Raw genomic sequence first — 57671 nt, 5'->3', positions numbered from 1 at the left:
CTCTTTCATGGGCTCAGTCTTGCGGAATTACCGGTTTGGCCGACAACAGGACGGTTGCCTGTATTGAAAAATCGAAACTGCGATTGAGGATTCTGATAATCTCAGTTCACCTTTGCGATGCGTGCAAATTGACCCTTACGGTGCGAGAAAGGGTCACAGGAGAGGGAATGGATGTCATTCGAAGGAGCAAGGCGAAGCGGCCGTCGGGCCCGGCACGCGCAGCGTGCGGCCAAGCCGGTGGTTGATCCCTGCCCGCCCGGCCAGACCGGCGGGGCGTTCAAACCGTTGACCCAACCTGAGATTGAGCAGATTTATGACACTGCCCTCCGCCTTTTGGAGACTTTGGGTATGGGCAATGTCCCGGACAGGCTGGCCGCCGACCTTAGGGCGGCAGGGGCACAACCCGGTGAGCCAGACCGGTTGGTGTTTCCACGCGAGATGGTGGAACGGGTCGTCACATCGGCTGCGAAGACATTTACCTTCCATGGAAGGGACAAAACCCGTTCCATCGAAGTAGGTGGCGACCGCGTGTTCTTTGGCACCGGAGGCGCTGCCGTACAGACGCTGGACATAGACAGCGGGCTATACCGACCGTCCACACTCGCCGATCTGCATGATTTCACACGGCTGCAGGATACGCTGGCCAATGTCAGCTGGTTCACTCGCTGCTGCGTGGCGACGGACCTGCCCGATGTATTCGATCTGGACGTCAACACGGTTTACGCGCTGGTCAGCAACACGACTAAACCGATCGCGACCTCGTTCACGCTGGCAGAGCACGTCGCGCCCATTGTCGAAATGCTGGACATCGTGGCCGGAGGGCCGGGTGAGTTCGCCAAACGACCGTTTCTGAAAGCCCATATCAGCCCGGTGATTTCCCCGCTGCGCTATGGCGAGGATGCGGTGGACGTTGTCTATAAATGTATCACGCACAACATCCCCATGTCCTGCATCACCGCCGCGCAGGCGGGGGCGAGTGCACCGGCGACGCTGGCCGGTTTTCTGGCGCAATCTCTGGCCGAGACGCTGGCCAGCCTCGTGATGGTCAACACGATAAAACCCGGCTTTCCGATGGTGTTTTCAAACTGGCCCTTCATCGTCGATCTGCGCACTGGTTCCTTTGCCGGGGGCAGCGGCGAAACCGCCATCCTGAACGCTGCCTCGGCGCAGATCACCAACTGGCTATGTCTGCCGTCCGGCGTGGCCTCATCCATGACCGATGCCAAGGCCATCGACGCGCAATATGGGGCTGAGAAAGGCATAACTTCTCTTGCGGCAGCTCTGGCCGGAGGCAACCTGATTTATGAAAGCTCAGGCATGACCGCGTCCCTGCTGGGCGCCAGTTTCGAGGCTTTTGTGCTGGACAATGAAATGCACTCGCACACCTATCGGGCGTTGCGCGGGATCGAAGTGACCGAGGAAAACCTCGGCTTTGACGCGATATGCCAGTCGGTTTTGGGGGACGGGCATTTTCTGGGCAGTGCTCATACTTATGCGGCAATGGAGCGGGATTACTTTTATCCCGCGCTGGCAGATCGAAACGAGCCGCGTACATGGGAAACGGAAGGCGCGGTGGACGCCTGGTCTGTCGCGCGTGATCGGGTGAAAAAGATTCTAGCCACGCATCATCCTAAATACCTGACTGACGAGCAGGACGCAGAAATTCGCAGGCGGTTTCGCATTCTGATCTGAGCGTGGCGGCGCATTCCCAAGCCACAGTCGAAACGCTAGGGTCTTCAAGGAAAACTGCAGAGCAAGGGGAGCACATGACCAATTCTTTTTTTCAGCCGGTGTCGGCTATGGAGCTTGCACGTTTTGCCGGTGTGCCGACTTTCATGCGCCTTCCCAGCCTGACACTGGACCATGATCGAATTGCTGAGGTCGAACTGGGCCTTGTGGGCATTCCCTGGGATGGCGGGACTACAAACCGCCCCGGTGCGCGGCATGGTCCACGGCAGTTGCGCGATTATTCCACCATGATCCGGGCGATGAACCCGGTTACAGGTGTGGCACCATTTTCGCTGGTCAATTGTGCGGATCTGGGTGATGTCGCACCCAATCCGGTCGATATCGAAGACACGCTGAATCGGGTCACGGGTTTCTACACTGAACTGCACAAGCGTGGCATTGCACCGCTTACAGCCGGAGGAGATCACCTGACGACCCTGCCCGTACTGCGCGCCCTCGCTGCTTCGGGTCCGCTGGGGTTGATCCAGTTCGACAGTCACACGGACCTGTTCGACAGCTATTTCGGAGGTCACAAGTTCACTCACGGCACCCCGTTCCGTCGTGCAGTCGAAGAGGGGCTGGTCGACCCAAAACGCTTTGTTCAGATTGGCATTCGCGGAACCGCCTACAACACCGAGGACATTGAATGGGGCGAAGCGCAGGGCATCCGCATCATCCGTGTTGAGGAATTGTTCGACCGGGGCATTGACGATGTTTTGACGGAGGTGCGCAGCATTGTCGGAACGTCACCGACCTATTGCACCTATGACATCGATTTCGTCGATCCGACCTTCGCGCCCGGCACCGGCACGCCGGAAATCGGCGGGCCGAACAGTTTTCAGGCGCAGCAGGTCATCCGCCGGATGTCCGGCGTGAATCTGGTTGGAGCCGATCTGGTCGAGGTCTCGCCACCGTTCGACGCCTACGGAGGCACTGCATGGCTGGGTATCTCACTGATGTTCGAGCTGCTTTGCGTTCTGGCGCAGGCCGTCGACGCGCGACGCAGCTAACCAGCGACATTCTCGGCAATCATCGAGATCATCTCGAACATCACCGCCGCTGCCGTCAGGGCGGTGATATTGTTCGGACTGTCCTTGGTGGGCATCATGCAAACCACGTCACCTCCCACGATATTCAGCCCGCGCGCCGCGCGCAGGATGCCGACGGCTTCGTCAATATCGAACCCCTTTTCGCCGGGCTCCAGATTGGACACGGCCGGCGCGACTGTTGGATCAAGGCAGTCCAGATCAAAGGTGATATAGACTGGGCGATCACCGAGAACCTCTTTGGTTTGCGCCACGACATCTTCCAACCCGCGTTGGCGGAATTCGCGCATGGTGACGATGTTGTAGCCATAGTCGTATGAGGGCTGCAGCCAGTCCAGACTGCGCGGATGACCCCGCAACCCAATTTGCATGGATCGCGCCGGGTCGACCTGCCCCTGATCCACCAGATAGGCCCCCCAATGGGCCGCGGACTTCTTGGCGCCCAGAAAATGATCGACCTTGGTGAAAACATCCGTATGCGCATCCAGATGCAGAAAACTGACCGGTTGCCCGCTCGCCAATTTACCACGGCCCAGCGCCTGTACGATCCCGCCTGTTATGGAATGGTCGCCGCCGACGGAAACGGGGCGCGCACCGGCTGCGTCGATATCCTTGTAAAAGGCGGTGATACGTTCAATGCAATCCTCGTTATCGTTTGCGCGGGGGAACGGCACATCGCCCACATCCGCAATCCGCGCGCTGTTCCACGGGTCGATCCCGAACACGGAATGCACGCGGCGCTGTACCGCCGAAACGTGCCGCAAAGCACGTGGCCCCAGATGCTGATCCCTTTCGGTGGTGCCATTGCCGGTTGAATGTGGCACGCCAACCAGCGCGATATTCTGCTCTTTGGGCCCGACATTGGGGCAGCGGAACAGCGTCGGCACACCCCACCAATAAAGATTGTCCATCATTGATTGTTCGTAGCGGTCGGTCATGATTGCTCCCGTTCAAAAAAAACGCCCCCGGTCGGAACCGGAGGCGTGGGGGGTCAGATTTTCTCGTCTTCTCGCCGGAAGGCGCCCTGAACGATGCGGTCCATGACCATAGCAAGGAACAGAATGGCAAAGCCGCCCAGCAGGCCTGGACCCTTGGCTGCGTATTGCAGCGCCTCCAGGATTTCCTTGCCCAACCCGCCACCGCCGATCAGTGAGATGATCACCACCATCGACAGACACATCAGGATAGTCTGGTTCACGCCGGTCATGATCGACGGCAGGGCTAATGGAATTTCGACATCCTTCAGCAATTGCCATTTCGAGGCTCCAAAGGCCACGGCAGCCTCTTTGATACTATCCGGTACCCCTCGCATTCCCAGCGCGGTCAGGCGGATCACCGGCGGCATACCAAAGATGATCGTGGCCAGAATGCCCGGCGGGTTACCGGTGCCAAAGAAGGCAATGATCGGAATCAGGTAGACGAAGGCCGGAAGCGTCTGCATCAGATCCAGAACCGGTTCGGCGGCGCGATAGGCCCGCTGGGATTTACCGAACCAGATGCCCAGCGGGATGCCGAAGACAACGCATAGCAGCACTGCTGCGCCCACAAGCGCCACGGTCTCCATGGCCACATCCCAGTACCCCAGCAGAGCGATATAAGCCAACGAGGACGCGGTGAAAATTGCCACCCTCGGCCCTGCCGCGCGCCATGCAGTCACGCAGATCACCAGCATTACAACCGGCCACGGAGACCCGATCAGGGCAACTGTCAGTGCATCCAGAACAGAACGCACGCCAGCCACGATCCCGTCGAAAACGTCGCCCCCCGCTGCGGCTGCGGCGTCGATCTGCGCCTCCATCCAGCTTGCCAGAGTTGAAAACAGCGTCCCGCTACCTTCCCCCAAGATCATCTCGGACACTGCCTGCTCGGGGAACGCATCCAACAGAGGAAATGAGGCATTCACGGTGAATTTGTACACGATCAATGGCCCGATCGCCGCGATCAGCACGGCGCCCAGAACGATATTCCGCGTGGATCTTCCGCTTTCTGTGCTGTTCGGGTCGATCCGCCATTTTGAATACTGTTTTTCATAGACGCGATCTGCGTAGAACCCCTGCGCCAGCTTGAATACCAACAGCATCAGTAAGCCGGTGACCATGATCCCAAAGGCTTCGGACTGCGCCGCCGCCGCTTTTTCAAAACTGGAATCGGCAGCTTTCTGGATGTTCTCGGCCAGCTTGGTAAACCGGTCTATTTCATCTTTTTCGGTGGCCGCCGCCGCGCGCTCCAGCAACTCGTTCGCGCGGCCTTGCTGACGTTCGGCCCGTTCGGCCAGATCAGCGCCGGGGTTGCCCCACGCGCCCCGCCCGATCTGTACCCAGGCGATGATTTCAAGGATCAGAAAGGTCCAGAACATCCCCCAGATTGCACGAGACGCCGACCAGAACGGCCCCAGCACGGCGGCCCACAGGTTGAACGTATTCGGAACGGCGCTTGTCGCATCGTGGATCTTGTGAAACGCCTTGACGTAGTAGTCCCCGCTCGGGCCGACAAACTCATGGATCGAGTTGTCCAGCTCTTCGCGATCCACTTCGATATCCGAGGCGGCAGTGACTTTCAGTTCCATTGTTGCATCAGTCATTTTTGCCCCCCTGAATACCGCGCAGCAGGCGCGGCTTTGTGACAACCCCGACATCACTGCCTGAATCTGTGATGATGACGGGCATTTCCGTGTTCACGGCAAGGTCGATCAACTGATCCAGATCGGCCCCCTCATCCGCGCGCGGAGCACCATCGGTCGGGCCGGAGTAACTTTCGATCGGCTCCATGATCGAATGCGCCTTGACCAGTTTGAGCTTGGAAATGCCCTGCACAAACTCGCGCACATAGTCGTCGGCCGGGTTCATGACGATGTCTTCGGGCGTACCTATCTGCACGATCACGCCGTCCTTCATGATGGCGATGCGGTGGCCGATGCGGATGGCTTCATCGAGGTCATGAGTGATGAACAACGTGGTCTTTTGCAGCTGCGCCACCAGAGCCTTGAACTGATCCTGCAACTGTAGCCGGATCAGTGGATCAAGTGCCGAGAACGGCTCGTCCATCAAGAGAATCTCAGGGTCAGATGCCAGTGCTCGGGCAATCCCGACCCGCTGCTGCATACCACCGGACAGTTCCTTCGGCAGGCGATCCTCATATCCTGTCAGATCCACCAGCCCCAATGCGTGGTCGGATACGGCCCAGCGCTTGGATTTGGACACTTTGCGAATTTCAAGTGGATAGGCCACGTTATCGCGGACCGAACGGTGCGGCATCAGCGCCATATGCTGAAACACCATCCCGATTTGCTGCGCCCGTATACGACGAAGCTCGGCTTCGGAAATCTTGGACACATCATGCCCCAGAATTTCGATCTTGCCCGCAGTCGGTTCGATCAGGCGGTTGACGTGTCGCACCAGCGTCGATTTCCCTGAGCCCGACAAGCCCATGATGCAGAAAATCTCGCCCCGCGGTACTTCGAAGGACGCGCCCTGCACGCCGACCACGCAATGGAATCTTTCAAGTACTTCAGGCTTGCCTATGCCTTCACTCCGGACGGCGGCCATTGCTTCTTCGGCCCGTGCGCCAAAGATCTTCCAGACATCCGTCAGTTTAACGACTGTTTCGGTCATGTTTGTCCCTTTGAAGCAAAACAGGCCGCCGGGCGATCCCGACGGCCTGTCCATGTTTCAGTTCCGGTCGACGTCAATCACTCGGACATCCAACCCAGAACGGCATCTTCGTTCGCACCGACCCATTCCTCGGCGTAAGCCGCCGGTTCTTTGCCTTCGATCACAAGCGCAAAGGTCATGGCCGACACCGTGTCAGTATCCAGCTTCATGTTGGACAGCAGAGTAGCCACTTCAGGGAATTCGTCTTCGAGCGACTTGGCGTAATGAAGGTGCAGATAGGCAAGGTCCCAGGCAACGCCGGCTTCTGATTTCTCCAGCCAGTCCGGATCGTCCGTGGGCTGCAGAACGTTCCATTTGGACGCGTCATAGGCCGGTTCTTCGAGAATCTGCATGTCATGCAGAGCAAACACGTAATGCGGCGTGTAGCAGAACCCGACCCAAGGCTCACCGGCTTTGATCGCGTTATCGAGGTTCGCATAAGCCACCGTCTCGTCAATTTCCGTCAGTTCAAAAACCTGGTCATAGCCATAGGACTTCGCGCGGATCTTTTCGACATTGGTCGAGGCCCACCCAGGCGCACCGATCCACAGTTCACCCTGCCCGTCCCCGTTGCTGTCAAACAACGCCGCGTTGTCCGGATTGGTCAGGTCTTCGATAGAAGTAATACCATGGGCTTCGGCGGTCGCCTTATCTACGCACATGCCCTGAAACGCTTCGACGCCGTTGGGGTTGATCGCAACGGTACCCTTATCTTTCACGTATGTGTCGTGCAAGTTCTGCTGGTTTGGCATCCAAACCTCGGGATGCACATGCATGGCACCGGAATCCATCGCTTCAAACACGATCGGATTGGTCCCATTCTGCAACTCAACTTCAAGACCGAGATTCTGCTCAATCGCAACTTTCAAAATATGAGCAGTGGCATTCACTGATGGCCAGTTTGGCACTCCGATCACGATATCTGCAGCAAGGGCTGGCCCGGCGACCACAGCGGACGCGCCTCCCAGTAACGTGGCTAGTTTTTTCATTTGGCAACTCCATGTTGGGTGTTTGTGGTGCGCATTCTTCTTACCGCAGGGGGTAGCGGAGCACCTTTCAAACAATGTCGGGAAGCCGGTGCCTCCCGGTTTATTGGTCAGCGGCTCGACAGGCCCGACCGACCAGAAAACTCAAACATGCGAGCACGCTGCCCATCAAGAATTACATAAGAACCAAATCAAATATGCGAAATTATCGTAATTTTGTTTCTGCTTTTTGCGATTCGAGGCCGATTTCACATGCAGAGAAAAGGCCTGGTTGATCTATTATTCATGGCCATTTGCCAGAATATATTCGGCGGCCTCATCAGCGAGGGACTGGAATCGGGATCTCTCACTGACATAGAGATAGACCTGCCGCCGGTCCGTGAGATCGGCAATAGGTCGAAAAGCGGTTGCCTCGGGGATAAACTCGGCAACTGTTTGCGGCAGAACGGTTACCCAATCGCCTGTCCGCACCATCGTAATCAAGGAATGCGTATTATGGACGGTAACGTCAGCCGCAGCGATGGTCTCATGAAATCGCGGGGACTGTATGAGGTCGCAGAGCGCGTTGCGAATGAAAGGAACCTCTCCAACATCCTCAAGCGTTGGTGCTGCGGGACGGGTAATCAGGTGGTGCTCTGAAGCACAGACCAGGCCGAACCGGTCTTCAAACAAAGGAATGGCCCTGACGCCATTCAACGCGTGGTGTCCCGAAGCGAGCCCGATATCCGCTTTACCTTCTACAAGCGCATCCAGAACCTGCTGCGTGTCGGTGTCGCGCAGTTCGATCTTTAGGCCGGGAAAGCGGCGCGTCATATGTGCCAGTACTTTCGGAAACACGAGTGCGGCAACCGAAGGTACGGACACGATCCGCAGCAGGCCGTGCTCAGCATTCGCCGCCGCCTCAATGTTCAGAACGGACTGATCGAACTGGCGCACTTGTTTCAGGGCGATCTCAAACACTTGTTGCCCCAAATGAGACAGTCGGTTTTTCCTCTCACCCTCGAACAGTTTTTTACCCAGATGGTCCTCAAACTGCTTCAGGGTCATGGAAACAGCGGATTGCGTCCGCCCCAGCCTGTCGGCGGCCTCAACCAGATTGCCGGTTTGGGCAACCGTGCAAAAGCATCGCAGCGTTTCGATCTTGATAGCCATACTTCAATTTTCCTGAAATTTACTTAATTAGTTTGAGTTTGACTGATATCGCAGAAAGATTCCATCCTGCCCCGGACAAATCCATGACTCTGGGGCGTATCGTGACCAAATTGAACCTGATCGCTGGCGAATGGCTGGCAGGCGAGGCCGAGATTGAAAACCGCAACCCGTCGGACCTGAGCGATCTGGTCGGCCTTTTCACTCAGGCCAGCGCAGATCAGCTGGATGCGACATTGGATCAGGCGAGCGTTGCACAAGCCGAATGGGCGGCCTATGGCCCCGAGCGCAAACAAGCCGTTCTGATGAACATCGGCAACGAATTGATGTCCCGCGCCGAAGAGCTGGGCACATTGCTGTCCCGCGAAGAGGGCAAACCGCAGGCCGAAGGTAAAGGCGAGGTCTACCGCGCTGGTCAGTTCTTTACCTATTACGCCGCCGAGTGTCTGCGCCAGATCGGTGAGAATGCCGACAGCGTTCGGCCCGGCGTCGAGATCGACGTGCGGCGCGAGGCCGTGGGCGTGGTGGCGATCATCAGCCCGTGGAACTTCCCGACGGCCACCGCTTCGTGGAAGATCGCTCCGGCACTGTGCTACGGCAACGCGGTTGTTTGGAAACCCGCGAACATCACCCCGGCCTCTGCCGTTGCCCTGACCGAGATCATCGAACGGCAGGACATTCCCAAGGGCCTCTTCAGCCTCGTCATGGGCTCGGGCCGGTCGATTGGTCAACGCCTTGTGGAGAGCCCCAAGATCAATGCAATTTCCTTCACCGGGTCGGTTCCGGTGGGCAAAGGCATCGCCGCCGCCGCGATCCAGAATCTGACCAAGGTTCAGATGGAAATGGGGTCGAAAAACGCGCTGGCCGTGATGGACGACGCCGATCTGGATCTGGCGGTGACACTGGCCCTTGGTGGCGCGTTCGGTGGCACCGGGCAGAAATGTACGGCGTCGTCGCGACTGGTCGTCCATGCCGGGGTGCATGATGCGTTTGTGGAAAAACTCGTAGCCGGTGCGCAGGCGATGAAGGTCGGGCACGCGCTGGAGGATGGCACCCAGATGGGGCCGGTGGTCAGCCAACAGCAATTGCAGGAAAACCTGGCCTATGTCGATCTGGGCAAATCCGAAGGCGCTGAACTGGCCTGTGGCGGCCAGCGGCTCGAGATGCCGCATGACGGGTTCTACATGTCCCCGGGCGTGTTCCTGAACACCAACAACAATATGCGCATCAACCGCGAAGAGATGTTCGCGCCGCTGACCAGCGTCATCAAGGTTGGCAGCTATGATGAGGCGCTGAGCGTGGTCAACGACACCAATTTCGGCCTGACCTCGGGCATCGTCACACAGAGTCTCGCCCGCGCGACCCATTTCCGCCGCAATGCGCGCACCGGGGTTGTTACCGTCAACCTGCCGACGGCGGGCACCGATTATCACGTGCCCTTCGGTGGCCGTGGTGACAGTTCTTACGGTCCGCGCGAACAGGGCAAGGCGGCGGCAGAGTTCTACACCACCGTCAAAACCGCCTATATCAGCGCCGGAACCCCGGTCTGATGCGGATCGACGGGCTTCAATACGCCAACTGGTCGGAAAAGATTTTCCGCCAACTGCGCGAAGGCGGCGTGGATGCGATCCACGTCACCATCTCGTATCACGAGAACTTCCGCGAAACCGTCCTGAACTTTGAAAAGTGGAACCGCTGGTTTGAGCAGTACCCCGATCTGATCATGAAAGGCCGCTGGGCCAGCGATATCGACATCGCCCGCGAAACCGGGCGGACGGCGGTATTCTTCGGCTTCCAAAACCCCTCGCCCATCGAAGATGATATCGGGCTGGTGGAAATCCTACACGATCTGGGCGCGCGGTTCATGCAACTGACTTATAACAACCAGTCCCTGCTGGCGACGGGCTGCTATGAGGACGAAGACACCGGCATCACCCGCATGGGCAAACAGGTCATCAAAGAGATGAACCGTGTCGGCCTTGTCGTCGACATGAGCCATTCGGCGGACCGCTCGACCATCGAGGCCGCCAACATCTCGGAACGCCCGATCGCCATCACCCACGCCAATCCCCACGAATGGGCCCCTGCGCTGCGCAACAAGCGAGACGAGGTGATCCGGGCCGTCACTCAAGACGGTGGGATGCTGGGCTTTTCGGTCTACCCTCATCACCTGAAGGACAAATCCGCCTGCACGCTGGGAAGTTTCTGCGAGATGATCGCCCGCGCGGCCGACACATATGGGGCGCAGCATCTGGGGATCGGCACTGACCTGTGTCAGGACCAGCCAGACAGCGTGGTCGAATGGATGCGCGTCGGTCGCTGGACCAAGGAGATTGACTTTGGCGAAGGCTCCGCAAGCAATCCCGGCTTTCCCCCGATGCCGGGCTGGTTCCAGGACAACCGTGACTTTGGCAACATCGAAGCCGGTTTGCGCGCCGTTGGCATGAACGCCGAGGAAATCTCGGGAATCATGGGGGGAAACTGGTACCGTTTCTTCGCTGAAAACTTCGGACCGCAATCCACATGACCCAAGCCAGCGCTCATATCCCGCGACGCGACCCCGCGCAGGTGATGCGCCTGTCCAGGCTGGGGTCGCTGCATCAATGCCGGCTCAGCTTTATGCGGCAGCTGACTCGCCGCATGGCACAGGAGGGCTGGACCTTCACCCGCCCCGTCTTTGACGTTGACGAAAACGGTGTAGGCCACGCCGTCTATACCGCGCACGGCCCGGAACACGCCTACTCGCTGGTGGCCTTCGCACATGACCTGCCACCCGAGCAACGCTCGGACCGGGTCATCGCCGAGGCATGGGATGCAACCTTTACCCTGTTTGATGGCATCCCGACGGCGCAGGACATCCGGCGCCTTTCGCAAAACGTCCCGCTGCAAGAGGCCGGGCGCGTCAGCGAAAGCGAGTTGTCCCTTTCCCGCGCGAACCGCTCTGTCCGCCTGTGGGCGCATGTGGTCGACAGCCTCGCTGCTGGCCATCAGCCCGATCTGGATCAGATTTATCAGGTCGGCTACCTGATGCGCACCACTGCCGTTTACGGTTCGGGCAAGTTCGGTGCGGCGGACCGTGAAAAAACCTGTGACCGGGCGGAATTGAACGCCCCGTTTCAGGCCGAAATGTTGTCCGTATACCTGACCCGTACCTTCGTGCGCGATCTCGTACAGCACATGGCGCGCGCCAAAGGTGGCGACCACACTGCAGAGCTCGATCCCGCCATTGCCCGTTGGCTGGGCATCGGCAACTCCACCGGGCTGGGCATGGCTCCGTTCATCGTGAACCATCCGATCCTGTTTAACAACTGGATCATGGCCCGCGAGGAAGCAATCTCGCGCGTGCGGTCCCTGGCAACGGCGTCGGAAGACGAGGCCCAGACGTTCCGTGACATCTTTGACCGCAGTAAATTGTCGATGTCGTGGTGGCGGTCCGAACACCCGATCCAGGTTGAAAAGCTTTCGTCCCTGAACGCCGATCTTCAGGCTATTTCAGGGTACTTAACTCAGAACAATCTGACACAAGACCATCCATGGGACAGGCTGATACGCTGGTCCGAGGAAGCACTTAGTGAAGAGGGGCAGGAACTGCTCGCCTCACTGATCCTGGAACCATTTGGCGACATGGTGGATGGGCTGACCGGTTGCATGGCTGACGGCAACGCACACGCGCAGATCATTGACGGGTCCATGACAGTGGTAGAGGTACGCACCCTGATCCAAAACACCTTTGAATGGGCGTTGGATCTGGACTGGACCACCGAGAAAAACTGCGCCCGCGCCTGGTATGTTTCTGAGGAGAAACTCGAACCGCGGCTTGGCGAACGGTTCGAGGAGCCGATTGCCGATTACGAACAACCGCTGGCACCGGCGCGGGATGCCGCGGCCGCTCACACGGCACTCGCGCAATGGCAAGACGACACGCGAATTGCCGAATTCATGCTGCGTCACCCGGAACACCGCCACACGATCCGACGTGCGCAGATCGGCCGCGTCGCCCCCTATAGCGAGATTCGCGACAACACGATCAGCGCCAGCGTCATGCCTATCGACATGCTGCGCGCCAAACTGTCCTTTTTTGGCGCAACGCATTTCGACCCTCGCTCGGACCGCTGGGTGCGGATCTGCATGTATGCCGGCGCCCCCTACCCCGAAGAACTGACAGAAGACAGGGCAGATTTGTGGGTCTATCCGGAGCCTGCGGAATGAACTTTTCACTTAACGAGGTCGAGGCCACCGCCAAACGAGCTGCCCGAGGCGCAGGATATAGCTGGGGACATGCCGAAGAGGCTGCAAAAGCAACGCGCTGGCTATGTGCGCAGGGTCTGGACGGCACTGGTGCTCTGGAACGTCTACTGAATCAAAACCTGACTGCGTCGCCTGAAAGCCACGCTCCCAATACGAATGAGTGCATCTGGGCCGGGCAAAAAGCGCTTTGCCCTTTGATGGCCGGGGCGGCGCTATCGGACTGCGCACTACAGCTGAACGAAGCTGCCATCTCTCTGAAAGACGTAGCAGTTCCCACCCTGCTTTTGCCTTTCGCGGCCAATGCCGCACGGCTGCTTAAAGCTTGTGCGACGATTGAATATGACGGAACAGTAGCCATCACAGACGGTTATTCCCTGACACTGGCAACTGCTGTGCCGGATCACGCGCAACTCGTTTCCATTGGTCTTGGCGGAACCCTTGCCGAGACGACTTCGCCCCGATCCCGTGCGATTCCCGATCCGCTCGTTTGGGCTGCCCTGAACCAATTCGCACACCGTACTTACGCTCCCGCTACCGAGGAATCCCGCCTGCGCGGGGCCGGATCGGGCCTGTCAGACAACGACTGAAGAGATCAAAATGGTTGAAACCCGCACCCTGACCCTTGCTGAAATTGAAGACCTGGCCTTTCGCGCGCTCGTTGCCGCCGGCACGACCGAGACCAATGCCCGCCCGCTGGCCGTTGCCACGGCTGCAACAGAAGCGGACGGTGTTGCCAGCCACGGTCTGGCCTACATACCGATATACTGCGAACATGTTCAGTGCGGTAAGGTGGACGGTTCAGCGCAACCAACCCTGTCTCAACCCCGCCCCGGCGTGGTGAATGTGGACGCGGCAACCGGCTTTGCACACTCCGCCATCGATCTGGGGTTCGAAGCCCTGATCTGTGCTGCGCGCGGTCAAGGCATTGCCGCGCTGGCAATCCGCAACAGCTACAACTGCGGCGTCCTCGGGTATCATACATTCCGGCTGGCTCAAGCCGGGCTGGTTGGGCTTGGGTTTACCAACGCACCAGCCTCCATCGCCCCTTCGGGAGGCGCAAAGCCAGTCGTCGGCACCAATCCCTTCTCGATCGCAGCTCCGGGAACCGATGGCCAGCCCGCCCTGCTGATCGACCAAAGCGCCAGCACCATCGCCAAAAGCGAAGTGATGAAACACGCCCGCGAAGGTAAACCAATCCCGGTTGGCTGGGCTTTGGACGAAGATGGCAACCCCACCACCGACCCGAATGTCGGCCTCAAGGGATCGATGGCCCCGTCGGGCGGTTACAAAGGTGTCGGAATAGCCCTTTTGACTGAGATCATGGCCGCCGCCTTAACCGGCGCCACATTGGGCCTGAACGCGTCGCCCTTTTCCGGCACCGCAGGTGGGCCACCCCGCACAGGGCAGTTCTTTATCGCGATTGATCCCACCGCGACAGCCGATGACGCGTTTGCAACTGGTCTCAACACACTGGTCGACGAAATCCGTTCTCAGAACGGAGCGCATCTGCCGGGTGACGGCCGGCGCGCGAAACGCATTCTGGCCGCAACCGAAGGCGTTGCGGTCAGTACCGCGACGCTGGATAAAATCGAAGCGCTCCTGAGTTAGTGCCTCTGAACCGCAAGAAATCAGGATTGATGGGGCGACAAAGAAGGACAGTTTGGCTGGCTTCCATTGCGGACGCCTGCCTCAATCGAACGCCATAGATGCAGGCGGTGCCGAAGAATTGGATCCCGCTAGAGGTTGGTTTCCATACGACTGACGCCGATTTTATTTAGCCAAACCTGGCAACTTGGGCGTCGCGGGTTTCGGCCAATTCCACAGCCTTGTCGATCAAAAACAATGCTTCCATTTTGGAGGTGGCATTCAGGACAACTTCTTCCCCTACTTGGCAAGCAATAGCACTTTCGCCAACTTCTTTTGGATTTCCTGGCAACGGGTTTAGGGCCTTTTCTGCGCTAAATTCCTTTTGATTGTCGTGGACAAGCAGGAATACGCCATTGCCCCAATACGTCGCGACCTTGCGTCCTTCCTGAGTAGCCGAGAGGAGCGCGGTTCCAGCCGACGCCAGGGAGTCACGAAATTCGCCGGAACTGCCCGACTTGTAGATTTGCTCGATGTCAGTGACTTTTACCGCCACGATTTTCGAAGCCGTCGCATGCATCGTCGAAAGCTGAATTACGTAGTTCTCGAACTCGGCCAATCCAATGCATCCGGGCAAATCTCCTAAGTAAAACGGGTCACTCAGAAGAAGGTCTTGATTGGCCTCTGCATCCTGCCACGCGTGCTCATCAGCTTCCATCACCTCGATCGCGGCTCTGCGTTCCGCTGCCATCCTGTAAGCGTCCGAAAGCCTTTGCTTCAGATCAGAAAATTCAAAAGGCTTTGTGACATAGTCTGTCGCACCCGCTTCGAATGCTTCGTCAATGTACTGTTTCTGCACCATGGCGGTGACCATGATTATAGGCGTGTACAGGTAGCCAGGAATCTTGCGGGCTTCTTCGCACAGATTAATTCCGTTCATCTGCGGCATCTGCACATCAAGAAGCAAACAGTCGAATGCTTCTGTCGGTTCTGACAGGATCTGAAGGGCTTCGCGGCCGCTTCGTGCGGTGACGACATCTTTGTACCCGAACGCAGCCAGAACACTGTCTAGCAGTTCCAGGATGCTGGGGTCGTCGTCTACAGCAAGTATACGCATAACTATTCACCAACCTTTGACACCAAAAAACCGCTGGGCATTGCAGACAAAGAGCAACGGTTGATTGGTGCGTAAACTCTCAGGATTTTTCCATGTTGCCGGAAAAAGGCGGCAAAAGGGTGGCCTAAGAGGGGCCTCCTTATGTCTGCGCATTATTTTTGCATTCAATCAATTTGCCAGTGGCAACCCGGCGCGTCGAACGCAGGGTTTCTCTGATTTACATGGCGCTGAAACCGCTTTGTTTCGCACAGCACAAAAAGCTGCACTCGTTTTTGATCCAATAGCGGGAGGTTAGACAACCTAAACGCTTATCCGGAGGAAATGATCAATAGATAAAATTTTTCAACGCGTTGAAAGCTGGGTCGGATATTGGAAGAACTGCCAGTGGCGGAAACAAGCCCGCAGATAAATGAAAGGGTCAGCCCCCCCTTCAGCCATGTCTGTTTGAGGGATGTGAATTGGACACACTTATCCGGCAATTCTGAAGACTACTGCATAAGGTTGTAGACTCGATGAGTTGAATCTTGTCATAAGTGTGGCGAATATATGAGTAAAATATGGACCGACCACTCAGGTACGACCAGGCGTTCTCAGTGCCGGAAGTTATTCCGGACCTGAACCCTGCCAACGATGCACCAACTGCGCCAAATTCATTGGTGCAACCCAAGCTGTTTACACTCGAGCGCGAACTGTCAGCGCCTCGGGGCGAGCTTGGCGATATTCGCGCGACCACCATGAGCTTTCGAAACATTCATGAGCACGGCACGCTGCTTGCCAAATATCTTGAGACGCGAAAGTCCATATTTATAGATCGCTTAAAGTGGCAGGTTGGCGAAGCCGACGGGATGGAATTCGACCAATACGATACTCCGGCATGTCAGTGGGTCGTGCTTCATGAATTCGGTGAGATACTTGGCGGGGTGCGTCTGCTGCCAAGCACTGCGCGATGCGGCGTATACAGTTACATGTTGCGCGACGCGCAGAGAGGCATTCTCAGGGGAATGCCAACCGATATTCTGTATTTTGACGCACCGGTTAAACCGAGTATCTGGGAAGCTTCGCGGTTTTTTGTGACGGGCGGAGTTTCTTCTGCACGCAGGCTCGTCGTTCAGCAGGAATTGTTTCACCAAATGACTGTTGCTGCGAAACAAGGTGGAGCCTCCAGAATACTCGGAATCGTTCCTTCCGTCTGGGCGCGATGGTCCCGGCGACTAGGCGTTGGGGCCTCGCCCGTTGGAGCAAAATTCTCGATTGATGGTACCGTAAGTCAGTCGGTTTTGTTCAACATCAATAATCAGACAGGCTAACGCGTCTGAAAGTTGCCCAACCTCCAGTCCCAATCAAACTCCTATACGATGAGTTGTTCTTACAGTTTGGCGTATTTGGCGCAACTTGGCCGAAATGTCGAAATGGTTCTTGATGACACGAGGGGCGAGGAACACTCTTTTCGGTCCTGCTCTTGTCATAGCCACAACGTTGTTTTGGTTACGCGCTGCGGTCTTCAAAACCAATCAGATGACACAATACATGTCCGAAACTCGGTGTGAATAAAACGGAACTTCTGAAAGAATATAATTGGCTTAATGGTCAATAACGTCAAAATAAGGTCAAGAAAAAACCCAATTCCATGTGGTTTTTCTTCTTTTATGCCGCTGTTTCGTCCTACTCGTTTCCTAGGCTGGCTCCGTTAAACGGATCAAAAGCGGTTCATCAGTCATGAAACATTCCAACCCCGGAAATGATCGATTCCAAAGCAAGTTGGAAATGCGTGCTCTCAGAAGGGCGACGCTTAATGTACTGGCCGTCGATGACGATCCAAGCATTCTCAATTTACTCCAGTCGGCGCTTCCCGAGCTCGAAAACTGCTACGTTTCGGTCGCCGATTCAGCCTCCGAAGCGCTCAGACAGATCGAGGCCGCGGAAGCCCCGTTCGACTGTCTGCTGGTGGACATTCAGATGCCTGAAACCAGCGGTATTCAGTTACTTAGGCAAATTCGAAGCATGCCAGGAAATCTGGAAACGCCGGTGATAATGCTGACGGCAATGGACGACCGAAAATACATCGAAGAGGCCTTTTTAGAAGGTGCTTTCGACTACATCACAAAGCCCTTTGATTTTTTCGAACTGCGTAGTCGCATGAATGCGGCTCATCTGCTGATGATGGAACGCATCAGGACGCAGACATCTTCTGCCTCGATAAAAAACCTTCGCGAAGAATTGGATTTTCATCAGCAGTTCAGCTTTGAAGATCCGCTGTCTATCGACGGGCTGGACCGGTGTTTGCGATATATCGAATTCGACAATTACGTCGAGCAGCTCTCAAGGAGCTGTCGGTGTGATTCCTGGGTTACGGCTGTCAAACTTCAGAACGCTGACTACCACTACGATCTGAATGGCTTTGGTAACTTTCGACGTGTCATTTCGGATGTTGCGGAGTGCATAGAAAGGACTTCGAAGAAAGCCAGGGCAGTGTTCTCTTACCGTGGAAGCGGTGTTTTTCTTGTTGTCACACATGGACGGGATTGCACGGACATGCTCCCGACCGAACATCGTCTCAACCTGAAGTTAAGAACGGTCCTCGGCAACCATTGCGGGTCGGTGCCTCTCAAGGCGTTGGTGAGTGCTCCGGTGTCGATGCGCTCAATTACGAAAGCTGGCGCGTTCGCTGCCTTTAAAAAAGCCATCGACGGATTAAGCAATCGAGAGGGAGCAACCAGAATGCATGCAGCACCCCAATCCGGTTTGTGTTCCGCGCCGGAGCCCATCCAAAAAGAAAAGGGTGCTGGAAGATTGTTCGACACAGTAATGCGCGAGCTTTATGGCGAAAGCACTTATCTGGACAAACAATAGGCTACGCTAAAACGTGACACTTACATTGCGCCGGGCGCGACAGTTGTGACCTCACAAACCTTCCGGAACTCGTTCAGCGTTAAGTATGAGTGGTCCGCTGGTGCGCATCGTAAATGTCAAAACCGGTTCCGGCATTTGCGCATCTGCAAATGAAAAGTTGATACGACGGAGCACTGACGCCATCAAAACCATGATTTCCGTCTCGGCGTACTGGGCGCCGATGCAAATCCTGGGGCCATCTCCAAATGGGATATACTGGCCCCGAGGCAGAGGACCATTCAGAAAACGTTCCGGCCGGTATTGCGCGGGGGCATCCCACAGCTTCTCGTTTCTGTGCAAAGAGTAGACAGGATAAAACAGCGCATCGCCTTTTTCGATCTTTACACCCTTGATTTCGATGTCTTCAGCCGCATCCCTGGCAAAAAATGCGGCTGATGGATAAAGACGCAGTGTTTCCTTAATGTGCGCCCGCAACAGCGGCATGGACTCAAGATCGGCAAATTCCACTGGCCCCCGGGGGCGAACAGACAGAATCTCACTGCGAATTCTGTTCTGCATATCCGGGTTCAACGCCAGCAGGTAATACCCCCAAGCCAATGCATTGGCCGAGGTTTCATGGCCAGCAACAACAAAGGTCAACAGATTGTCGACGGTTGTCTCTTCGTCCTCGAAATCCGTTTTCAGGGCCTCAATCATAAAATCCAGGAAGTCCTGCGGTTCGCTACGGTTTTCAGACCGACGTTGTGCGATGACCTGCCGGGCCAGGTCGCGCATATCTGTGACTGGTGCCTTGCTGATTAGCCACTTTTTGCGTGGCAACCATTTCGGCAAACCCATCAAGTCGAATAGCGAAATATCCGAAATATAGTTGAAATACGCGATCAGCCCCACACGAATTTGTTCTGAGCTAACTTCTTCGTTGCCTGAAAAGATCACTCTGGAAATGTTTGTCAAAGTCGATGCCGGCGCAACTTGCGCAACGTCTACAGGACCTTCGTGTTCCGCCAAAGATTTCGCGACCTCGGCACCCGTTTCAGCAAAGTGTCGGGCGAGAACCGGAAGGTTTCTGGCCGCAAACAAAGGGGAATACCTGCGCCTTTGCTGGCGCCATTTTTCACCTTCGGAAAGGATCAGGCCGTTACCCACCGCTGACCCGATAATATCCTTTGTGAACTTGGCCTTGGGAAAAGCACGGCCTTGCCCCACAAGCAATTCGGTGATCATTTCCGGGTCGCAAATATAGTGAATATTCAACGGACCGCGAACATAGGTCTGGCGCAAAGTCTCTGCCGGTATGACTTCCAGCATGTTGCGGCCGGCAGACCTTGCAAACTGAAGTAAGGATACCGGCTTTTCCGCAAGTTTTGCCGAAACAGGGGTGACGTCGAACTGTCTCATTTTCGCCATTCCAACAGCGGTCAAACCATGGTCCCCTCGAGTTTCCTCTCCAGTCTTTAGGATCATTTATGTGGAAAAAGTCTAACTTAGCAACGAGATCGTCGATTTTTTGGAAATTGGTTTTGCACATACGCTGTGGCGAATAGCGGCCTTTGTTCGTCGAGAGCTTCCCTGATCTACTCAACAATTGCGCGGCGGACTGAGGAATTATTGCCAAACTGTGAACCCATTTCCGACCAACTACGTCCTCATTGTTCGGATAAAGACATGCTGAGAGTGCGAGCAATGAAATCTTTGGGATGACAGTCATCGAAGCGACGCAGACGGACCGGGATACCGGAGCACAGGAAGACCGGCTTCTGCAAAACATCAAGGATTACACTGCCATGAGCTTTGCGCTCTTGTGGCAGCGGCAGGCAATATTTTTGGCCACAACGATCCTGACCGGATTCTTTTTCGATCCAATCAACGCTTTGTTGTTTTATGGGACGATCCTCATTTGCGAAGTGCAGGATTTGATACTCGCCAGACGCGTGCCCCGTCTGAATCCAGACCAGCGCAAGGCAATTGCAATGATGGTCGTTTGGATACTGCTGAATACGATACTCAGCTCAACTGCGATTTGTTTATATGCCGTTTCAGTGGCCTTTAAACAGCCAACCGGCGGGCACTTCACCCCTTTGTTCTTCTTGTTTGCCGCCGCGTTGTTTGCGGCCATGAACAACCACCAGTTTGTCTGGGCTATGATAGTCCGTCTGTCCATGTATGGCGTTTCGTTCATGGTGATTGTCGTAAAGGACATTTGGATTGAACGGCCCGAGCTTTCGTCGGACCTTTGGCTGCATTTCTTTACAGTCATTTTTGTCATGTACTTCCTGATCGACTGCTCGCTGGTGTTTCTCAGGCTTTACCGGAAGAATCTGGAGCAACTGGAGAAACTCAAAGAAGAGCACGAAAGAACCAAAGCCGCTTACATTGCGAAAACTCAATTCATTTCCACAGTCAGTCATGAGCTGCGGACACCTTTGACATCAATCAAAGGTTCGCTTGATTTAATAAACTCCGGTGCGCTGGGTGAAATTCCCGATAAAATGGAAAACCTTGTTCACCTGGCAAGTAAGAACAGTGAACGCCTTGCTTCGCTGATTAACGATGTTTTGGACATTCAAAAAATGGAAGCCGGTGAAATGAGCTATCGTGAGGGAACAATAGACGTTCATGCGCTGGTTCGAGAGGCGATTTCCTGCAATCTGGGATATGCAAGCGCCCACAATGTGGAAATAGCAGAAGACATCCGCGGCAAAAGCGACGTGTTCATCAAAGGCGACGCATCTCGTCTTCTTCAGGTTTTGACCAACATGATATCCAACGCTGCCAAATTCTCCTTTGATGGCGGTGAAGTCACTGTCGGGTGCAAGAAAACCGGTCCCCGCGTGCGCATTTTCGTAAAGGACAAAGGTATCGGGATTCCCAAGGGCTGCCGGGACAAAGTATTCGACCGATTTTCGCAAATTGATTCATCTGATGAGCGCCATGCGGGAGGTACCGGTCTTGGGATGAATATTTCCAGGGAAATTGTCGAACATTTTGGCGGTACGATTGACTATAAAAGTACACTTGGAAAAGGTACGGAGTTTTTTATTGAACTCCCCATTTGCGAATGCATCGAAAATACCTCAACCGGGCGCGCCCGGAGACCCGGCGCGGCACTGTAAATGCAACTTGGCTTGGTTGCCCGGTTCCGCCCGAGGCACGTTGGCAGCGACGGCGCGCTGCCTTCGGGCTGACGTCAGGCGATCGACTTCGCCGCCGCCAGCAGGCCGTGGTGTAAGGAACCGGCGGAAGACCGGGGGGCGATAACCGCGATACGCTCCTCGGCCAGTCGCCACAGGAAAACGCCCAGATGCTCAGCCGTCGTGCGGATCGCCGTACCCGATGCCATCGTGCGCACCGGCGCGTTGCTCAGACGCTCAAAAAGATCGCACAAACCCGCCCCGGCCACATCAAACCGGCACCAGCCGTCGGTCTGCTCGACCACCGAGGCGCTGTCACCTAGGGTTTTCTTTAACTCGGAGGCCAGCAATTCGTGGCTTTCATGCGGGGCCGTGATCATCCATTGATCGGGGCCCGTCCAGAAGGCGGAAAAGGGTGCGGCATCTGCGGCGTTGCCCACGTCCGGCAACGACAATCCGATCTGATCGGACAGCTTTTGCCTAACAACATTGGCCTGTCCCCTGCGGGCCGCGACCGAGGCCAGTGCCTGATCCGCCACCTCGGTGATGGTGATCGTGCCTATGACGTCCTGACGGGGCGTGTTGCCCCCCAAAGGGGTGATGGGTTTCAGTTTATGCACGAAGCTTCTCCCCCTCCGGGTCCACAAAATGAGCGCTGACAATTTCCACCATGATCTCCTGACCTTCCAGCGGGTTGACCAGGCGCAACTGCTCACCCTTGCGGTCGAACCCGCCTTTGACAAAGCCCAGCGCGATGGAGGTGTTCAGGATCGGCGAATAAGCCGCCGAAGTGACATATCCCTGATCGTTTGCGGCATCGATCGGCCCGGTCATGTTCATCAGATGCCCACCTGCAGGCAGGGTGTCCTTGGCATTGACGGGTTTCAGGCCGACCAGAGCCAGCGCATCCGCAGCGTTCATCCCGTCGCGACGGCTGAGCACGTTGCCGATACAGTCTTTCTTGGTGCTGACCATGCGTCCTAGGCCAAGGTTCAGTGCGGTCGTCGTCCCGTTCAGCTCATTGCCCGCAGCGTGGCCCTTTTCGATTCGCATGACGCCCAGCGCCTCAGTGCCGTATGGAACCACGTCGAACTCTTCACCTGCTTCCATCAAAGCCCGCATCATTGCATCGCCATAGCGAGTGGGCACGGCAATTTCGTAAGCCAGCTCACCCGAGAACGAGATCCGGAACAATCGCGCACGCAACCCGCCGCAGACGGTGATCTCACCGCAGGCCATGAAGGGAAATGCCTCGTTCGAGATATCGAATTCGGGATCGACGATTTTTTGCAGCAGTTTACGGCTGTTCGGACCGGCAACCGCGTATTGCGCCCAGGCCTCGGTGGTTGAAATCAGCTGCACATCCATATCCGGACACAGGCACTGACGCACAAACTCCATATTGCGATACACCAGAACCGCATTGGCGGTGGTGGTCGTCACGACGAAATGGTCCTCGGCCAGACGCGCGGCGGTGCCGTCATCATAGGCCACCCCGTCCTCGCGCAACATCAGGCCATAGCGCACTTTGCCGACCGGCAGCTTGGCAAAGCCATTGGCGTACATCATGTTCAGGAATGCCGCGGCATCCGCGCCCTGAACGTCGATCTTGCCCAGTGTCGTCACATCGCAGACACCGACCGAATTGCGGGTCTGAAGAACCTCGCGATCCACCGACTGGCGCCAATGCGTTTCACCTTTGCGCGGGAACCACTGAGCCCGCAACCAGTTGCCGACCTCGACGAACACGGCGCCCTGCTCTTCGGCCCATTTGTGGCTGGGGGTCAGGCGGGTCGGGTGGAACTCCTTGCCGACCGCACGACCCGCCAGAGCCCCCATCGCCACAGGCGTATAGGGCGGACGAAAGATGGTGGTACCGGTTTCAGGGATCGACTTGCCGGTCAGTTCGGCCATCACAGCCAGCGCGCCGACGTTCGAGGTCTTGCCCTGATCGGTGGCCATGCCCAGCGTCGTGTAACGCTTGAGATGCTCGACCGAAGTGAAATTTTCCTGATGCGCCAGTTTCACATCCTTGACGGTCACATCATTCTGGAAATCCAGCCAGGCCCGTTTTGCGTCTTTCACGTGCCAAAACGGCGACAGTGAGACGGGAGCATCCTGCGCGGCGGGCAAATCAGCCTGAGTCGCGGTGATCCCCAGATCGGCCAGCGCGGAAACCGCTGCGGCGGCTCCCCCCTGCAGGGCGGCGTCCGTTGTCAACTCACCCTTGGCGGCTCCGGCCACGGTCTGACCGACGGGCAGGCCCTCGCCCGGAACAAAGGCATGGATATCCGTGTTCCAGACCGGTCGGCCCCGCTGATGACAGGTCAGGCCGAGGTTCGGATTCCAGCCACCGGACATCGCCAAGGCTTCACAATGCAGATCGCGCGTGTAACCTTTGGAAACCCTGACCTGCACCGAGGTCAGGCCCAGACGTCCGGACGTGTTTACGATCTCGGCCCCTTTCAGAACCTCGGTCCCCTCGACATCCGGTGCATCGGGCCGCGTATCGATGATGGCCGGAACCTCAACCTCCTGGGCCATCAGGTCACGCGCCGTCTGATGCGCGTCGTCATTGTTGGCAAAGACGACAACGGATTGTGCAGGTGTCGATGCCCAGCGATTGACATAAGCGCGAACCGCACCGGCCAGCATTATCCCTGGGCGGTCATTGTTCTCAAATGCGATGGGCCGTTCGATTGCGCCCGTAGCAATCAGCGCTCGTTTTGAATAAATGCGCCACAACGTCTGACGCGGCTTGCCCTCGGCGGGCGCGGCCAGATGATCTGCATTGCGCTCAACCGCGCCGTAAATCCCGTGGTCATAAGCTCCGAACACAGTGGTCCGGGGCATCAGGCGCACATTGCCCATGCCCGACAATTCGGCCTGAATCTGCGCAACCCAGTCAGTGCCCGAGATATCGGCCAAGGCACCTGACTCGGCGATCAGACGCCCACCCATATGGAAATCTTCCTCGGCCAGAATGACCTGCGCGCCAGCGCGCCCGGCTGTCAGCGCCGCCGCCAGTCCGGCAGGGCCCGCGCCGATCACCAGCAGATCACAGTGCAGGAAACCCTTGTCATAAAGGTCCGGATCGTGTTCCCCCGTCAGACTGCCCAATCCAGCGGCCCTGCGGATAATCGGTTCGTACAATTTCTCCCAGAACGCTTTCGGCCACATGAAGGTCTTGTAGTAGAACCCCGCCGTCAGAAAGTTTGAAAACCGGTCGTTGATCGCCATGAAATCACGTTCAAGCGACGGCCAGCGGTTTTGCGAATTTGCATCGAGCCCGTCATACAGCTCGGCAACCGTGGCGCGGGTGTTGGGTTCCTGCCGACCGCCCGAGCGCAGCTCGACCAGCGCGTTGGGTTCTTCGCTGCCCGCGGTCAACACGCCCCGCGGCCGGTGGTACTTGAACGAGCGACCCATCAGTCGCACGCCATTGGCCAGCAACGCCGAGGCAAGCGTGTCGCCCTGATACCCGCTATAGTTATTACCGTCGAACCGGAAGTTCAGGCTGGTGTTGCGGTCAACCAGGCCGCCTTTCAAACGATTGCCATTCGTCATTGTGCAGACCTTTCCGCCGCAGCCGCTTTCGCAACGTCATGGGCCAATTCAACATTCAGAATTTCATGGGTGGTGGTGTTCCGCGTAACGACCAGCCACGAGCGGTCGCCCTGTTCGTGATACCAAAGTTCGCGATGTTCGCCCGCAGGGTTGTCACGCAGATACAGATAGTCGTGGAACTCGCTCAGCGCGTTTTCCGATTGCCAGTCGGGCCGATTGATGAGGGAGGCATCACCCAGATAGGTGAACTCCTGCGCGTCGCGCGGGCCAAGCAAAGGATGGTCGATAATCATCTGGTTAGCCTCTCAATGCAGGTTCGGCTGGGCACCCTGCCCTTTTTCGTCGATCATGTGACCGCTCATGAAGCGATCCAGCCTGTAGGCCGTCGCAGTCTCATGCGGGCGGTCGGTTTTCAGAAGATGGGCAAAGCAGTAGCCCGACGCGGGCGTTGCCTTGAACCCGCCATAGCACCAGCCGCCATTGAAATAGAGACCGTTTATATGGGTCTTGTCGATGAAGGGTGAACCGTCCATGGACATATCCATGATCCCGCCCCAACTGCGCAGAAGGCGCGCGCGTCCGAGCGCCGGGATCAGGGACATTCCGCTTTCGATCACATCCTCGACGACCGGCAGATTGCCGCGTTGAGCATACGTATTGTAACTGTCGATATCGCCGCCGAACACCAGCCCACCCTTGTCGGACTGGCTGCAATAGAAATGCCCCGCGCCATAGGTGATCACGCCGGGGATGAACGGCTTCAACCCTTCTGAGACAAAGGCCTGCAACACGTGGCTTTCGATCGGAAGGCGCATTCCGGCCATTGCCATCACCCGGCTGGAATTGCCCGCAACCGAAACGCCGACTTTACGGGCCCCGATAAATCCGCGTGTTGTCTCGACGCCCTGAACTGCGCCGTTTTCGATACGGAACCCGGTGACCTCGCAGTTCTGAATGATGTCCACGCCGCGCATATCCGCACCACGGGCATAACCCCATGCCACTGCGTCATGTCGAACAGTTCCGCCGCGACGGTGCAGCAACCCGCCCTTGATCGGGAATCGCGCGTCGTTGAAATTGAGGAACGGATACATGGCCCGGACACCGTCGGTATCCAGCAGCTCGGCATCTGATCCGTTCAGGATCATCGCATTGCCCCGGCGCCGCGCTGCGTCGCGCTGCGCGTCCGAATGCACGAGGTTCAGAATGCCGCGCTGGCTGACCATCGCATTGTAATTGAAATCCTGTTCCAGGTTTTCCCAGAGTTTCAACGAGAATTCATAGAACGGCTCGTTCCCGTCCAGCAAATAGTTCGACCGGATAATTGTTGTGTTCCGGCCAACATTGCCTCCGCCGATCCAACCCTTTTCCAGAACCGCAATACGTGCCGCATCGAATTCCTTGGCAAGGTAGTAGGCTGTGGCCAATCCGTGACCGCCGCCGCCGATAATCACATAGTCATAGGCTTCCGCTGGCGTGGCGTCACGCCATTGCGGGGTCCAACCCTTGTGCCCGGTCACCGCCTCTTTGAAGATCCTCAGAGCTGAATAACGCATGAAGGCTCCTGTTCGTTACAGCCCTCAATTTGCGCGCACAATGGTGCAATTTGCAGATGTTGTTTCGGACAGAATTGGCTTCAGAACCGACAGATTTGCGACTTGCGCCGGCCCCGCAGCGCCCGAGGACGCTTTGTCATTAGCGATTTGTGCTTCGTCGCCTTCATCCGGTTCAGTGACGACGTGGACCGGATGTCAAATCTCAAATCATTATGGATTGCTCGGTTCCGAGGGGCGTTATCTGGAAAACGTGGCACCATTAGCGCTGATCGACGGTGAATTGAAACCTGCCGACATTACTTAATTGATGATGTCCCGGATGTATCGCTTCCCGATAGACAGTAACCTCTTTGCGCCGCTGGCCGTACGAGCCTGATTTTGAGAGAAACTCGACCTCGCGCCCGTGTCAGGAACAGTGCCTGTTTCGGTCACTTCTCAGTCGGGTCGCTTTCGGCGTAGTCCCGCAGCCCTTCAATATCGGATATCACCGCATGGTTGCGAATGATCTTCACACCAACTGTTTTCAGACGCGAGAATGCCCGGCTCAGGCTTTCCGGCTTCATACCCAAACGACCTGCGATCAGCATCTTGTCATACGGCAACGCCACATCACAGCCATCTGTTTCTGAATCGCACAGTGTCAAAAGAAACTCTGCAACCCTTTGCGCACCGGTCTGAGCCTTGAGTTGTTCGAGTTGGGCGACCAGCGAATGCAAATGCGTAAAAGTAGCCGCCAGGATTGACACGCCGATTTCCGGATCTTCACGCATCAACGACAACAGCACCGGGCTCGGGATGTGCATCACATCACAAGCAGACACGGCCTCGGCGGACACGGGATAAGGGACATTGCGCAGCGCGACGGCCTCACCAAAGCTTTCGCCACGGGTAAAGACGCTGACGACAGCTTCGGCTCCGGTGGGGGACATGCGAAACAGCTTGACCCAGCCAGCCAGTACGACGTGCACGGCCTTGGCCTCTTCCTCTTGCAGGAAAATCGTCTCACCCCGGTCGTACTGCCGCCAGATTGCGTGGCTCAGCAAGGTGTCGATGTGCTGTTCCGGCATGCTTTTCAGCAACAGCGATTGCCGGGCGATCGCCTTTTGTGCCTCATGCGCCACGAATGTTCCCCTTTTCCCTTGCCGGTTTCCCGGTTGGTACATCTGCTTTGCCCAGCCTATGCCAAAGCTGAGTACCGCGCACCAGTCTTTTCCTGCACCCAACTTGACAATTGTCATTTCACCGACCCGGCCCCACGCCTAATCTTCCCCAAAGCCAGTAATCCGGGGAGCAAGTAAGATGGACTACGAGCGATTTTTTACCCAGAGCCTGGACGACCTGCGGGACGAAGGAAATTACCGTGTTTTCATCGACCTGCAACGCCGCTGCGGCTCATTCCCGAATGCACGTCAGACCGATGGGTCCGTGCAGCGGGACGTGCGTATCTGGTGTTCTAACGACTATCTGGGCATGGGCCAGCACCCCGCTGTCATCTCGGCCATGCATGACGCGTTGGACCGCTGCGGTGCCGGCGCGGGCGGCACGCGGAACATCTCGGGCACCACCCATGACCATGTATTGCTGGAATCCGAACTGGCCGATTTGCATGGAAAGGAGGCCGCGCTTCTGTTCACCTCGGGCTATGTGTCGAACTGGGCGGCCCTGGGCACGCTGGCCGCTAAAATCCCGGGTTTGATTGTATTCTCCGATGCGCTGAACCATGCCTCGATGATCGAAGGCATCCGCCACTCGCGGGCGCAAAAGGTGATCTGGAAACATAACGATCTGGACGACCTCGAGGCGAAACTGGCCGCCGCCGATCCCGATGCCCCCAAAATGATCGCATTTGAGTCGGTTTATTCGATGGATGGCGATATCGCACCCATCAAAGAGATTTGCGATCTGGCCGACAAGTACGGCGCGATGACCTATCTGGACGAAGTGCACGCCGTTGGCCTCTATGGTCCGCGCGGCGGCGGTATTGCCGAGCGCGAAGACCTAATGGATCGCCTGACAGTGATCGAAGGCACGCTGGGCAAGGCTTTTGGCGTAGTCGGCGGGTATATCGCCGCATCCGCCGCCCTGTGTGATTTCGTACGCAGCTTTGCCAGCGGTTTCATCTTCACAACCGCCCTGCCGCCGTCGATTGCCGCCGGCGCCGCCGCCTCGATCCGGCACCTGAAACAGTCGAATGCCGAACGCGATCTGCAAAAGGCCCGCGTGGCACAGGTGCGCGCCCGCCTGGACGCTGAAGGCATCCCGCATTTACCCAACCCCAGCCACATTATTCCGGTGATGGTTGGCGATCCGGTGAAATGCAAATTCATCTCGGACACTCTGCTTGAGGAATTCGGCATTTATATCCAGCCGATCAACTACCCCACCGTTCCCAAAGGAACCGAGCGCCTGCGGATCACGCCTTCGCCCGTGCACACGGATGAGGACATAGATCATCTGGTCGGCGCCTTGTCGGCTCTTTGGCAGCGCTGCCAGATTGCGCGAATGCCGATGGCCGCCCAATAACCAAAGCACCCCTTTGCTTGGAAACTCGCCGCTCTTCAGAGCGGCGTTTTTTTTTGATGATGTCAGATCAGGTAAAGGCCAAAGATAATTACGGCGAACCCCGTGAGTACCATGGAAAAGCCACGTAACCAGGCCGGGCTTTCCGCAAGATCGAGATACCGCGCCAGGATCACGCGCGTTTTCACTAATGCCAGCAACAGTATACCACCGCCCAGCACCGCAGGTGGTGCGGGTATCATGGTCAGCAGAGCCGACCCGAAACTGAGGCCCAGAAGGGCGAGCCAGGCACGTGTCAGAGTGTTTTCACTCATTGCCCTCATCCCAGCAGATAGATGACGGGGAACAACATGATCCAGACCATGTCGACCATGTGCCAGAACTGCGCCCCGGCCTCAATATTGCGGGGATCGTCGCGCCACGCGACCAGCAGTAGGATGCCGACCCCGGCCAGCACATGCGCGGCGTGAAAGCCGGTCAGCAGGTAGTAGAACAGAAAGAACGGGTGTGTTTCAAAACCGATCCCTTGCGCTGCTTTGTCGGTATACTCCACCCCCTTGATGATCAGAAACACCACGCCCAGACTTGCCGATGCCACCAAAGCCAACCGCGCTGCGCCTCGGCGGGCAGCCTCGCGCCATTTCAAGGCCAGTGCTGCCAGATAGCCCGACGTGACGAGTACTGCGGTGTTGAAAGCCGCACCGGTGCGGTGCAGATGCGACTGAGCCTCGGCAAAGCCAACAGGATCGGTGAGGCGAACGCCCATGAAGGCGATCATCCCAGCGCCGAAGACCAGCAACTCTGAGATGATGAGCACCCACATCAGCAATTCGCCGGGAAGCTCGTCGATCAAAGAGACATCGCTCATGCGCCGACCAGTTGTCGGTAGATCTGCGGCAAAGCCATGGTCAGGCGATGTGGGTCTGGGATAACCGCGAAACCGCCCTGCCCGAACATACGCGGGAACCAGCTTTTGCCGGTCTTGTCGATGGTGACACCAAAGACGGATTGTCCGGCCCGGCGCGCCTCGCGGACGGCCATGCAGGTATCTTCGATGCCGTGGCGGCCTTCGTAGTGATCCAGATCGTTGGGCTTGCCATCGGTGATCACCAGCAGCAGCCGGCGCTTGCGCGTCTGCGCCGCCAGATCGGCTGAACAGTGGCGGATCGCCGCCCCAAGCCGCGTGTAATGTCCCGGCCGCAAAGACGCGATGCGCTGTTCGACCGTTCCGCCCATCGGCTCATCAAACCGTTTGCACCGCTGTACATAGACGCGCTGGCGTTTCAGCGAGCTGAATGCATGGATGGCGAAATCGTCGCCACAGGCATTCAGGCCCCAGGCGAGCGCGGCCAAAGCCTCGCGTTCGATGTCGATCACAGCTCGCCCGGTGACGGCGCTTTCGGTCGAGCGGCTGACATCCAGCAGGATCGAAACCGCCAGATCGCGGGCCTCGGGCCGGGATTGCATCCAGATGCGCTCATTGCCTTCGCCGCTGGCATGTCGGTCGGTTTCGGCGCGCACGGCGGCTTCGATGTCCAACTGATCACCGTCCAGGTGGCCTCTGGTCATCACACGCCCGGGGCGCAGCGCCTCGAACTGGCGTTTGACGGCGCGGATGCGGCGGGCGGTTGCAGGGTCTTTGCCAAACTCGGCGGCGTCGTCGCGGATGTCGGCGTCCGACACCAGAACATTGACGTGATCGGGCAAGTACTTACCGGTGCGCACGTCCCATTCCGGATAAAGAATACGGCCCGACAGACGCTCGCGGTTCACATCTTCGGGCGCCAGGTCGAGATGCAGTTTCAACCGTGTCGGCGGTGCTTTCGAGATCTGACCCAGCCCGATTTCATCCTGATCGTCGGCGGCTTTCTTGGCGTTGTCGGGATCGTCATCATCGATTCGGCGGTTCAGGTTCAGGAACTCAGCCCAACTGAGGATGGCTTCGAATTTGTGCAGGATCAGACTGTCGTTCCGCTCTGCCTGATCGGATTTGCGGCGGCGCGCGCGGTGGGTCTTCTCGCTCGATTCCTCAGGCGGACCTTCTGTGTCGCGGCTTTCGACCTCGGTATGTTCCGAAAAACTGACAGCGCGCAGCTCTGGCCACAGCGGAACCGGTCTAAAATTCTGGTACCCGCGCGGGGCGGTCAGATCGTCCGCCAGTGTCAAAAGTTGCTCGGCTTTGGCCGAAAGCGACTCGGGAGCGCCCAGCATGTTGCGGACAAGCTCTTCGACGGCTGCTTCGACAGGCGGCAGAGGCGGAACGTCGCGATGATGCAACAGGCCTTTGCAAAGTTCGGTGTAAAGCGGGCGCAGGCCAGGGGCGTCGTCAAGCGTCGCCTCGACCATTTCCTGCGCGGCGGTCAGCGCGCGCAGATCGGCACGCAGCGGGTCGTCTTCGTCAATCCGTGTTCCGGCGTGAGCAGCCGCTGCAGCAAGCCAGACATAAAGCGCGCCATTGGCTTCTCGAGCGGGAAAGACTGCCAACCGGTCGGGCAGGCGCAAAACCTCGCCATCGAAAGACGCACGCGGAAGTTGCTCGACCTCGGTCGCCAGACGGCGGCGCCAGCTCAGGCGATGGCGCGAAACCTCGGGTGAGACCGGGCGCAACTCGACGCCCGGACTACCCCCAAGTCCCCGAAAGAGGACTGCCAGCCGCCCCGCGACCTCTGAGAGGTCGACCGCGGCTCCAACATGCACCTCAGGTGCATCGAGGCGGCTGGCAAGGGTGTGCCACAGTTTCCCGATCGTTTCTTCGGGTTCCCATGGCTCAAAGTCGATCTTGACCATCGGCCGGCCTCACCCAAAGACAGCCGTGACAAGATCGAGGAGCCCGCGTTTGATATCCTCGTCATCGGTCAGAGGTTCGATCATAGCGGCAAGGATGGCGCGGTCGGTCGACATGCCCTGTGCGATCAGCGTCGCGGCATAAACAACCAGACGGGTGGAAACGCCTTCCTCAAGATCCTGACCCTTGAGCCCGCGCAGCTTGTTCGCCAACCGGATCAGCGGCTTGCAGCGCTCCAGCGCCAGCCCGCTTTCCTGGGCGACAACCTCGGCCTCCATCTCGGGCGACGGGAAGTCGAACTCGAGCGAGATGAACCGTTGCCGGGTCGAGGGTTTCAGGGTTTTCAGGATATTCTGATAACCGGGGTTGTACGAGGCCACCAGCATGAAACCGGGAGCGGCCTCAAGCTCTTCTCCGGTGCGGTCGATCGGCAGGATGCGCCGGTCGTCGGTCAGCGGGTGCAACACGACGGTGACGTCCTTGCGGGCCTCGACTACCTCGTCGAGGTAACAGATCGCGCCTTCGCGCACCGCACGTGTCAGGGGGCCATCAACCCAAACGGTCTCGCCTCCTTTCAGCAGATAGCGGCCGATCAGGTCAGCGGCGGCCAGGTCGTCGTGGCAGGCTACAGTATAAAGCGGGCGGCCAAGGCTGGCGGCCATATGAGACACAAAGCGGGTCTTGCCGCAGCCCGTCGGCCCTTTCAGCAGAACCGGCAGGTTATTCGTATAAGCGGCGGCGAACACGTCGCATTCATCGCCTTGGGGCAGGTAGAAGGGGGCGTCAGCCGCCCCCGTTCCCAGTTTCATGGAGCCGTCCATGATCATGACTCCGTCGCTACGTGATCAGGATCGTTGTCCAGACGTTCACGCTCGACCGGGCCAGGTTCGAGCACTTCTTTGCGCGGAACCCAGATCGAGTAGATGAACAGCAGGGCACCGATGACCACGACCAGACCGGCACCGAAGCGCATCCAGTAGAAGATCGCGACCTGATCCTGCACATCCATGAAGTAGTCTCCGACCACACGCTGCATGTGCGTTTGCACGGTTCCGGCAAAGGTCAGCACGAAGGTCATGAAGACCATACCGCCAGTCATCAGCCAGAAGGACGCCATGTTCAGCACCTGATTGTACGGATCACGGTTCTTCAGGATCGGCATCGCATAGGTGAAGATCGCCAGGTTGAGGCAGACATAAGCACCGTAGAAGGCCAGGTGACCGTGGGCAGCCGTGATCTGCGTGCCGTGGGTATAGTAGTTCACCCCGTGCAGCGTATGCAGGAAGCCCCAGACGCCCGCGCCAAAGAACGCCAGCGTGGCACAGCCCAGCGACCACAGCAGTGCGGCCTTGTTGGGGTGGTCTCGGCGACCTTTCCAGACCATGACGAAAGCAAAGGCCATCATCGCGAAGAACGGGATCACCTCAAGGCTCGAGAAGATCGAACCGATCCACTGCCAGTACGCAGGCGTACCGATCCAGTAGTAGTGGTGGCCTGTACCCAGGATGCCCGAGAACAGTGCGGCAGCAACGATAACGTAAAGCCATTTCTCGACCACCTCACGGTCAACACCTGTCAGCTTCAGCATCAGATAGGCCAGGATCGAAGCCATGATCAGTTCCCACACACCTTCAACCCACAGGTGGACAACATACCACCAGTATTGTTTGTCGAGGGACAGGTTGCCTGGGTTGTAGAAGGCGAACAGGAACAGCAGCGCCAGACCCCAGAGGCCCAGAAGCAGGATGTTCGAGATCGCGGTCTTCTTGCCCTTCAGCACCGTCATCGAGATGTTGTAGAGGAAGATCAGCGCGGCAACGACAATGCCCGCCTTGACCCATTTGGGTTGTTCAAGGAACTCGCGTCCCTCTTTGCCCAACAACCAGTTACCTTCGAACAGGTTGAATGTGTAGGTAAGCACTGCGCCCAGCGTACCGACCACAAGGATCAGCAATTGCAGATACGCCAGCTTGGTCGAGTGCAACTCGCGCTCGGACTCTTCCGGGATCAGGAAGTATGCCGCGCCGAAGAAGCCCAGGATCAGCCAGACGATCAGTGCGTTGGTGTGCAGCATCCGTACAATGTTGAACGGCAGCAGCTCACTCAGGAAATTGGGCGACACGTAGATCCAGCCGGCTATCAGACCGCCGGTTACCTGGATCGCGAACAGGGCCATTGCCACGGCAAAATAGGCGTAGGCCACTTTTTGGGATTCGTATTTCATTTCTCCGTTCCCTTCTCAGCCCGCCTCGTTGGGCGGCCAGTCCTGAGCGTCGATATTGTCCGTCCAGATCAGGAAGTTGGTCAGGTCGCGGATTTCTTCGTCGCTGAGGTTGAAATTGGGCATCTGTCGACGACCGGGAATGCCAGTCGGCTGCGCCTCCATCCAGCCCTTGAGGGATTCAAAGGCTGATTCCGGGTCGTCCAGCACACCCCAACGCGTCATCACGTTGCCTACCTCGGGGGCGAAATAGGCGCCTTCACCCAGGATCGAGTGACAGTTGACGCAGGCGTGTTTTTCCCAGACGTGCTTGCCCCGGACCACGCTGTCATCGAGTTTCGCCGCATTCTCGGAATTGACGATATACCAGTGGGAATGGGCCGACAGGGCCAAAAAGATAAGAATAAAGAACAGTGACCCGCCATAGAATATATTGCGAGCCATGCTCTTGGTCATGACTTCTCGCATTGCGCTCTCCTTTGCGCAGATTAGCTAGTCTGATCAACATGACGGGTGGGCCATGGTGTCGCCTTAACGAAAGTCAAGACTTGCGCAATGAAATGAAATTCACGCCGAACGTTCCGTCCGGGGACCTGTCAGCGCAGGCCACATGGCGATCAGGTATAGCGCAAAGGCGCTGACCCACAGACCATCCGACAGCAACATCGCAACCAAATAGCCCGCGTTCAGATCCGTCCCGACCCAGCGGGACACAGCAGCTACGGCCATCAGCCCATAGGCCACAACCATGGGTCCGGGTGCAACAAGCGCACGGCCGCTGTGGCCAAGCGCGGCGCGGCTCATGACCGCCAGGGTCATGCCGCCCACGCAACCAATACCCAGAACATGCAGTGCGGCAACCTCATTACCAATGCCCAGCACCGCCAGCCCCCAAAGGATCAGCCCCAGCGCCAGCATCCCAAGTCCCATGTGCAGCGCAAGAAGAATCGGCTGACGGGCAGCCCAGCGCGCGCGCCAACGCGCCATACGCAAGATCTGAACAACTCCCAGAACCAGAGCCACCAACCCGGCCACGGCCCCTACGCCCAAAGCCAGCACGCTCAGTGGGAGTATTAAGGCCAGCACCATGCCGGCCTTTTCGAAAGCAGCCACTGAGACCGGCCAGTCCGCCTCCGGCACACCCGCGCGTTTCATTGCGTTCCTGGTAAAGGCCGGCGTGATCCGCCCGCCCAGAATGGCAATCATGGCGCATAGCGACAGCAACCCCGAGCGCAGCCCGGATTGCAGAGTGTCGTTTGTGACCCCGATCCACTCCAGATGGGTCAGCAGATCCGCCACCCAGATGAACGTCAATAGCAGCAGGAATATCATGTTCTGGGGTTTCGGTCGGCGGATCAGCTGCGTCGCAATCTTGGCGGCCAGAATCGGCACAAAAGCCAGATCGACCAGCGCCACTAGAACAGGCGGCAGCATCCCCGAAAACCACATTGCCATTCGACCGGCCAGCCACAACCCGGCGGCCAAGGTAATGAATCGCGCACGCGCATCTGGTGCGCCGGTCCAGTTTGGCACCGCGGTCAGGAAGAACCCTCCCAGTGCCGCAGTGGCATATCCGAAAATCATCTCATGCGCGTGCCACATAGGCGGCGTAATGCCATAATCGGGCGCCATATACGGCACCGCCAGCCACAGACCCCAGACCAGCCCGACAAAAAGGCCGTAGAGACCGGCGGACAGAAAAAAGACTCGGAACCCTTCGCCCAGTATGCGGGTGATTATTGCGGGCATGGCTGCTCTCCTTGGCCGTTTTGCCAGCCGTAACAGCCCTCCTGTCCGCGCGACTTAACCAAAATCAAAACCATTGGAAAACATGAGCCTGAAACATTGGTTTTTCTGCAGTTTTTTTGCCGTTTCGCCCTTGCTGCAGCCCGGTTTCCACCCCTTCCGTTGACTTTGGTCAAGGAGTGCCCGGCTCCAATGCCTCACCCTTAGGCTTGCCTCACCACGCAAATGGAGAGTGATCATGTCACTTGGAATCAGCTACAACAAAACTGGCCGCGCCTTCGGGGCCGGTTTGGCAATGCTGCTGGGCAGTGTCGCCGCGCCAGCCTTTGCCGAAGAGCCAACACTTAGCGACGAAGCATTTGAGTCGTCCAAGCAGCTCTATTTCGAACAATGCGCAGGCTGCCACGGCGTTTTGCGCAAAGGCGCCACCGGCAAGAGCCTTGAACCACATTGGAAGAAAACCGCAGCCGACGGTACTGTGACCGAAGGCGGAACCCTTGCACTCGGGCAGGAACGTCTTGAAAAAATCATTGCCTGGGGTACCGAAGGCGGGATGAACAACTTCTCGGACATCATGACCGAGCAGGAAATCAAGGATATGGCGACCTATATCCAGATGGAGGCCCCCAAGCCGCCTGAGATGTCGCTGGATCAGATGAAAGAGACCCGCAAGGTCTATGTCGAAGAAGCCGACTATCCGACCGAGCCGCTGCACGGTCGCAACTGGGAAAACTTCTTCGTCGTCATCGAACGTGACGTGGGTAAAGTGGCCGTTATCGACGGTGACACCAAGGAAGTGCTGACGCACATCCCAACCGGTTATGCTGTCCACGTTCTGAAAGCATCAGAGCACCACAGCATTACCGAACCGGAAAACCCCGGCCGCTTCTGGTACACCATGGGCCGTGACGGCAAGATGACCAAGATCGACCTCTGGCAGACGCCGGACAAGATGTTGGTTTCCGAAGTCAAAATCGCCTATGACGCCCGCGACGTTGCCGTTTCCGGCGACGGCAAATACGTCATCGGTGGTGGCTACTGGCCGCCGCACTTCGCGATCGTTGATGCGCAGACCATGGAGCCGGTCAAGGTCGTATCGACCCGCGGCGTTAACGTGGACGGTGACTACGTAGAAGAGGCCCGCGTGGCCGCTATCTACACCACGCCAAACGAACCCACCTGGATCGTTGCAGTGAAAGAGCTGGGTCAGCTGTGGCAAGTTGACTATACCGACCTCGACAACCTGCGGATCGACAAGATCAACTCGGCCAAGTTCCTGCATGACGGGTTCTTTGACCCGACAGGCCGTTACTTCCAGATCGCCGCAAACGCGTCGAACAAGATGGTTGTCGTCGACACCGAAACTCACAAGCTTGAGGCGATGATCGACACCGCCGCGCTGCCGCACCCTGGCCCTGGCGCCAACTGGGTTGACCCGAATTGCGGCCCGGTCGCTGGCACAACCCACCTTGGTGTTGGCACCGTGACGGTCTGGGGCAACGACCCGGAAGGTCATCCGGATCAGGCTTGGAAGACCTGCTACGAAGTGGAAACCGATGGCCCCGGCCTGTTTGTACGGACCCACCCGAATTCGGACTATATCTGGGCTGACCAGACCAAGCATCCGGAACCGGAAATTCAGCAGTCGGTACAAGTCATCTCGAAAGAGACCGGCGAGATCGTGAAAACCATCCAGATCACCGAAGACGAAGGCAGCGCTGCCGTTCACTTCGAGTTCAACGCGGATGGGACCGAGGTCTGGGTCTCCAAGTGGAACCTGTCGGACTCGAAAGAGCCCAACGGTCAGATCGTGATCTTCGACGCCAAGACGCTGGAAGAAATCGGCCGCATTGAGGGGCTCTATGCTCCGACCGGCAAGTTCAACGTCTACAACCGCTCGAACCACGTCACCTGACGGGTTCTCAGCCAAAACCGGAAAGGGCGGGCCCCTCGCCCGCCCTTTCCTCGTTTGACCACTCAGCCAAACTCACCGGCCTGCCACCCAGGGCCAGACAAGACAGCCAAAACGGAGCCCGGATATGACTTCCGAACCGGAAAAGAAAAAACCGATCTGGCGCCGGTATTTCCTGTGGGGAATGCCCGTGGCCGGCATTGCTGCGGCCTTTGCCGCCGGCATCATCTTCTGGGGCGGGTTCAACACCGCCATGGAAGCGACCAACACCAAGGATTTCTGTATCTCGTGCCACGAGATGCGCGATTTCGTCTACGAAGAATACACGGGCACGATCCACGACGTGAACCGCTCGGGCGTCGGCGCAGTCTGTTCAGACTGCCACGTGCCCAAGGACTGGACCCACAAGATGATCCGCAAGATCAAGGCGTCCAAAGAACTGTATGGCAAGATGGTCGGCACCATCAACACCCGCGAGAAGTTCGAAGCCAAGCGTGTGCATCTGGCGATGAACGAATGGGAGCGGATGAAATCCTCCGACTCGCGCGAATGTCGCAATTGCCATGACTTCGAATCAATGATGCCCGAATTCCAGAAACCGCGTGCGCGTCAACAGCACTTGAATGCGATGGAGATCGGACAGACCTGCATCGACTGTCACAAGGGGATTGCACACTCGGACGCCCGTGACCGGGCCGATGAGGAGTATCTGGAAGAACTTGAGGCACCGAACCCGGCCTTCATCCGCCCGATCCCGCCGGAATACATGGCAAGCCTCGCGAAGATCGAAGCCAAGGAAGCTGCCGAGGCTGAGGCGGAAAAAGCCGCCAAGAAAGCCCAGCAAGAAGCCGTACAGGCCCAGATCGCCGCTGCTGTTGACGCAGCCGTGGCCGAAGAGCGCTCCAAGGCAAGCGGAGAAGAAGCCGCAGCCCCTGCAAGCGCAGGCGGTGGCAGCGGTGGCAGCGATGTCGGTGGCAACATCGACTGGAATTCCGTGGCAAGCGCGGATCTGAAACTGTTCTACCCCGGTCAGGCCTCGTTTGAATGGGTGCAGAACGGCAAGTTCCACGGCGGTGCCCGTCCGCTGACCAAGGGCGGCGATCAGTGTTCGACCTGTCACGCAAAGGAACTGGACACAATCGGCAACAAGATCGTTGCTGGTGGTGATCTGGAGCCAACGCCGATCCCCGGCAAACGTGGCGTGATCGACGCGACCGTTCAGGCTGCGCATGACGATGAGAATCTGTACATCCGCATGCAATGGCCGGACGCGGGACACAACCCTGCGCCCTTTGTCGACGGCGGCAAGATGGATCCGGATAACCAGATCAAGGTTGCCATGATGATCACCGGAACCGGCATTGAGCTGGGCGATCAGGTGGGCTGCTGGGCCTCGTGCCACGCCGACAACACCTATATGCCCTTCGCGCCCGAGGCAGATGCGATTGCCGCCAATGGCGATGTTGCAGCCCGCCTGAGCACTCAGGATACGGTGACCAAGTACATCAGCGAAAGCCGGACCGAAGTCGACACCAAAGGCCGCCGTGGCGCTCCGCTGGGTGGTTGGGACAAGCTGGAGGCCGAAGCTCAGATTGAGCAATACCTGGCTGACGGCACCTATCTGGACCTGATGCGTGTCTACGCGGACGGCAGTGCCAGCAACGGCTATCTGCTGGAACAGCGCGTGGTCAATGACGGTGAGATCGCCGCCTCGGCCAATCTGTCCGGTGGTGTGTGGACCGTCGTCTTCTCGCGGCCGCTGAATTCCGGCGCGCCGGGGGATGTGCCGCTGGAGCCGGGTCAGACCTACACGGTCGGTTTCGCGATCCACGACGACTTTGTCGCCGCGCGGTTCCACCACGTGACGCTGAACACCAGCCTCGCGCTGGACGACGACAGCGCGAATATCAATGTGGTAAAACAATAACGGATGGGGGCCGGGTGAACCGGCCCCACCCTTTTCAGAAAGGAGACATGGACCATGAAGACCCACCGCCTTCTTCCTGCACTACTGCTTCTGGCGTCACCAGCGCTGGCAGCCGATGAAGACGCCACTGCGATCTGCTCTGAGGCCGAAGAACGCTATGTCGAGCTGTTCGGTCAGCCTTCTTCAGCCGTTGAGGACGCCGAAGTGGTGCTGATGTACAAATACAATTTCTGCCCTGCCGAACTGACGGTCAAGGCGGGCACCACAGTGCGCTGGGTCAACGTGGACAAACGCACCAGCCACAGCGTGCTGCTGAAAGATGGCAGCCAACCTGAAAGCGACCGGCTATTCCCCGAGGAAACGGTTGACCTGACCTTCCTTACACCCGGGCCACAAAACTATCTGTGCGGCCCGCATTGGGAAACGCAGAACATGATCGGAATGGTCACGGTCGAACCCTGAGCCGAGGCAAAAACAGGCAAGATCAAAGGGGCGCGGAAGCAAATTCCGCGCCCCTTAACTTATGTCAAGGAGGTTGGTTTGCGATTGCGGCAACCTGCCCTCATGACACGCCCGGTTCACCCAGCAACGTCCCATATTCGCGCGTGGAAGCTGTCGATAAACCGGGTTCCGAAGACATTCAGAACGAGCGAGTTTGCATATGAGCGGTAAGGTTTTTCTGATTGGCGCTGGCCCCGGCGACCCTGAACTGATGACCCTGCGCGCCCTGCGCATGCTGCAAGAGGCGGATGTGGTGGTCTATGACCGTCTGGTTTCGGATGAAATCCTCGCGATGCATACCGACGGCGTGCGAATGATCCCTGTCGGCAAAGCCCCCAAATGCCACACCGTTCCTCAAGACCGCATCAACGAGATACTGCTGGAAGAGGCACGCGCCGGTCACACCGTGGCGCGGCTGAAGGGCGGAGATCCGATGATTTTTGGCCGGGGCTCGGAAGAAGCCGCTTATCTGATTTCTCACGGTATCGCTGTTGAATACGCGCCGGGCATCACAGCGGCACAGGGGGCGTCCTGTTCCACCGGCGTGCCGCTGACCCATCGCGGGCTGGCAACCTCGGTGCAATATGTCACCGGACACCGGCAGGCAGACAAGGTTCTGGACTTGGACTGGAAACGTCTGGCCGATCCGGATTCGACGCTGGTGGTTTATATGGGTGTGGCCAATATCGGTCAGATCGCGATGGGCCTGATGACCGAAAACCTGCCCGGCTCCACCCCTGTTCTGGCCATCGGCAAGGCCACCACACCGGATGAACGCCGCCTTGTCTCGCGACTGGATCAACTCGCTGCAGATGTACGTGAGGCGGATCTGAAAGCCCCCACGCTGTTTATCATCGGACGGGTGGTTTCGCTGTATGCGGATCGGCCTGTGTCGGAATTGCTGGAGCAGGCTCATGGCTAGCATCTTGCAAACGAACGGCGGGCATTCGGGCTGGACGGCGCGCGCCGTTCTGACAACTGCCGTTCTGGTGGCAACATCGGCTTTTGCCGCTGACGCCATCGATCCCAACGCCCTGAAACGGCTTGTCCATCAGGATTGCGGCTCATGCCACGGGTTGTCTTTGAAAGGTGGCCTCGGCCCCGATCTGAGGTCCGAGACCCTGCAACACTACGATCCGGACGTCCTGACCGGTGTCATCCTCGACGGCATCCCCGACACCGCGATGCCCCCCTGGCGACCACTGATCAGCGAAGAAGAAGCCGAATGGATCGCCCGCTACCTTCTGGAATCGGAGGCACAATGAAACATCTCGTCCTTGGCCTCGCGGCCGCCCTGATGATGACAACGGCATACGCTGAACCCACCGCCACCGGAGATCTGGGACTGGTGATCGAACGCGCCAAAGGCTCGGTCCTGCTGATCGACCAATCCGACCGGGCCGCACTGGCACGAATCGACGGGCTGGGCGATCTGTCCCATGCTTCGCTGGTCTATTCCCCCGATGAACGCTTTGCTTATGTGTTCGGTCGCGATGGCGGGCTGACCAAAGTCGATATCGTGACCCGCCAGATTGTAAATCGCGTCGTGCAGGCCGGTAACGCCATCGGCGGTGCAATTTCGGATGACGGTCAACTGGTGGCCGTATCGAACTACGAACCCGGCGGCGTACGTGTGTTCGATGCCGACACGCTTGACATGGTCGCTGACATCCCCACCGGCAGCAAAACCATCGGTCTTGTCGATGCACCGGGCCGCCGTTTCGTGTTCACCATGTGGGACACGGGCGAGACCTGGATCGCCGATTTCGCCAAGGGTGAACCTGAGATCACAAAGATCACGGGCATGGGCAAGAACCCCTATGACGCACTGATCACCGCCAATGGCCGAACCTATATCACTGGCCTGTTCGGCGAAGACGGTTTGACCGCGCTGGACCTGTGGTCCGAGACGCCAGAACCGATCCGCGTGCTTCCCGATTACGGGCGCGGGCAGGAAGAAATGCCCGTCTACAAGATGCCTCATCTGGAAGGCTGGGCGCTGACGGGCCGCGAGTTTGTCCTGCCAGCCGTAGGTCATCACGAAGTTCTCTGGATTGATTCCGACACCCTGACCGAGACCGGGCGCACCCAAACCCACGGTCAGCCGGTCTTTGCCATGGCCCGACCGGATGGGCGGCAGGTTTGGGTGAATTTCGCCCACCCCTTGAACGACACCATTCAGGTGATCGACAGCGTCAGCAAAGAAATCATCCACGAATTCCAACCCGGCCCCGCTGTGCTGCACATGGAATTCACGCCGCGCGGGCACGAGGTGTGGCTCAGCGTGCGCGATGCCAACAAAGTCATGGTCTACGACACGCAAACATTTGAGAAACTGCGCGAAATCGAGGCGGACAGCCCTTCGGGAATCTTTTTCACCGCCCGAGCGCATAAAACGGGATTGTAAGCGATGCATCACGTCACCGACCCGATCGATTGTCGCCTGTTAGATGATTTTCAGCGAGACTTTCCCATTACCGAACGTCCCTTTCAGGTGCTGGCAAATTCGCTTGGTCTGGACGAGTCGGAAGTACTCAATCGGCTGACACGTATGCGCGCAACCGGACGGATCACGCGCGTTGGGGCCACCATTGCGCCAGGCGCGGTTTCGGCCAGTACATTGGCCGCCGTCGCGGCACCTGAAGAACAGCTGGAAGAAATCGCGGCAATAATCGATGCCGAACCGGGCGTGAATCACAACTACCAGCGCGAGGATGACTGGAACCTTTGGTTTGTCGCCACCGGCCCGGACCGGGCGCATGTAAACGACACACTGGCGCGGATCAGTCGTGCCTCAGGCCTGCGCGTTCTGGACTTGCGGCTGGTGCGCCCGTTTAACGTCGACCTGGGATTTCGCATGTCTGGTGGCAACCAGAGCGTGCCCCGACCACGCCGGATTGACCGCTCGGCCATGCAGGAAGGCGACCGCGCGCTGTTGCAGGCTCTGAGCTCGGGCTTGCCTTTGGTGGCCGATCCCTATGCCGATCTCGCCCGCTCTCTGGGGTGGGAGGAAACCGTGGCAATGGAGCGGGTCACCGCCCTACATGCCGCCGGAATCATCTCGCGCCTCGGCGTTATTGTGCGTCATCGCGCATTGGGCTGGTCAGCCAACGCGATGGTGGTCTGGGACATACCCGCCGAACAGGTTGGCACCGCCGGACCTGCGCTGGCCGCGCATCCCGGCGTCACCTTGTGCTACGAGCGACGACCGGTTGAGGACGTCTGGCCCTATCGCCTTTATTCGATGATCCACGCCCGTTCGCGCGGTGAAGCGCTTGAGGTTCTGTCGGGCGCGACCTCTCTGCCGGAATTGTCAGGCGCGCGGCACAAGGTGCTGTTTTCGACCCGCTGTTTCAAACAGACCGGCGCGTTGATCCAACCCAAGGAGGCCGCCGCATGACACTGGACGCCACTGACCGCGCGATCCTGAACCGGATGCAGAATGACCTGCCGCTGACCTCGCGCCCCTATGCCGTTGTCGCCGAAGAACTGGGCCTCACGGAACGTGATCTTTTGGACCGGCTGTCGCGGATGAAGGATGAGCGGGTGATCACGCGCTTTGGTCCGTTTTTCGACGCAGCAGCTATGGGCGGCGCGTTTTGCCTGTGCGCCATGGCGGTTCCGGCCGAGAAATTCGAAACCGTCCTGACCAAAGTCAATGCGCATGCGGAAGTTGCCCATAATTATGAACGGACGCACCGGCTGAACATGTGGTTCGTGCTGGCCACCGAAACGCCCGAGGGGATCAAGGCCGCCGCCGATGCCATCGAACGGGAAACGGGGATTGAAGTCCTCCGTTTCCCCAAACTGCAGGAATTTTTCATCGGCTTCCGGGTGGCGGCATGATCAACGCATCAGACAGACAAATCATCGAGGCGTTGCAGGGCGGATTGCCCCTGACCCCTACCCCCTATGCCCAGGTGGCTGAAGATCTGGGTATGGATGAAGATGCGTTTCTAATCCGTTTGGCAGAGTTGAAGTCGCGCGGTGTGATCCGTCGTATCGCAGCTGCTCCGAACCACTACAAGCTGGGCATGACGTCGAACGGAATGACTGTATGGGATGTGGATGACGACCGCGTTGCCGAACTGGGAGCGCAAATTGGTGCCCTGCCTTTTGTCACCCATTGTTATGAGCGTCCACGCGCCCTGCCCGAATGGCCCTATAACCTGTTTGCCATGGTCCACGGTAAAGACCGTGGCGAAGTCGAAGAAAAGCGCGCCGAGATCACTGCAATTCTGGGCGATGCCTGCCGGGCCAAAGACATCCTCTATTCCACGCGCATCCTGAAAAAGACCGGGCTGCGCCTGAAAGCGAAAGGCTGAGATCATGTTCCGCCTGACCGAATATATGCACCAGCTGGTCAAACCGACCCCGGTGCGCAAACGCCGTCCCGGCCCAGTAAAACCGGTGGTGATCTGGAACCTGACGCGGCGCTGCAATCTGAAATGCCGCCATTGTTACACCGTCTCGGCGGATGTGGCGTTCCCGGGTGAGCTCAGTCACGAGCAAGCCATGGTAACCCTTGAGGATCTGGGCCAATTTCGCGTCCCGGCCCTGATCCTCTCGGGTGGGGAACCGCTGGACCGGTTCGATTTCTTCGATATCGCCAAACGCGCCCGCGATCTGGTGCCGATGCTGGCGCTGTCGACCAACGGCACGCGGATTTACGACGAAACCGCCGACATGATTGCCGATGTAGGGTTCAACTATGTCGGCATTTCGCTTGACGGGATCGGAGCCACCAATGACTGGTTCCGCGGTGTCGAAGGTGCCTTTGCCGACGCCCTGCGGGGTGTGCGGGAATGCAAAAAGCGCGGCATCAAGGTTGGTCTGCGCTTTTGCCTGACCGAGGGCACGCAACACCATCTGCCTGACTTGTTGCAGCTTTGTGATGACGAAGGTGTGGACAAGTTTTACCTGTCTCACCTGGTCTACGCCGGTCGCGGTGACAAAAACCGGGGCGAAGACGCCGAACATCTGCGCACCCGTAAGGGCCTCGATCTGCTGCTGGAACGCGCGTGGGAGGCCGCCTCTGGCGGACGCCCTCTGGACATCGTCACCGGCAACAATGATGCCGATGCGGGGTATTTCCTGAATTGGATCCGCGCGCGTTTCGACGCCGACAAAGCCGCCCATGTGCGCGAACATCTGGCCGCATGGGGTGGAAATTCCAGCGGTTTGGGTGTGGCCAATATCGACAATCTGGGCCGAGTTCATCCGGATACCTACTGGTCCGATTACACGGTCGGCAATGTGAAGACCAAACCCTTCTCCGAGCTCTGGACCAGCGATGACCCGATGCTGGCCATGCTGCGCACCCGCCCGCGCCCGCTGAAAGGGCGTTGCGGTGCATGCCAGCTCAAGGACGTCTGCGGCGGCAATACCCGTATCCGGGCCTTGCAACTGACCGGCGATCCCTGGGCCGAAGATCCGGCCTGCTATCTGTCAAACCAAGAAATCGGCGTGGATGATGCGGGCGAGCGCTTGCAGGTCACGCCGTTCCGGGGGAAAAGCCATGATCCGGCGCATCAGTTCTTTTGACACCCTGAAAATCGGTACGCTCTGTTCCCTGCTGCTGGCCGGTACCGCATGGGCGGATGCCCCGTCAGATTATGCCGAACACTGCGCCTCCTGCCACGGCGAGAACCGTCTGGGCGGCGTCGGCCCGGCCCTGATCCCCGAGACATTGAAACGGATGCGCGGCCCGCGCGTGGCTTCAGTGATTGCCGAAGGCCGTACGGCCACGCAGATGCCCGCGTTTTCGCATGAGTTGGACGCATTGCAGATCGAGGAACTGGCGGGCTGGCTGAAATCGCCGCTGGAGACCGACCCGGAATGGGGCGAGGCCGATATCATGGCCAGCCGCACGCTGGACGACGACTATGCCCCGGTAGACGCGCCTGTCTGGTCCAGCGACCCGATGAACATCACGCTGGCTGTTGAGACCGGCGACCACCATGTCAGCGTTCTGGATGGCGACACGTTCGAGGTGCTGGACCGGTTCGAGACTCCATTCGCTGTCCACGGCGGTCCGAAATTCAGCCCCGATGGCCGCTATGTCTTCATCATGTCTCGCGATGGCTGGGTCCAGAAGTACGACATCTGGGCGCTGAAACAGGTGGGTCGCGTACGTGCGGGCCTGAACAGCCGCAACATCGCCATGTCTGGCGACGGCAAATGGGTGGCCGTGGCGAATTACCTGCCCAACAGCCTGACCCTGCTGTCGACCGAAGACCTCTCGGTCGCGAAAGTCGTCGAAGTCAAAAGCAAAAAGGGCGTTCCCAGCCGCGTTTCGGCGGTATACCAAGCACCGCCGCGTGAAAGCTTTGTTCTTGCATTGAAAGACGTCCCCGAGATTTGGGAAGTCTTTTACGGCGACAACCCACCTCAATCCGGGTTGGGCCATGACTTCCGTATCGAAGGCCAGTTCAAGAACCCCGACCCCTTCCCAGTGCGCAAGATCACCACACCCGACTATCTGGACGATTTCTTTTTCGACCAGAGTTATGAATACGTCATGGGCGCGTCGCGTGACGGAAAGGGCGGTCAGGTGATTGATCTGGTCATCGGCCAGAAAGTGGCTGATCTGGATTTGCCGGGCATGCCACATCTGGGATCGGGGATCACGTGGCAACATGGCGACACGACCGTGATGGCCACACCGCACCTGACCGATGGCACCGTGTCGGTGATCGACATGGAAACCTGGGAAACCGTCAAACGGATCAAGACCGAAGGACCGGGATTCTTCATGCGCAGCCACGAGAACTCACCCTATGTCTGGGCTGATGTGTTCTTCGGCCCCAACAAGGACGCCATGCATGTGATCGACAAGCAAAGCCTTGAAATCGTAAAGACTCTGCGCCCCGCGCCCGGCAAGACAGTGGCCCATGTGGAATTCACCAAGGATGGCAGCCACGCGCTGGTCTCGATCTGGGAAGATGACGGCGCAGTGATCGTCTATGATGCGCAGACGCTGGAAGAGATCCGCCGCCTGCCGATGCGCAAACCTTCGGGGAAATACAATGTCTGGAACAAAATCACCTTCTCGGAAGGCACCAGCCACTGAGGGCAAATGGCCGGTCTGGAAGCTGGCCATTTTGCTGTACCCGGCCACGGCGTTGACCGTGGCCATTAACCTTTTTCTCGTGGGCCTGATCGCCAACAGTGCGGGGTTCGGTGTGATCGAACCTGTCACCGCGATCCTGTGGTCGATACCGCTGGGCGTTCCCGCATCCTGGCTGGCCGGGCGCTGGGTGCGCGGCTTGATGGATGAGGCTGACGACTAGGTCACAATTTTGCCGACACCTGACCTATGTCAAGTATCCGTCTGAGAGAATCCCGTAGGACTCCGGAAAGAACGCCGAGTTGGATTCTCTATGCCTGCCCCTGTCCTTCTGCACACGCTCCTTAACCGCGCATCGCGCGCGGTGTGTGTCTTGGCAGGCATCCTTCTTCTGCTGTCGCAAATGCTTGGTCCGGCACTGGCGAGTCCCGGACAAAGTATGTGGGTGGAGATCTGCTCGGAGGCAGGGGCGGTCTGGGTTCAAGTAGACCTCGAAGAGGGAACTGAAGATCCAACCGCGCCCTGTCCGAAATGTGCCGACTGCGCCCTGTGCGCAGTAACGGCAGCGGCCCCGGTGCCTGACCTGCCCGAATTGGCGCGGATCGAATTTGCGCAATCCATGCAAACCGTTGTTCCCAGCCAGTTCGGATCCAGCAATTCAGTCTGGCTCTGGCCTGAAACCCGTGGTCCCCCGGCCGCGCTCGAAAACAGAATCGAACGCGCCCAGCGCGCGTCCATGGCGTCAATCCAAATACCCGGAGGTGCGCCATGGTCGTAAGTCGCGCAATCCACTTTCTACTGGCCTTCACCCTGTCCTGCCTGATGGCGATCAGTGCCCATGCCGACAGCCTCGCCAGCTTCCTGCCCGACATCACTCCCGCCGATCTGGCCCCCGGGGCCGACGCCTTTGGTCCCGTGCGCGATGACGTGCCCGTCGCCCCTGTTCTGAAGGGCGGCGAGACCCTGGCCTGGGCTTTCCTAACCTCGGATTTCGTGGGCACCACCGGGTATTCCGGCAAGCCAATCCACGTAGTCGCCGCTATTGATGATGATGCCGTTCTGACCGGGGTTAAACTGGTCAAACACTCGGAGCCCATTGTTCTGATCGGCATCCCCAATTCCCGGATGGTCGAATTGACCGAAGGTTACACGGGCCTGGACCTCAAGCGCGAAGCTGAAACCGGGGGTGAGGGGCATGACCTCGACATCATTTCCGGCGCCACCGTGACGATCATGGTGATAGACGACAGCCTTGTGCGAGGCGGCATCAAAGTGTCCCGCGCACTGGGTCTGGGCGGCCTGTCGCCGTTGCAGGCCGATGGGCCGAAGCGCGAAGTCGATATGGCTAAAAATGCCTTCTATGACTGGACCACTCTGTCTGGCGACGGCTCAATCCGGCGACTGACGCTGGATGTCGGGCAGGTCAACGCCGCGTTCGAGGCCACGGGCGATCAGCGTGCCATCAAACGCCCGGAACCGGGTGAGCCGGATGATACCTTCATCGACATGCATATGGCGCTGGTCTCGGTCCCGTCGATCGGGAAATCCCTGCTGGGTGAAGCTGAATATCAGAACCTCGTGAACCGTTTGGACGAAGGCGAACAGGCCATTTTGGTGCTGGGTCGCGGGGCATATAGCTTCAAAGGCTCAGGGTATGTGCGCGGGGGTATTTTTGACCGGATTCAGTTGATCCAGGGCGACAACTCGGTCCGCTTCTTTGACAAGCAACAAGAGCGCCTTGGCAAGGTTGCAGCCTCTGATGCGCCCAGTTTCACCGAACTGGACATCTTCAAGATCCCCGCCGATGCGGAATTCGACCCGACCGAACCGTTCCGCCTGCAACTGCTGGTGCAACGGGCCGTTGGCGCGGTTGAAAAGACCTTTCTGACCTTTGATCTGGGCTACAAGCTACCCGAGCAATACTTGCTGCCGGTTGCTGCCCCCACCGTTGTCGATGACGCCACCGGCGAGGCCGCCGCCAAAGCCGCCCTGTGGAAACGTATCTGGAAGGATCGCACATTCGAGATTGCAGGTCTGGGCGTCATGCTTCTGGTGCTGACCGCGACCTTCTTCTTCCAGTTCCACGCCACGATGAATGCGCGCGTCTTCTACTGGTTCCGCATCGGCTACCTGACTTTGACCCTGTTCTTCATCGGCTGGTACGCCAATGCGCAGCTGAGTGTCGTGAACCTGATGGCGCTGGCCGGCAGCTTGCGCACCGGGTTCTCATGGGATGCCTTCCTGCTAGACCCGCTTGTTTTCATCCAATGGTTCGCCGTGGCTGCCGCGCTGCTGTTCTGGGGCCGTGGTGCCTATTGCGGCTGGCTGTGCCCGTTTGGTGCGCTGCAAGAGCTGACCAACAAGATCGCCCGCGCGCTGAAAGTGCCGCAATGGACCCTGCCCTGGGGCCTGAACGAACGCCTCTGGCCGGCGAAATACATGATCTTCCTTGGGCTTTTTGGCCTCAGTTTCGTCTCGATCCCGCTGGCCGAAAAATATGCTGAGATCGAGCCGTTCAAAACCGCGATCATTCTGAAATTCATGCGCGACTGGCCCTTCGTGGTCTTTGCGCTGCTCCTGCTGGGGATCGGGCTGTTCATCGAACGGTTTTATTGCCGCTATCTCTGCCCGCTGGGCGGAGCGCTGGCAATCCCTGCCCGTGTCCGCATGTTTGACTGGCTGCGCCGCTACAAGGATTGCGGCACCCCCTGTCAGACCTGCGCCAACGAATGCCCCGTTCAGGCGATCCACCCCACCGGTGAGATCAACCCGAACGAGTGCGTCACCTGCCTGCATTGTCAGGTGCTCTACCAGTCCGAGACGAAATGTCCCGTCGTCATCCGCCAGCTGAAACGGCGGGCCAAGACAGGGTCGGTCGACCTAAAGACCCCGCTCGGACAACCACCGGCGAACCATCCGAACGCCAAACCGCAATCCGTTTCCTAAAAAAGGAGGAACGATCATGTCGGACAACGAAAACAAACTGAACATCACACGCCGCGGGATGCTGGGTGCAACCGCAACCGGCGCCGTGATTGCCGGGACCGGTCTGGGCTCGACCCTGATGACCGCGAAAGAGGCAAGCGCTGCGGCCAATGCCAATCTGCAGCCCGGTGAACTGGACGAGTATTACGGCTTCTGGTCCTCGGGTCAGACCGGTGAATTGCGCATCCTGGGCTTCCCGTCCATGCGCGAACTGATGCGGGTACCGGTGTTCAACCGCTGCTCGGCCACCGGCTGGGGTCAGACCAACGAGTCGCTGAAAATCATGACCGACGGTCTGCTGCCGGAAACCAAAGAGTTTCTCGCCAAGCGCGGCATGAAAACCTACGACAACGGCGACCTTCACCACCCGCATATGTCGTTCACCGACGGCACCTATGATGGCCGTTACCTGTTCATGAACGACAAGGCCAACACCCGCGTCGCCCGCGTGCGCTGCGACGTGATGAAATGCGACAAGATCACCGAGATCCCGAACGCCAAGGCGATCCACGGTCTGCGTCCGCAGAAATTCCCACGCACCGGCTATGTATTTGCCAACGGTGAAGACGAAACTCCGCTGGTCAATGACGGCACCGTGCTGGACGATCCGTCGCAGTACGTGAACATCTTCACCGCGCTGGACGGCGACACCATGGAAGTGGCATGGCAGGTGATCGTGTCGGGCAACCTCGACAACACCGACTGCGACTATCAGGGCAAATACGCCTATTCGACCTCGTACAACTCGGAAATGGGTATGAACCTGGCCGAGATGACCGAGAACGAGCTGGACCACGTCGTTGTCTTCAACCTTGCTGAAATCGAAAAAGGTATCGAGGCCGGTGACTATCAGGAACTGAAAGGCGTCAAGGTTCTGGACGGCCGTAAGGGTCAGAACAAGAACTACACCCGCTACATTCCGATCCCGAACTCGCCGCACGGTATCAACACCGCGCCTGACGGCAAGCACGTCTGCATCAACGGTAAGCTGTCGCCGACCGTTTCGATCATGGACGTGACCAAGCTGGACGCCCTGTTCGAAAGCGATGCCGACCCGCGGTCCTGCATCGTGGGTGAGCCGCAGCTGGGTCTTGGCCCGCTTCACACCGCTTATGACGGTCAGGGCAACGCGTTCACCACGCTGTTCCTGGACAGCCAGATCGTGAAGTGGAACATCGAAAAGGCAATCGAGGCTTACGGTGGCGCCGATGTGGACCCGATCATCTCGAAGGTCGACGTGCACTATCAGCCGGGTCACAACTCGACCTCCATGGGCGAAACCAAGGATGCAGACGGCAAGTGGCTGATTTCGATGAACAAGTTCTCGAAAGACCGCTTCCTGAACGTAGGCCCGCTGAAGCCCGAGAACGAGCAGCTGATCGACATCTCGTCCAACGAGATGAAAGTGGTTCACGACGGTCCGACCTTTGCCGAGCCGCATGACTCGATCATCGTTCGCAGCGACATCGTCAACCCGGTCAATGTTTGGGATCGTGCCGACGTCACCTGGGAAGACGCCCGCAAACAGGCCGAAGCCGATGGCATCGATCTGGAAGAAGGTGCTGAAGAGCCCATCCGTGACGGCAACAAGGTACGGGTCTACATGACTTCGCAGGCACCGACCTTCAGCCTTGAGAAGTTCACCGTCAAACAGGGTGACGAGGTGACGGTCTACATCACCAACCTGGATGACGTGGACGATGTGACCCACGGCTTCTGCCTGGGCAACTACGGCATCGCGATGGAAGTCGCACCGCTGGCAACCGCCTCGGTCACCTTCACCGCTGACCGTCCGGGCGTGCACTGGTTCTATTGCCAGTGGTTCTGCCACGCGCTGCACATGGAAATGCGCGGCCGGATGCTGGTCGAACCGCAGGGAGCATAACCCATGCGTTGGCCCCTGCTCGTACCGCTCCTGCTCGGCTCGCCCCTTTGGGCGGCGGACTGGGATGTGCCCAACCGGGCGGGGGCCATCAATGAAATATTGGTGCAGGCGGCGGATGGAGACACCCTCCGCCTGAGCCCCGGTGTTTACACCGAAACACTGATTCTGGACCGGCCCGTCACCATCGACGGGCTGGGACAGGCTACCATCGACGGTCAAGGCAATGGCAGCGTCATCACCGTGACCGGGCCGGGCGTGACCGTTCGTGGTCTGACGGTGATCGGCTCGGGCTCAAGCCATGACGGGATCGACAGTGGCATCCAGCTGACCAAAACGGCCAAAGCGCCGGTGGTCGAGGATAACGTGTTGCTGGGCAACCTCTATGGCATCGACATTCACGGAGCCAAGGACAGCATCGTACGCGGCAACCGGATCGAAGGGCGACAGGACCAGCGGATGAACGACCGCGGCAACGGAGTCTACGTCTGGAACGCGCCGGGTGCGCGGGTCGAAGACAATGAGATCCGCTATGGCCGCGACGGGATCTTTGTGAACTCGTCCAAGAAAAACACCTTCACAGGCAACCTGTTCCGCGATCTGCGCTTTGCCGTGCACTACATGTATGCCGACGACTCGGTCGTCAGCGACAATGTCTCAATCGGCAATGATCTGGGCTATGCGGTGATGTTCACGACCAATGTGACCGTTGCCAACAATGTCTCAATTGGCGACCGCGAACATGGTGTGATGCTGAACTATGCCAACAAGAGCGTCATCACTGGCAACGTGGTGAAAGGTGCCAAGGAAAAATGCACCTTCCTCTATAACTCCAACAAGAACGAATTCACCGATAACTGGTTCCAGGGATGCGGCATAGGCATCCACTTTACCGCCGGCAGCGAACGCAACCGCATCGTTGGCAACGCCTTTGTCGGCAACCGGACACAGGTGAAATACGTCTCGACCAAATGGGTCGAGTGGTCCGAAGACGGGCGCGGCAATTACTGGTCCGATTTCGCCGCCTATGATGTGGATGGCAACGGCATCGCCGATGCTCCATATCGCCCCAACGACAGTATGGACCATGTGCTGTGGACCCAACCCTCAGCCAAACTGCTGCTCGGCTCCCCCGCCGTGCAACTGGTGCGCTGGTCGCAATCCGCCTTCCCGGCCCTGCTGCCGGGTGGCGTGATGGACAGCAACCCATTGATGCAAGCCCCTGAACCCCCAGCTATGAAAAAGGTGCCTCATGACGGATAAGGCCCTAGTTATCGACCACGTCAGCAAGGATCGCGGAAAAACCCGCGTTCTTGACGATATCACCCTGTCCCTTGCCCCCGGTCAGCGCGTGGCGCTGCTGGGCCATAACGGCGCGGGCAAGTCGACCCTGATCAAATCCATCCTCGGCCTGACGCCGATCCACGGCGGAGCCATTCGAATCGGCGACGCCACCCCCGGCAGCGCGCAGGCGCGGCGCGAGACGGCCTATCTGCCCGAAGCCGTGTCGTTTCACCCAGCCTTGACGGGGCGCGAGCAGCTGACCCTGTTCGCAAAACTGTCAGGCACCAAAGCCGATGTGCCCGGCCTGCTGGATCGTGTTGGCCTCAGCGACGCGCTGGACCGCCGGATCGGTGCTTATTCCAAGGGCATGCGGCAACGTCTGGGTCTGGCACAAGTACTGCTGGGCCATCCCAAAATGGCGCTGCTGGACGAGCCGACTTCAGGGCTGGACCCGATTTCACGGCAGGATCTCTATGCCATAATCGACGAACTGGCTGCTCAGGGCACTGCGGTTCTGATCGCCTCTCACGCCCTGACCGAGGTCGAGGCCCGCACGGACCGGATCGCCATCATGCGCAAAGGTCGGATGGTGGCTGACGACACGCTGACCAACCTGTCGGCTTTGGCCGGCCTGCCGATCCGCCTGCGTGTCCGCGCCAGCACTAATCCCGAAGCGCTGGCAGCCGAACTTGGCGGCGACCGGATCAACGGCGCGTCTGTCGAACTGCTCTGCACCCCCGACGACAAGATGGAGGCCCTACGACGGATCGCCAACATGGGCGACGCTGTGGCGGATGTGGAAATGACCCCGCCCAAGCTGGAAGACCTCTATCGCCATTACGCTCAGGAGGATTTGCAATGACCCGCTTCCTCGCCATCACCCGCACCGAGATGCTGATCCTGCGCCGTAACCGCTGGCTGCTGATGGTCACACTGATTATGGTACTGTTTGCTTTGGCCCTGACCTTCGCAGGCAGCGCACCGACCGGCACACTGGGTGTTGATATGCTGACCGTTTCGGTCGCCTCGATGACAACCCTGTCTGTCTACCTTGCCCCGCTGCTGGCGTTGATGATTTCCTTCGACGCCATCGCCGGCGACGTGGACCGGGGCAGCCTGTCGCTGCTGCTGTCATACCCCGCAGGGCGCGGGGAAATCCTGTTGGGCAAGTTCACTGCCCATCTCGCCGCACTCGCCTTTGCCATGACTGTCGGCTTCGGCACCGCCGGTGCGGTGGCGGCATGGTTCGGCGGAGCGGGCACTGAAAGCCTGATTGCTCTGCTACGCCTTATCCTGACTTCCATCCTGCTTGGCGCCGTGTTTCTGGCGCTGGGATACCTGCTGTCTGCCCTGGCTAGGGGCGCCACGGCGGCAGCAGGTATGTCGGCCGGGCTCTGGCTGGTCTTTGTCGTCCTCTATGATCTGGGCCTGTTGGGGGCTGTCGTCATGGACGAGGGCGGCACTTTCACCCGATCCGTCTTTCCATGGGTGATGGTAGCCAACCCGGCCGACGCATTCCGTCTGTGGAATATCGCCGCGACCGAAGGCGTCGCGATGGCGTCCGGCATGACTGGGGCCGCACAGGCCCTGCCCGTCTGGGCCGCGCCTGCGTCGCTGTTGATTTGGCCGGTGCTGGGCTTTGCCCTTGCGCGCCTGGCTTTCCGGAGGGTCGAGCCGTGAAGCGCTTTGCCCTGATCGCGCTGATTGCCCTGTCGGCCTGTAAAGAGGAACAGATCGCCGCCCCCGACCCGGTCGATCTGACCCCGGACGCGCTGAGCTTCTTCTGTCAGATGAACATCGCAGAACATGGCGGACCAAAAGGGCAGATTCATCTGGAGGGCTACCCGGTGCCGCTGTTCTTTGCACAGGTGCGCGACATGGTGGCTTATCTCAAAAGCCCCGAACGGGATGCCGAAATCACTGCCGTCTACGTCAGCGATATGGGTGTCGCACCCAACTGGCGGCAACCCGGCATCTCCAACTGGATCGCCGCGGACGGCGCAACCTTTGTCGTTGGGGCCAATGTCGCGGGCGGCATGGGCGCGCGCGAGGTTGTTCCCTTTGCCAATCCTGACGATGCCACGGCTTTCATCGAACAATACGGCGGCTCTTCCCTGCCACTTTCCGACATTCCCGACACCGAGGTTCTGGGCCCCGTCGATCTGGACCTGAAACTGGAGACCCCCTCATGACTCTGCTCTCCCGCCGCCGGTTCCTCACCATGTCTGCCGCCTGCGCGGCCTTTCCTGCCGGTGCGTCCCCCGCCCCGGTCGCCCATTGGCGCGGGGTCGCGCTGGGGGCAGCGGCCAGTTTGCGGCTGGAAGGGCTGACCGATGCACAAGCTGCGCCGATCATTGCAGCGGTCGAGGCTGAGGTGAACCGTCTGGAGAACATCTTCAGCCTGTACAGGCCGCAATCGGAACTGAGCCGGTTGAACCGTGACGGTCACCTGTCGGCTCCGTCGCCCGAGTTGTTGAATGTCCTCAGTCTGTGCACCGCACTGCACAAGGCCTCAGGCGGTGCTTTCGATCCAACGATCCAGCCCGTCTGGAGCGCGCTCGCAATCGGTGCGACCCCGGCTGAACTCCGAACTGCCGAAGGTACGGTCAGTTGGAGCCGCGTCACCGTTCTGACCGGTGAAATCCGCCTGCCCCAACCGGGTAAATCAGCGCTTACCCTGAACGGTATCGCCCAAGGCGCCATTACTGATCGCATCAGCGCTTTGCTTGCCTCACATGGGTTGCGCGATGTGCTTGTGAACATGGGGGAAATCGCGGCCCGAGGGCGACGCAGCGACGGACAGGACTGGCGCGTCGGTCTGGCCGGAGCCGCGGGCAAAGTTCATAAAACCATTGAACTTCGGGACCGGGCCGTTGCGACCTCCGCCTCCAACAGCGTTATGCTTACTGATGAGCAGGGTCACATCCTCAACCCCAAGGGAGATAACCGACAGGAACTTGTCGTCTCTGTTTCCGCACCCAGCGCAGCCATCGCCGATGGTCTGTCAACGGCCTTGTGCGTGGTTCCGAGATCACAAGTGAACTCCGTGATCGCTTCTTTTCCCGAGGTCAGGCTTGAGATGTGCATCTGATCATCAGGGCCAGTCGGAGATTTCTTCTGTAGAAAGAAATTGCGAGGCCGGAATAGCCTCGCAATTCTCGTTTATATGTCAGCAGCGGATCAGGCCGCGGCGATCTGACCGGCTTTTTCAACCAGCACCTCGGCCTGGCGGATCGAGGCATAATCGATCAGACGGCCATCCAGCGACACAGCGCCTTTTCCGGAAGCTTCGGCTTCGGCCATTGCGACCAGAATGCGCTGCGCCTTGGTCACTTCTGCATCGGATGGAGACATGACCTCGTTGGCCAGTGCGATCTGGCTGGGGTGGATGGCCCATTTGCCTTCGCAGCCCAGAACCGCAGCACGTTTTGCCGCCGCCCGGTATCCGTCCGGATCCTGAAAGTCGCCGAACGGACCGTCAATCGGGCGCAGGCCATTCGCGCGGGCCGCGACCACCATGCGGGCCAGCGCATAGTGCCACATATCGCCCCAATGGGTCAGGCGACCACCGTCGGCGTCCGCATCCGTCAGAACGGAATAGTCGGGGTTTACACCACCGATGATCGTGGTCCGCGCGCGCGTCGAAGCCGCGTAGTCGGCAACGCCGAAATGCAGGCTTTCATTACGCTTCGACGCGGCAGCTATCTCGCCGACATTCTGCATGCCAAGCGCCGTTTCGATGATATGTTCGAACCCGATCCGCTTTTTGTAGCCCTTGGCATCCTCGATCTGGGTCACCAGCATATCGACGGCATAGACGTCGGCGGCGGTTCCAACCTTTGGAATCATGATCAGGTCCAGCCGTTCGCCAGCCTGTTCGACCACATCAACCACGTCGCGATACATGTAATGCGTGTCCAGTCCGTTGATCCGCACCGACATGGCCTTGCTGCCCCAGTCGATGTCGTTCAGCGCCTCGATGATGTTCTTGCGGGCCTGTTCTTTTTCATCAGGCGCGACGGCGTCTTCCAGATCGAGGAAGATGACGTCCACATCCGACTTTGCCGCCTTTTCGAACATACCCGGCTGGCTGCCGGGGACAGCCAGTTCGCTGCGGTTCAGGCGGGCGGGGGCTTGATCTATGGAATGAAAGCTCATGTTTTAGGGTCCTTCGTCTTACAGGTTCGGGTAGATCGGGAAGCGGGCGCAGAGTTCGGCGACTTCGGC

General features: G+C 58.5%; 51 protein-coding genes. 31 read left to right on the top strand and 20 right to left on the bottom strand.

The window, feature by feature from the left end:
• Positions 1 to 171: 171 nt before the first annotated feature.
• Positions 172 to 1692: a trimethylamine methyltransferase family protein gene (locus tag GOX66_RS15475; RefSeq protein ID WP_170763635.1), complete on the top strand. Its 1521-nt coding sequence runs from the start codon at positions 172 to 174 to the stop codon at positions 1690 to 1692.
• A gap of 74 nt (positions 1693 to 1766) precedes the next feature.
• Entirely contained in the window at positions 1767 to 2738 is a 972-nt protein-coding gene (locus GOX66_RS15470) for an agmatinase (protein WP_170763634.1), read from the top strand.
• Here the strand turns inward: GOX66_RS15470 and GOX66_RS15465 are convergent.
• From GOX66_RS15465 to GOX66_RS15445, 5 genes are all read right to left on the bottom strand, one after another.
• On the bottom strand, positions 2735 to 3712 hold the full coding sequence (locus GOX66_RS15465) for an arginase family protein (RefSeq protein ID WP_170763633.1): 978 nt from the start codon (positions 3710 to 3712) through the stop codon (positions 2735 to 2737). The two genes, GOX66_RS15470 and GOX66_RS15465, sit on opposite strands and share 4 nt — an antisense overlap.
• 53 nt (positions 3713 to 3765) lie before the next feature.
• A complete protein-coding gene (locus GOX66_RS15460; RefSeq protein WP_170763632.1) occupies positions 3766 to 5355 on the bottom strand; it encodes an ABC transporter permease in 1590 nt (529 codons plus the stop codon).
• Entirely contained in the window at positions 5348 to 6385 is a 1038-nt protein-coding gene (locus tag GOX66_RS15455; protein WP_170763631.1) for a quaternary amine ABC transporter ATP-binding protein, read from the bottom strand. The genes GOX66_RS15460 and GOX66_RS15455 overlap by 8 nt, the downstream gene beginning before the upstream one ends.
• Before the next feature lie 77 nt (positions 6386 to 6462).
• Positions 6463 to 7413 carry an ABC transporter substrate-binding protein gene (locus GOX66_RS15450; protein WP_170763630.1) on the bottom strand — a complete coding sequence of 317 codons (951 nt, stop codon included), beginning with the start codon at positions 7411 to 7413 and terminating at the stop codon, positions 6463 to 6465.
• Positions 7414 to 7689: 276 nt separating this feature from the next.
• Positions 7690 to 8562, bottom strand: coding sequence for a LysR family transcriptional regulator (locus GOX66_RS15445; protein ID WP_170763629.1), 873 nt, complete (start codon positions 8560 to 8562; stop codon positions 7690 to 7692).
• Between the two features lie 83 nt (positions 8563 to 8645).
• Here GOX66_RS15445 and GOX66_RS15440 point away from each other — a divergent pair, with 83 nt between their 5' ends.
• From GOX66_RS15440 to GOX66_RS15420, 5 genes are read left to right on the top strand one after another with little or no spacing between them, the layout of a single operon-like run.
• Positions 8646 to 10109 (top strand): aldehyde dehydrogenase family protein, encoded by a 1464-nt coding sequence (locus GOX66_RS15440; protein ID WP_174822760.1) that lies wholly within the window; start codon positions 8646 to 8648, stop codon positions 10107 to 10109.
• A complete protein-coding gene (locus GOX66_RS15435) occupies positions 10109 to 11086 on the top strand; it encodes a membrane dipeptidase (protein WP_170763628.1) in 978 nt (325 codons plus the stop codon). The genes GOX66_RS15440 and GOX66_RS15435 overlap by 1 nt, the downstream gene beginning before the upstream one ends.
• Positions 11083 to 12768, top strand: a complete 1686-nt coding sequence (locus tag GOX66_RS15430) for a hypothetical protein (RefSeq protein ID WP_170763627.1) — start codon at positions 11083 to 11085, stop codon at positions 12766 to 12768. The genes GOX66_RS15435 and GOX66_RS15430 overlap by 4 nt, the downstream gene beginning before the upstream one ends.
• Positions 12765 to 13394, top strand: coding sequence for a DUF3726 domain-containing protein (locus GOX66_RS15425; RefSeq protein WP_170763626.1), 630 nt, complete (start codon positions 12765 to 12767; stop codon positions 13392 to 13394). Before GOX66_RS15430 ends, GOX66_RS15425 begins: the two co-directional genes overlap by 4 nt.
• 10 nt (positions 13395 to 13404) lie before the next feature.
• Positions 13405 to 14415, top strand: a complete 1011-nt coding sequence (locus tag GOX66_RS15420; protein WP_170763625.1) for an Ldh family oxidoreductase — start codon at positions 13405 to 13407, stop codon at positions 14413 to 14415.
• Between the two features lie 166 nt (positions 14416 to 14581).
• Here the strand turns inward: GOX66_RS15420 and GOX66_RS15415 are convergent, their stop codons facing one another.
• Entirely contained in the window at positions 14582 to 15508 is a 927-nt protein-coding gene (locus GOX66_RS15415; protein ID WP_170763624.1) for a response regulator, read from the bottom strand.
• 557 nt (positions 15509 to 16065) lie between these two features.
• Here GOX66_RS15415 and GOX66_RS15410 point away from each other — a divergent pair.
• On the top strand, positions 16066 to 16815 hold the full coding sequence (locus GOX66_RS15410) for an acyl-homoserine-lactone synthase (RefSeq protein ID WP_237212628.1): 750 nt from the start codon (positions 16066 to 16068) through the stop codon (positions 16813 to 16815).
• Between the two features lie 409 nt (positions 16816 to 17224).
• Positions 17225 to 18358: a response regulator gene (locus tag GOX66_RS15405; RefSeq protein ID WP_170763623.1), complete on the top strand. Its 1134-nt coding sequence runs from the start codon at positions 17225 to 17227 to the stop codon at positions 18356 to 18358.
• A gap of 51 nt (positions 18359 to 18409) precedes the next feature.
• Here GOX66_RS15405 and GOX66_RS15400 read toward each other — a convergent pair whose 3' ends face one another.
• Complete coding sequence (locus GOX66_RS15400) at positions 18410 to 19756, bottom strand: cytochrome P450 (RefSeq protein ID WP_237212627.1); 1347 nt, start codon at positions 19754 to 19756, stop codon at positions 18410 to 18412.
• A gap of 299 nt (positions 19757 to 20055) precedes the next feature.
• On the opposite strand from GOX66_RS15400, the gene GOX66_RS15395 reads away from it, so the two are divergent.
• Complete coding sequence (locus tag GOX66_RS15395) at positions 20056 to 21471, top strand: sensor histidine kinase (RefSeq protein ID WP_170763622.1); 1416 nt, start codon at positions 20056 to 20058, stop codon at positions 21469 to 21471.
• Between the two features lie 74 nt (positions 21472 to 21545).
• Here the strand turns inward: GOX66_RS15395 and GOX66_RS15390 are convergent, their stop codons facing one another.
• From GOX66_RS15390 to GOX66_RS15370, 5 genes are all read right to left on the bottom strand, one after another.
• Entirely contained in the window at positions 21546 to 22109 is a 564-nt protein-coding gene (locus GOX66_RS15390; protein WP_170763621.1) for a sarcosine oxidase subunit gamma, read from the bottom strand.
• Positions 22102 to 25056 carry a sarcosine oxidase subunit alpha family protein gene (locus GOX66_RS15385; protein ID WP_170763620.1) on the bottom strand — a complete coding sequence of 985 codons (2955 nt, stop codon included), beginning with the start codon at positions 25054 to 25056 and terminating at the stop codon, positions 22102 to 22104. Before GOX66_RS15385 ends, GOX66_RS15390 begins: the two co-directional genes overlap by 8 nt.
• Positions 25053 to 25349, bottom strand: coding sequence for a sarcosine oxidase subunit delta (locus GOX66_RS15380; RefSeq protein WP_170763619.1), 297 nt, complete (start codon positions 25347 to 25349; stop codon positions 25053 to 25055). Before GOX66_RS15380 ends, GOX66_RS15385 begins: the two co-directional genes overlap by 4 nt.
• Positions 25350 to 25361: 12 nt before the next feature.
• Entirely contained in the window at positions 25362 to 26612 is a 1251-nt protein-coding gene (locus tag GOX66_RS15375; RefSeq protein ID WP_170763618.1) for a sarcosine oxidase subunit beta family protein, read from the bottom strand.
• 428 nt (positions 26613 to 27040) lie between these two features.
• Positions 27041 to 27733: a cyclic nucleotide-binding domain-containing protein gene (locus tag GOX66_RS15370; protein WP_170763682.1), complete on the bottom strand. Its 693-nt coding sequence runs from the start codon at positions 27731 to 27733 to the stop codon at positions 27041 to 27043.
• A 178-nt stretch (positions 27734 to 27911) separates the two neighbouring features.
• On the opposite strand from GOX66_RS15370, the gene hemA reads away from it, so the two are divergent.
• Positions 27912 to 29135, top strand: a complete 1224-nt coding sequence (gene hemA / locus GOX66_RS15365; RefSeq protein ID WP_170763617.1) for a 5-aminolevulinate synthase — start codon at positions 27912 to 27914, stop codon at positions 29133 to 29135.
• A gap of 62 nt (positions 29136 to 29197) precedes the next feature.
• On the opposite strand, the gene GOX66_RS15360 is transcribed toward hemA, so the two are convergent.
• The 7 genes from GOX66_RS15360 to GOX66_RS15330 all read right to left on the bottom strand — a co-directional run bounded on the left by GOX66_RS15360 (position 29198) and on the right by GOX66_RS15330 (position 35887).
• Entirely contained in the window at positions 29198 to 29446 is a 249-nt protein-coding gene (locus GOX66_RS15360; protein WP_237212626.1) for a cytochrome C oxidase subunit IV family protein, read from the bottom strand.
• A gap of 5 nt (positions 29447 to 29451) precedes the next feature.
• Complete coding sequence (locus GOX66_RS15355; protein ID WP_170763615.1) at positions 29452 to 30000, bottom strand: cytochrome c oxidase subunit 3; 549 nt, start codon at positions 29998 to 30000, stop codon at positions 29452 to 29454.
• A complete protein-coding gene (locus GOX66_RS15350) occupies positions 29997 to 31919 on the bottom strand; it encodes a nitric oxide reductase activation protein NorD (protein ID WP_170763614.1) in 1923 nt (640 codons plus the stop codon). Before GOX66_RS15350 ends, GOX66_RS15355 begins: the two co-directional genes overlap by 4 nt.
• A gap of 9 nt (positions 31920 to 31928) precedes the next feature.
• Complete coding sequence (locus tag GOX66_RS15345; RefSeq protein ID WP_170763613.1) at positions 31929 to 32738, bottom strand: CbbQ/NirQ/NorQ/GpvN family protein; 810 nt, start codon at positions 32736 to 32738, stop codon at positions 31929 to 31931.
• Between the two features lie 2 nt (positions 32739 to 32740).
• Positions 32741 to 34141: a cbb3-type cytochrome c oxidase subunit I gene (locus GOX66_RS15340; RefSeq protein WP_170763612.1), complete on the bottom strand. Its 1401-nt coding sequence runs from the start codon at positions 34139 to 34141 to the stop codon at positions 32741 to 32743.
• 15 nt (positions 34142 to 34156) lie between these two features.
• Positions 34157 to 34606, bottom strand: coding sequence for a c-type cytochrome (locus GOX66_RS15335; protein ID WP_170763611.1), 450 nt, complete (start codon positions 34604 to 34606; stop codon positions 34157 to 34159).
• A 99-nt stretch (positions 34607 to 34705) separates the two neighbouring features.
• Positions 34706 to 35887, bottom strand: a complete 1182-nt coding sequence (locus tag GOX66_RS15330) for an NnrS family protein (RefSeq protein WP_170763610.1) — start codon at positions 35885 to 35887, stop codon at positions 34706 to 34708.
• A 235-nt stretch (positions 35888 to 36122) separates the two neighbouring features.
• On the opposite strand from GOX66_RS15330, the gene GOX66_RS15325 reads away from it, so the two are divergent.
• From GOX66_RS15325 to GOX66_RS15230, 20 genes are all read left to right on the top strand, one after another.
• Positions 36123 to 37799 carry a cytochrome D1 domain-containing protein gene (locus GOX66_RS15325; RefSeq protein ID WP_170763609.1) on the top strand — a complete coding sequence of 559 codons (1677 nt, stop codon included), beginning with the start codon at positions 36123 to 36125 and terminating at the stop codon, positions 37797 to 37799.
• Between the two features lie 124 nt (positions 37800 to 37923).
• A complete protein-coding gene (locus tag GOX66_RS15320) occupies positions 37924 to 39723 on the top strand; it encodes a NapC/NirT family cytochrome c (RefSeq protein ID WP_170763608.1) in 1800 nt (599 codons plus the stop codon).
• A 54-nt stretch (positions 39724 to 39777) separates the two neighbouring features.
• A complete protein-coding gene (locus GOX66_RS15315) occupies positions 39778 to 40185 on the top strand; it encodes a cupredoxin domain-containing protein (protein ID WP_170763607.1) in 408 nt (135 codons plus the stop codon).
• Between the two features lie 199 nt (positions 40186 to 40384).
• The gene (gene cobA, locus GOX66_RS15310) at positions 40385 to 41146 is read left to right on the top strand and encodes a uroporphyrinogen-III C-methyltransferase (protein ID WP_170763606.1); all 762 of its coding nucleotides are present in this window, start codon (positions 40385 to 40387) and stop codon (positions 41144 to 41146) included.
• The gene (locus GOX66_RS15305) at positions 41139 to 41489 is read left to right on the top strand and encodes a c-type cytochrome (protein ID WP_170763605.1); all 351 of its coding nucleotides are present in this window, start codon (positions 41139 to 41141) and stop codon (positions 41487 to 41489) included. Before cobA ends, GOX66_RS15305 begins: the two co-directional genes overlap by 8 nt.
• Positions 41486 to 42631: a cytochrome D1 domain-containing protein gene (locus tag GOX66_RS15300; protein WP_170763604.1), complete on the top strand. Its 1146-nt coding sequence runs from the start codon at positions 41486 to 41488 to the stop codon at positions 42629 to 42631. Before GOX66_RS15305 ends, GOX66_RS15300 begins: the two co-directional genes overlap by 4 nt.
• Before the next feature lie 3 nt (positions 42632 to 42634).
• Positions 42635 to 43624, top strand: coding sequence for a siroheme decarboxylase subunit beta (gene ahbB / locus GOX66_RS15295; protein ID WP_170763603.1), 990 nt, complete (start codon positions 42635 to 42637; stop codon positions 43622 to 43624).
• Positions 43621 to 44070, top strand: a complete 450-nt coding sequence (locus GOX66_RS15290; protein WP_170763602.1) for an Lrp/AsnC family transcriptional regulator — start codon at positions 43621 to 43623, stop codon at positions 44068 to 44070. Before ahbB (GOX66_RS15295) ends, GOX66_RS15290 begins: the two co-directional genes overlap by 4 nt.
• Positions 44067 to 44549: a siroheme decarboxylase subunit beta gene (gene ahbB, locus GOX66_RS15285; RefSeq protein WP_170763601.1), complete on the top strand. Its 483-nt coding sequence runs from the start codon at positions 44067 to 44069 to the stop codon at positions 44547 to 44549. Before GOX66_RS15290 ends, ahbB (GOX66_RS15285) begins: the two co-directional genes overlap by 4 nt.
• Before the next feature lie 4 nt (positions 44550 to 44553).
• Positions 44554 to 45768 (top strand): heme d1 biosynthesis radical SAM protein NirJ, encoded by a 1215-nt coding sequence (gene nirJ / locus GOX66_RS15280; protein WP_170763600.1) that lies wholly within the window; start codon positions 44554 to 44556, stop codon positions 45766 to 45768.
• Entirely contained in the window at positions 45743 to 47296 is a 1554-nt protein-coding gene (locus tag GOX66_RS15275; RefSeq protein ID WP_170763599.1) for a nitrite reductase, read from the top strand. The genes nirJ and GOX66_RS15275 overlap by 26 nt, the downstream gene beginning before the upstream one ends.
• A complete protein-coding gene (locus GOX66_RS15270; RefSeq protein WP_170763598.1) occupies positions 47253 to 47516 on the top strand; it encodes a hypothetical protein in 264 nt (87 codons plus the stop codon). Before GOX66_RS15275 ends, GOX66_RS15270 begins: the two co-directional genes overlap by 44 nt.
• A 216-nt stretch (positions 47517 to 47732) precedes the next feature.
• Positions 47733 to 48071 (top strand): DUF2946 family protein, encoded by a 339-nt coding sequence (locus GOX66_RS15265; RefSeq protein WP_237212625.1) that lies wholly within the window; start codon positions 47733 to 47735, stop codon positions 48069 to 48071.
• Entirely contained in the window at positions 48062 to 50239 is a 2178-nt protein-coding gene (locus GOX66_RS15260) for a NosR/NirI family protein (RefSeq protein ID WP_170763597.1), read from the top strand. The genes GOX66_RS15265 and GOX66_RS15260 overlap by 10 nt, the downstream gene beginning before the upstream one ends.
• A 16-nt stretch (positions 50240 to 50255) precedes the next feature.
• Positions 50256 to 52163: a TAT-dependent nitrous-oxide reductase gene (nosZ, locus tag GOX66_RS15255; RefSeq protein WP_170763596.1), complete on the top strand. Its 1908-nt coding sequence runs from the start codon at positions 50256 to 50258 to the stop codon at positions 52161 to 52163.
• Between the two features lie 3 nt (positions 52164 to 52166).
• Positions 52167 to 53423, top strand: a complete 1257-nt coding sequence (locus GOX66_RS15250) for a nitrous oxide reductase family maturation protein NosD (protein WP_170763595.1) — start codon at positions 52167 to 52169, stop codon at positions 53421 to 53423.
• Positions 53413 to 54306, top strand: a complete 894-nt coding sequence (locus GOX66_RS15245; protein WP_170763594.1) for an ABC transporter ATP-binding protein — start codon at positions 53413 to 53415, stop codon at positions 54304 to 54306. The genes GOX66_RS15250 and GOX66_RS15245 overlap by 11 nt, the downstream gene beginning before the upstream one ends.
• Positions 54303 to 55124: an ABC transporter permease gene (locus tag GOX66_RS15240; protein ID WP_170763593.1), complete on the top strand. Its 822-nt coding sequence runs from the start codon at positions 54303 to 54305 to the stop codon at positions 55122 to 55124. The genes GOX66_RS15245 and GOX66_RS15240 overlap by 4 nt, the downstream gene beginning before the upstream one ends.
• Complete coding sequence (locus GOX66_RS15235) at positions 55121 to 55636, top strand: nitrous oxide reductase accessory protein NosL (protein ID WP_170763592.1); 516 nt, start codon at positions 55121 to 55123, stop codon at positions 55634 to 55636. The genes GOX66_RS15240 and GOX66_RS15235 overlap by 4 nt, the downstream gene beginning before the upstream one ends.
• Positions 55633 to 56535: an FAD:protein FMN transferase gene (locus tag GOX66_RS15230; RefSeq protein ID WP_170763591.1), complete on the top strand. Its 903-nt coding sequence runs from the start codon at positions 55633 to 55635 to the stop codon at positions 56533 to 56535. Before GOX66_RS15235 ends, GOX66_RS15230 begins: the two co-directional genes overlap by 4 nt.
• An 89-nt stretch (positions 56536 to 56624) precedes the next feature.
• On the opposite strand, the gene GOX66_RS15225 is transcribed toward GOX66_RS15230, so the two are convergent.
• Positions 56625 to 57602: an HpcH/HpaI aldolase/citrate lyase family protein gene (locus tag GOX66_RS15225; protein ID WP_170763590.1), complete on the bottom strand. Its 978-nt coding sequence runs from the start codon at positions 57600 to 57602 to the stop codon at positions 56625 to 56627.
• Between the last annotated feature and the right edge of the window lie 69 nt (positions 57603 to 57671).

Origin of the sequence: Ruegeria lacuscaerulensis, assembly GCF_013031245.1 — a bacterium.
Classification (GTDB): Bacteria; Pseudomonadota; Alphaproteobacteria; order Rhodobacterales; family Rhodobacteraceae; genus Ruegeria; species Ruegeria lacuscaerulensis_C.
Note: the sequence above shows the minus strand (reverse complement) of the source record. Positions and strands in the feature narration are given on the sequence as shown.

Bases quoted from the DNA above. Each gene is read 5' to 3' on its own strand.
- GOX66_RS15475 (WP_170763635.1), top strand. From the start codon at position 172: ATGTCATTCGAAGGAGCAAGGCGAAGCGGCCGTCGGGCCCGGCACGCG.
- GOX66_RS15470 (WP_170763634.1), top strand. From the start codon at position 1,767: ATGACCAATTCTTTTTTTCAGCCGGTGTCGGCTATGGAGCTTGCACGT.
- GOX66_RS15465 (WP_170763633.1), bottom strand. From the start codon at position 3,712: ATGACCGACCGCTACGAACAATCAATGATGGACAATCTTTATTGGTGG.
- GOX66_RS15460 (WP_170763632.1), bottom strand. From the start codon at position 5,355: ATGACTGATGCAACAATGGAACTGAAAGTCACTGCCGCCTCGGATATC.
- GOX66_RS15455 (WP_170763631.1), bottom strand. From the start codon at position 6,385: ATGACCGAAACAGTCGTTAAACTGACGGATGTCTGGAAGATCTTTGGC.
- GOX66_RS15450 (WP_170763630.1), bottom strand. From the start codon at position 7,413: ATGAAAAAACTAGCCACGTTACTGGGAGGCGCGTCCGCTGTGGTCGCC.
- GOX66_RS15445 (WP_170763629.1), bottom strand. From the start codon at position 8,562: ATGGCTATCAAGATCGAAACGCTGCGATGCTTTTGCACGGTTGCCCAA.
- GOX66_RS15440 (WP_174822760.1), top strand. From the start codon at position 8,646: ATGACTCTGGGGCGTATCGTGACCAAATTGAACCTGATCGCTGGCGAA.
- GOX66_RS15435 (WP_170763628.1), top strand. From the start codon at position 10,109: ATGCGGATCGACGGGCTTCAATACGCCAACTGGTCGGAAAAGATTTTC.
- GOX66_RS15430 (WP_170763627.1), top strand. From the start codon at position 11,083: ATGACCCAAGCCAGCGCTCATATCCCGCGACGCGACCCCGCGCAGGTG.
- GOX66_RS15425 (WP_170763626.1), top strand. From the start codon at position 12,765: ATGAACTTTTCACTTAACGAGGTCGAGGCCACCGCCAAACGAGCTGCC.
- GOX66_RS15420 (WP_170763625.1), top strand. From the start codon at position 13,405: ATGGTTGAAACCCGCACCCTGACCCTTGCTGAAATTGAAGACCTGGCC.
- GOX66_RS15415 (WP_170763624.1), bottom strand. From the start codon at position 15,508: ATGCGTATACTTGCTGTAGACGACGACCCCAGCATCCTGGAACTGCTA.
- GOX66_RS15410 (WP_237212628.1), top strand. From the start codon at position 16,066: ATGGACCGACCACTCAGGTACGACCAGGCGTTCTCAGTGCCGGAAGTT.
- GOX66_RS15405 (WP_170763623.1), top strand. From the start codon at position 17,225: ATGAAACATTCCAACCCCGGAAATGATCGATTCCAAAGCAAGTTGGAA.
- GOX66_RS15400 (WP_237212627.1), bottom strand. From the start codon at position 19,756: ATGAGACAGTTCGACGTCACCCCTGTTTCGGCAAAACTTGCGGAAAAG.
- GOX66_RS15395 (WP_170763622.1), top strand. From the start codon at position 20,056: ATGACAGTCATCGAAGCGACGCAGACGGACCGGGATACCGGAGCACAG.
- GOX66_RS15385 (WP_170763620.1), bottom strand. From the start codon at position 25,056: ATGACGAATGGCAATCGTTTGAAAGGCGGCCTGGTTGACCGCAACACC.
- GOX66_RS15380 (WP_170763619.1), bottom strand. From the start codon at position 25,349: ATGATTATCGACCATCCTTTGCTTGGCCCGCGCGACGCGCAGGAGTTC.
- GOX66_RS15375 (WP_170763618.1), bottom strand. From the start codon at position 26,612: ATGCGTTATTCAGCTCTGAGGATCTTCAAAGAGGCGGTGACCGGGCAC.
- hemA (WP_170763617.1), top strand. From the start codon at position 27,912: ATGGACTACGAGCGATTTTTTACCCAGAGCCTGGACGACCTGCGGGAC.
- GOX66_RS15360 (WP_237212626.1), bottom strand. From the start codon at position 29,446: ATGAGTGAAAACACTCTGACACGTGCCTGGCTCGCCCTTCTGGGCCTC.
- GOX66_RS15355 (WP_170763615.1), bottom strand. From the start codon at position 30,000: ATGAGCGATGTCTCTTTGATCGACGAGCTTCCCGGCGAATTGCTGATG.
- GOX66_RS15350 (WP_170763614.1), bottom strand. From the start codon at position 31,919: ATGGTCAAGATCGACTTTGAGCCATGGGAACCCGAAGAAACGATCGGG.
- GOX66_RS15345 (WP_170763613.1), bottom strand. From the start codon at position 32,738: ATGGACGGCTCCATGAAACTGGGAACGGGGGCGGCTGACGCCCCCTTC.
- GOX66_RS15340 (WP_170763612.1), bottom strand. From the start codon at position 34,141: ATGAAATACGAATCCCAAAAAGTGGCCTACGCCTATTTTGCCGTGGCA.
- GOX66_RS15335 (WP_170763611.1), bottom strand. From the start codon at position 34,606: ATGCGAGAAGTCATGACCAAGAGCATGGCTCGCAATATATTCTATGGC.
- GOX66_RS15330 (WP_170763610.1), bottom strand. From the start codon at position 35,887: ATGCCCGCAATAATCACCCGCATACTGGGCGAAGGGTTCCGAGTCTTT.
- GOX66_RS15325 (WP_170763609.1), top strand. From the start codon at position 36,123: ATGTCACTTGGAATCAGCTACAACAAAACTGGCCGCGCCTTCGGGGCC.
- GOX66_RS15320 (WP_170763608.1), top strand. From the start codon at position 37,924: ATGACTTCCGAACCGGAAAAGAAAAAACCGATCTGGCGCCGGTATTTC.
- GOX66_RS15315 (WP_170763607.1), top strand. From the start codon at position 39,778: ATGAAGACCCACCGCCTTCTTCCTGCACTACTGCTTCTGGCGTCACCA.
- cobA (WP_170763606.1), top strand. From the start codon at position 40,385: ATGAGCGGTAAGGTTTTTCTGATTGGCGCTGGCCCCGGCGACCCTGAA.
- GOX66_RS15305 (WP_170763605.1), top strand. From the start codon at position 41,139: ATGGCTAGCATCTTGCAAACGAACGGCGGGCATTCGGGCTGGACGGCG.
- GOX66_RS15300 (WP_170763604.1), top strand. From the start codon at position 41,486: ATGAAACATCTCGTCCTTGGCCTCGCGGCCGCCCTGATGATGACAACG.
- ahbB (WP_170763603.1), top strand. From the start codon at position 42,635: ATGCATCACGTCACCGACCCGATCGATTGTCGCCTGTTAGATGATTTT.
- GOX66_RS15290 (WP_170763602.1), top strand. From the start codon at position 43,621: ATGACACTGGACGCCACTGACCGCGCGATCCTGAACCGGATGCAGAAT.
- ahbB (WP_170763601.1), top strand. From the start codon at position 44,067: ATGATCAACGCATCAGACAGACAAATCATCGAGGCGTTGCAGGGCGGA.
- nirJ (WP_170763600.1), top strand. From the start codon at position 44,554: ATGTTCCGCCTGACCGAATATATGCACCAGCTGGTCAAACCGACCCCG.
- GOX66_RS15275 (WP_170763599.1), top strand. From the start codon at position 45,743: ATGATCCGGCGCATCAGTTCTTTTGACACCCTGAAAATCGGTACGCTC.
- GOX66_RS15270 (WP_170763598.1), top strand. From the start codon at position 47,253: ATGTCTGGAACAAAATCACCTTCTCGGAAGGCACCAGCCACTGAGGGC.
- GOX66_RS15265 (WP_237212625.1), top strand. From the start codon at position 47,733: ATGTGGGTGGAGATCTGCTCGGAGGCAGGGGCGGTCTGGGTTCAAGTA.
- GOX66_RS15260 (WP_170763597.1), top strand. From the start codon at position 48,062: ATGGTCGTAAGTCGCGCAATCCACTTTCTACTGGCCTTCACCCTGTCC.
- nosZ (WP_170763596.1), top strand. From the start codon at position 50,256: ATGTCGGACAACGAAAACAAACTGAACATCACACGCCGCGGGATGCTG.
- GOX66_RS15250 (WP_170763595.1), top strand. From the start codon at position 52,167: ATGCGTTGGCCCCTGCTCGTACCGCTCCTGCTCGGCTCGCCCCTTTGG.
- GOX66_RS15245 (WP_170763594.1), top strand. From the start codon at position 53,413: ATGACGGATAAGGCCCTAGTTATCGACCACGTCAGCAAGGATCGCGGA.
- GOX66_RS15240 (WP_170763593.1), top strand. From the start codon at position 54,303: ATGACCCGCTTCCTCGCCATCACCCGCACCGAGATGCTGATCCTGCGC.
- GOX66_RS15230 (WP_170763591.1), top strand. From the start codon at position 55,633: ATGACTCTGCTCTCCCGCCGCCGGTTCCTCACCATGTCTGCCGCCTGC.
- GOX66_RS15225 (WP_170763590.1), bottom strand. From the start codon at position 57,602: ATGAGCTTTCATTCCATAGATCAAGCCCCCGCCCGCCTGAACCGCAGC.